At 63.4% G+C, this 57,671-nt stretch carries 49 protein-coding genes and 2 pseudogenes (1 of these 51 running past the window's edge); 14 read left to right on the top strand and 37 right to left on the bottom strand.

Annotated elements, in window-relative coordinates:
- The 7 genes from soxZ to acuI all read right to left on the bottom strand — a co-directional run.
- A protein-coding gene (gene soxZ / locus B7X30_RS02270) for a thiosulfate oxidation carrier complex protein SoxZ (protein WP_013106571.1) crosses the window boundary here: on the bottom strand, nt 1–150 show its beginning. The gene continues 162 nt to the left of window position 1, outside the view; only the first 150 of its 312 coding nucleotides appear in the window; its start codon is at nt 148–150; its stop codon lies beyond the left edge, outside the window.
- Between the two features lie 104 nt (nt 151–254).
- Nucleotides 255–728, bottom strand: coding sequence for a thiosulfate oxidation carrier protein SoxY (gene soxY, locus B7X30_RS02265; protein ID WP_013124560.1), 474 nt, complete (start codon nt 726–728; stop codon nt 255–257).
- Between the two features lie 50 nt (nt 729–778).
- Nucleotides 779–1,903 carry a c-type cytochrome gene (locus B7X30_RS02260; protein ID WP_156054672.1) on the bottom strand — a complete coding sequence of 375 codons (1,125 nt, stop codon included), beginning with the start codon at nt 1,901–1,903 and terminating at the stop codon, nt 779–781.
- Complete coding sequence (gene soxC, locus B7X30_RS02255) at nt 1,881–3,260, bottom strand: sulfite dehydrogenase (protein ID WP_156054671.1); 1,380 nt, start codon at nt 3,258–3,260, stop codon at nt 1,881–1,883. The genes B7X30_RS02260 and soxC overlap by 23 nt, the downstream gene beginning before the upstream one ends.
- Nucleotides 3,261–3,272: 12 nt before the next feature.
- A complete protein-coding gene (locus B7X30_RS02250; protein ID WP_013106575.1) occupies nt 3,273–3,671 on the bottom strand; it encodes an ArsR/SmtB family transcription factor in 399 nt (132 codons plus the stop codon).
- 83 nt (nt 3,672–3,754) lie between these two features.
- Entirely contained in the window at nt 3,755–5,647 is a 1,893-nt protein-coding gene (locus tag B7X30_RS02245; protein WP_156054670.1) for a propionate--CoA ligase, read from the bottom strand.
- A gap of 92 nt (nt 5,648–5,739) precedes the next feature.
- Entirely contained in the window at nt 5,740–6,717 is a 978-nt protein-coding gene (acuI, locus tag B7X30_RS02240; protein WP_156054669.1) for an acrylyl-CoA reductase (NADPH), read from the bottom strand.
- An 84-nt stretch (nt 6,718–6,801) separates the two neighbouring features.
- On the opposite strand from acuI, the gene B7X30_RS02235 reads away from it, so the two are divergent.
- Nucleotides 6,802–7,467 carry a C40 family peptidase gene (locus B7X30_RS02235; RefSeq protein WP_286728815.1) on the top strand — a complete coding sequence of 222 codons (666 nt, stop codon included), beginning with the start codon at nt 6,802–6,804 and terminating at the stop codon, nt 7,465–7,467.
- A 53-nt stretch (nt 7,468–7,520) separates the two neighbouring features.
- Here B7X30_RS02235 and lpdA read toward each other — a convergent pair.
- The 3 genes and pseudogenes from lpdA to aceE all read right to left on the bottom strand — a co-directional run bounded on the left by lpdA (nt 7,521) and on the right by aceE (nt 13,336).
- Nucleotides 7,521–9,262 (bottom strand): annotated as a pseudogene (lpdA, locus tag B7X30_RS02230) (dihydrolipoyl dehydrogenase).
- A 13-nt stretch (nt 9,263–9,275) separates the two neighbouring features.
- Entirely contained in the window at nt 9,276–10,577 is a 1,302-nt protein-coding gene (locus tag B7X30_RS02225; protein WP_286728814.1) for a dihydrolipoyllysine-residue acetyltransferase, read from the bottom strand.
- Between the two features lie 38 nt (nt 10,578–10,615).
- Nucleotides 10,616–13,336, bottom strand: coding sequence for a pyruvate dehydrogenase (acetyl-transferring), homodimeric type (aceE, locus tag B7X30_RS02220; RefSeq protein WP_286728813.1), 2,721 nt, complete (start codon nt 13,334–13,336; stop codon nt 10,616–10,618).
- Nucleotides 13,337–13,669: 333 nt separating this feature from the next.
- Here aceE and B7X30_RS02215 point away from each other — a divergent pair, with 333 nt between their 5' ends.
- The 5 genes from B7X30_RS02215 to B7X30_RS02195 all read left to right on the top strand — a co-directional run bounded on the left by B7X30_RS02215 (nt 13,670) and on the right by B7X30_RS02195 (nt 20,598).
- A complete protein-coding gene (locus B7X30_RS02215) occupies nt 13,670–16,105 on the top strand; it encodes a PAS domain-containing sensor histidine kinase (RefSeq protein ID WP_041609281.1) in 2,436 nt (811 codons plus the stop codon).
- Between the two features lie 55 nt (nt 16,106–16,160).
- Nucleotides 16,161–16,775 (top strand): response regulator transcription factor, encoded by a 615-nt coding sequence (locus B7X30_RS02210; RefSeq protein WP_013106583.1) that lies wholly within the window; start codon nt 16,161–16,163, stop codon nt 16,773–16,775.
- A 68-nt stretch (nt 16,776–16,843) separates the two neighbouring features.
- Nucleotides 16,844–17,704: a bifunctional methylenetetrahydrofolate dehydrogenase/methenyltetrahydrofolate cyclohydrolase FolD gene (folD, locus tag B7X30_RS02205; protein WP_286728812.1), complete on the top strand. Its 861-nt coding sequence runs from the start codon at nt 16,844–16,846 to the stop codon at nt 17,702–17,704.
- Nucleotides 17,705–17,748: 44 nt separating this feature from the next.
- Nucleotides 17,749–19,821, top strand: coding sequence for a M3 family metallopeptidase (locus tag B7X30_RS02200; protein ID WP_286728811.1), 2,073 nt, complete (start codon nt 17,749–17,751; stop codon nt 19,819–19,821).
- 120 nt (nt 19,822–19,941) lie between these two features.
- Complete coding sequence (locus B7X30_RS02195; protein ID WP_286728810.1) at nt 19,942–20,598, top strand: glutaredoxin family protein; 657 nt, start codon at nt 19,942–19,944, stop codon at nt 20,596–20,598.
- 12 nt (nt 20,599–20,610) lie between these two features.
- Here B7X30_RS02195 and rpiA read toward each other — a convergent pair whose 3' ends face one another.
- Complete coding sequence (rpiA, locus tag B7X30_RS02190) at nt 20,611–21,273, bottom strand: ribose-5-phosphate isomerase RpiA (RefSeq protein ID WP_156054660.1); 663 nt, start codon at nt 21,271–21,273, stop codon at nt 20,611–20,613.
- Between the two features lie 75 nt (nt 21,274–21,348).
- Here rpiA and B7X30_RS02185 point away from each other — a divergent pair, with 75 nt between their 5' ends.
- On the top strand, nt 21,349–22,389 hold the full coding sequence (locus B7X30_RS02185; protein ID WP_286728809.1) for a quinone-dependent dihydroorotate dehydrogenase: 1,041 nt from the start codon (nt 21,349–21,351) through the stop codon (nt 22,387–22,389).
- Nucleotides 22,390–22,513: 124 nt separating this feature from the next.
- Here the strand turns inward: B7X30_RS02185 and B7X30_RS02180 are convergent, their stop codons facing one another.
- The 19 genes and pseudogenes from B7X30_RS02180 to B7X30_RS02090 all read right to left on the bottom strand — a co-directional run bounded on the left by B7X30_RS02180 (nt 22,514) and on the right by B7X30_RS02090 (nt 42,491).
- Complete coding sequence (locus tag B7X30_RS02180; RefSeq protein ID WP_013123851.1) at nt 22,514–22,771, bottom strand: hypothetical protein; 258 nt, start codon at nt 22,769–22,771, stop codon at nt 22,514–22,516.
- 140 nt (nt 22,772–22,911) lie between these two features.
- Nucleotides 22,912–24,321, bottom strand: coding sequence for a glutamate--tRNA ligase (gltX, locus tag B7X30_RS02175; protein WP_286728808.1), 1,410 nt, complete (start codon nt 24,319–24,321; stop codon nt 22,912–22,914).
- Nucleotides 24,322–24,362: 41 nt separating this feature from the next.
- Nucleotides 24,363–25,577 (bottom strand): O-succinylhomoserine sulfhydrylase, encoded by a 1,215-nt coding sequence (locus tag B7X30_RS02170; protein WP_286728807.1) that lies wholly within the window; start codon nt 25,575–25,577, stop codon nt 24,363–24,365.
- Entirely contained in the window at nt 25,574–27,076 is a 1,503-nt protein-coding gene (gene purF / locus B7X30_RS02165; protein ID WP_276726966.1) for an amidophosphoribosyltransferase, read from the bottom strand. The genes B7X30_RS02170 and purF overlap by 4 nt, the downstream gene beginning before the upstream one ends.
- Nucleotides 27,077–27,116: 40 nt before the next feature.
- Nucleotides 27,117–27,587: a CvpA family protein gene (locus B7X30_RS02160; RefSeq protein WP_286728806.1), complete on the bottom strand. Its 471-nt coding sequence runs from the start codon at nt 27,585–27,587 to the stop codon at nt 27,117–27,119.
- A gap of 17 nt (nt 27,588–27,604) precedes the next feature.
- Nucleotides 27,605–28,453: an SPOR domain-containing protein gene (locus tag B7X30_RS02155; RefSeq protein WP_286728805.1), complete on the bottom strand. Its 849-nt coding sequence runs from the start codon at nt 28,451–28,453 to the stop codon at nt 27,605–27,607.
- A complete protein-coding gene (gene folC / locus B7X30_RS02150) occupies nt 28,450–29,775 on the bottom strand; it encodes a bifunctional tetrahydrofolate synthase/dihydrofolate synthase (protein ID WP_286728804.1) in 1,326 nt (441 codons plus the stop codon). Before folC ends, B7X30_RS02155 begins: the two co-directional genes overlap by 4 nt.
- 50 nt (nt 29,776–29,825) lie before the next feature.
- Nucleotides 29,826–30,701 (bottom strand): acetyl-CoA carboxylase, carboxyltransferase subunit beta, encoded by an 876-nt coding sequence (gene accD / locus B7X30_RS02145; RefSeq protein WP_013106595.1) that lies wholly within the window; start codon nt 30,699–30,701, stop codon nt 29,826–29,828.
- Nucleotides 30,702–30,710: 9 nt separating this feature from the next.
- Nucleotides 30,711–31,508 (bottom strand): tryptophan synthase subunit alpha, encoded by a 798-nt coding sequence (gene trpA / locus B7X30_RS02140; RefSeq protein ID WP_286728803.1) that lies wholly within the window; start codon nt 31,506–31,508, stop codon nt 30,711–30,713.
- Nucleotides 31,509–31,585: 77 nt separating this feature from the next.
- Nucleotides 31,586–32,821 (bottom strand): tryptophan synthase subunit beta, encoded by a 1,236-nt coding sequence (trpB, locus tag B7X30_RS02135; protein ID WP_286728802.1) that lies wholly within the window; start codon nt 32,819–32,821, stop codon nt 31,586–31,588.
- Nucleotides 32,822–32,868: 47 nt separating this feature from the next.
- A complete protein-coding gene (locus tag B7X30_RS02130; protein WP_286728801.1) occupies nt 32,869–33,534 on the bottom strand; it encodes a phosphoribosylanthranilate isomerase in 666 nt (221 codons plus the stop codon).
- A 6-nt stretch (nt 33,535–33,540) separates the two neighbouring features.
- Nucleotides 33,541–34,314 (bottom strand): tRNA pseudouridine(38-40) synthase TruA, encoded by a 774-nt coding sequence (gene truA / locus B7X30_RS02125; protein WP_286728800.1) that lies wholly within the window; start codon nt 34,312–34,314, stop codon nt 33,541–33,543.
- A 55-nt stretch (nt 34,315–34,369) separates the two neighbouring features.
- Nucleotides 34,370–37,069, bottom strand: a complete 2,700-nt coding sequence (locus B7X30_RS02120) for a motility hub landmark protein FimV (RefSeq protein WP_286728799.1) — start codon at nt 37,067–37,069, stop codon at nt 34,370–34,372.
- A gap of 166 nt (nt 37,070–37,235) precedes the next feature.
- Nucleotides 37,236–38,372 carry an aspartate-semialdehyde dehydrogenase gene (asd, locus tag B7X30_RS02115; RefSeq protein WP_286728798.1) on the bottom strand — a complete coding sequence of 379 codons (1,137 nt, stop codon included), beginning with the start codon at nt 38,370–38,372 and terminating at the stop codon, nt 37,236–37,238.
- Nucleotides 38,373–38,410: 38 nt separating this feature from the next.
- Entirely contained in the window at nt 38,411–39,490 is a 1,080-nt protein-coding gene (gene leuB / locus B7X30_RS02110) for a 3-isopropylmalate dehydrogenase (RefSeq protein ID WP_286728797.1), read from the bottom strand.
- 15 nt (nt 39,491–39,505) lie between these two features.
- A complete protein-coding gene (leuD, locus tag B7X30_RS02105; protein WP_013123866.1) occupies nt 39,506–40,153 on the bottom strand; it encodes a 3-isopropylmalate dehydratase small subunit in 648 nt (215 codons plus the stop codon).
- Between the two features lie 33 nt (nt 40,154–40,186).
- Nucleotides 40,187–40,324: an entericidin A/B family lipoprotein gene (locus tag B7X30_RS02100; RefSeq protein WP_013106604.1), complete on the bottom strand. Its 138-nt coding sequence runs from the start codon at nt 40,322–40,324 to the stop codon at nt 40,187–40,189.
- 17 nt (nt 40,325–40,341) lie between these two features.
- Nucleotides 40,342–41,655: pseudogene (leuC, locus tag B7X30_RS02095) on the bottom strand (3-isopropylmalate dehydratase large subunit); the annotation flags it as partial.
- Nucleotides 41,656–41,726: 71 nt separating this feature from the next.
- Complete coding sequence (locus B7X30_RS02090; RefSeq protein WP_286728796.1) at nt 41,727–42,491, bottom strand: class I SAM-dependent methyltransferase; 765 nt, start codon at nt 42,489–42,491, stop codon at nt 41,727–41,729.
- Between the two features lie 151 nt (nt 42,492–42,642).
- Here B7X30_RS02090 and B7X30_RS02085 point away from each other — a divergent pair, with 151 nt between their 5' ends.
- Nucleotides 42,643–43,488, top strand: coding sequence for a helix-turn-helix transcriptional regulator (locus tag B7X30_RS02085; protein WP_286728795.1), 846 nt, complete (start codon nt 42,643–42,645; stop codon nt 43,486–43,488).
- A 69-nt stretch (nt 43,489–43,557) separates the two neighbouring features.
- On the opposite strand, the gene gltA is transcribed toward B7X30_RS02085, so the two are convergent.
- From gltA to B7X30_RS02050, 7 genes are all read right to left on the bottom strand, one after another.
- Nucleotides 43,558–44,871, bottom strand: a complete 1,314-nt coding sequence (gene gltA, locus B7X30_RS02080; protein WP_286728794.1) for a citrate synthase — start codon at nt 44,869–44,871, stop codon at nt 43,558–43,560.
- A gap of 82 nt (nt 44,872–44,953) precedes the next feature.
- Nucleotides 44,954–45,226 (bottom strand): FAD assembly factor SdhE, encoded by a 273-nt coding sequence (locus B7X30_RS02075; protein WP_013106609.1) that lies wholly within the window; start codon nt 45,224–45,226, stop codon nt 44,954–44,956.
- Between the two features lie 7 nt (nt 45,227–45,233).
- Nucleotides 45,234–45,950 (bottom strand): succinate dehydrogenase iron-sulfur subunit, encoded by a 717-nt coding sequence (locus tag B7X30_RS02070; RefSeq protein WP_013106610.1) that lies wholly within the window; start codon nt 45,948–45,950, stop codon nt 45,234–45,236.
- Nucleotides 45,951–45,990: 40 nt separating this feature from the next.
- The gene (gene sdhA, locus B7X30_RS02065) at nt 45,991–47,754 is read right to left on the bottom strand and encodes a succinate dehydrogenase flavoprotein subunit (protein ID WP_276726936.1); all 1,764 of its coding nucleotides are present in this window, start codon (nt 47,752–47,754) and stop codon (nt 45,991–45,993) included.
- On the bottom strand, nt 47,755–48,120 hold the full coding sequence (gene sdhD, locus B7X30_RS02060) for a succinate dehydrogenase, hydrophobic membrane anchor protein (RefSeq protein ID WP_276708063.1): 366 nt from the start codon (nt 48,118–48,120) through the stop codon (nt 47,755–47,757).
- A 1-nt stretch (nt 48,121) separates the two neighbouring features.
- Complete coding sequence (gene sdhC, locus B7X30_RS02055) at nt 48,122–48,535, bottom strand: succinate dehydrogenase, cytochrome b556 subunit (RefSeq protein ID WP_013106613.1); 414 nt, start codon at nt 48,533–48,535, stop codon at nt 48,122–48,124.
- Nucleotides 48,536–48,702: 167 nt separating this feature from the next.
- Nucleotides 48,703–49,530 carry a GntR family transcriptional regulator gene (locus B7X30_RS02050; RefSeq protein WP_286728792.1) on the bottom strand — a complete coding sequence of 276 codons (828 nt, stop codon included), beginning with the start codon at nt 49,528–49,530 and terminating at the stop codon, nt 48,703–48,705.
- Nucleotides 49,531–49,762: 232 nt separating this feature from the next.
- Between B7X30_RS02050 and B7X30_RS02045 the strand changes: the two genes are divergently transcribed.
- From B7X30_RS02045 to acnA, 6 genes are all read left to right on the top strand, one after another.
- Nucleotides 49,763–50,749 (top strand): malate dehydrogenase, encoded by a 987-nt coding sequence (locus B7X30_RS02045; protein WP_286728790.1) that lies wholly within the window; start codon nt 49,763–49,765, stop codon nt 50,747–50,749.
- Between the two features lie 6 nt (nt 50,750–50,755).
- The gene (prpB, locus tag B7X30_RS02040; protein ID WP_286728789.1) at nt 50,756–51,646 is read left to right on the top strand and encodes a methylisocitrate lyase; all 891 of its coding nucleotides are present in this window, start codon (nt 50,756–50,758) and stop codon (nt 51,644–51,646) included.
- Nucleotides 51,647–51,705: 59 nt separating this feature from the next.
- Nucleotides 51,706–52,869, top strand: coding sequence for a bifunctional 2-methylcitrate synthase/citrate synthase (gene prpC / locus B7X30_RS02035; RefSeq protein ID WP_286728787.1), 1,164 nt, complete (start codon nt 51,706–51,708; stop codon nt 52,867–52,869).
- A 100-nt stretch (nt 52,870–52,969) separates the two neighbouring features.
- On the top strand, nt 52,970–53,488 hold the full coding sequence (locus B7X30_RS02030) for a hypothetical protein (protein ID WP_286728786.1): 519 nt from the start codon (nt 52,970–52,972) through the stop codon (nt 53,486–53,488).
- Between the two features lie 24 nt (nt 53,489–53,512).
- On the top strand, nt 53,513–54,964 hold the full coding sequence (locus B7X30_RS02025; protein WP_286728785.1) for a bifunctional 2-methylcitrate dehydratase/aconitate hydratase: 1,452 nt from the start codon (nt 53,513–53,515) through the stop codon (nt 54,962–54,964).
- A gap of 14 nt (nt 54,965–54,978) precedes the next feature.
- Nucleotides 54,979–57,671 (top strand): aconitate hydratase AcnA (gene acnA, locus B7X30_RS02020; protein WP_286728784.1); only part of this gene is annotated, 2,693 nt, incomplete at its 3' end.

The following is a 57,671-nucleotide window of genomic DNA, read 5'->3' as shown; positions in this document are numbered from 1 at the left end:
TTTGCAGGTGACGGACTGAATGAAGTGGGCGGGAATGATTTGGCCAGCTTTGTCTTTCAGCAGGCCGGTCTCTTCGGGGTGGGTCATCAGAACGCGAACGACCACAGCGTCGCCTTCGACGTTCGCCCGCATACGCATCGGAAATGCCATCGTGTTACTCCTTAAATAGGTGTGTTGCTGGAATCAGCAAAATTCAAAACGGTATCAATAGATCGGGTTGCTGGATCGCGTGGGATCGGGTTGCCGCAGGCTAATCAGCCGCCGCAACCACCCAGCGTGACCTTGATCTCTTTTTTGCTGAACAGCAGCTTGTCGCCAACCTTGGCCACGGCATAGACGTTGGAGGTCTGCGCCATTTTGACGCGGGTGGCCACGTTGGGCACCGAAGCGTCGGTCATGTTGAACATGCCGGCGAGGACCGTCGGGTTCTTTTCGATCACGATACCCAGCGCGGTGGTACCGGCTGCATTGCTTTTCACACCCACGGGCACAACAGCGCCGTTTTCGGCGATGTCCGGACCGATGATGCTGACATCGGTGCTTTCGGTAGGCGTTCCACCCCAGATCTTGGCCGCGTCGGCAAACGACTTGGCTTCGAACAGGGGCGCATTCCAACCCGGAGCGTCAGCAGCCAGGGCAATATTGGGCATGAGACCAGCGGTTGCAGCAACGCCCAGGGCGGCTGCGCCTGCACCAATCTGCATGACCTGGCGACGAGTTTGATTCATCAGTCTTCTCCTTAAAGTGAACAGGACAGTACCTGTATCTTGATAACGTATTACTGCTTCGCGCCGTCGACAATCCACTGCGCAATCATCTTGGCATCGCCTTCGCTGATGGTTTGCGGCGGCATGGGGATAGAGCCCCACACACCTGAACCGCCCTTGATGATGCGTGTGGTCAACTCGGCGACCATATCTTTTTTGCCGCCATACTTGCCAGCGACTTCCTTGTAACCTGGGCCGACCAGCTTGTTGTCACCCAAGCTATGGCAGGCCAGGCAGGACTTGTCTTTCAAAAGAGCAACCACCTTGGCGTCAGGATTGCTGTCCGCCGCGGCTTTTTCCTTGGCTTTCTTTTCCTGCTCTGCCGCAGATTCGGTCATCATGCCGCGGATCGGACCCCAGGTGCGGTACTGATCTGCCAGATTGCCGTTATTGTTCAGCGCAAACTCAGGAATGAAGCTGGTGATTTTGGGAGCTGGTGCGCAGTTTTTCATGCAATCCGTGTTGTGGGTATCCGGGATACCCCCATTCCCGATCTCTTTGCCTGGCCACATGCCGTGGTTCCAGATCATGCCATTGCGGTTAGGCAGCATGTCCTGAACTTGTTGCACGTTGTCACGGGTCAGTACGAAGTTGCCGGGCACCACGTTGGCCAGGTTCAACAGGTAGGCCACCAGCGCATAAGTGTCGTCCCAGGTCAGCGAGCCCGGCTCGTTCCAAGGCATGGCGCGGTGGATGTAGTCGAACAGCGTGGACACCGTGGACAGCTTTTCAATGGTGGTTGCGCCATCATTGGTGTTCGCCAACTTGGCGACACGACCCGTCTTGATGTCCTGCTTGGTGGCCTGGTAGGCACCGACCAGAGGCGGGAACACCGCGTTGGAATCGGCAAAGTCACCGTGGCACGAAGCGCACTTGGCCTCCCACAGCTTGGTGCCGGTTGCCACGCTGCCTTGACCGACCGGCAGGCCGGCGAAATCAGGGCGAACGTCGATGTTCCAGGCCTTGATTTCATCGGGCGTTGCCGTACGACCCAGGGTGGCATCGAGCTTCAGGTCCTTTGCGGGGACTTGGGGATGGACGGGCATGCCCGCCGCCGAGGCCACCGTGGCGCCGCCGACAAACATTCCTCCCAGAATGACCGCCAGCGCGGCTTTACGAATTCGCGAGTTGGACATTGCGAACATCTCCATTTTCTTCAACTTGCCAAGTTTGGATTGCGTTGTTGTGATAGACGGACCGAGTACCGCGCACTTTGCGCAGTTCTTCATAGGTGGGCTGCACCATGCCGGTTTCGTCAATCGCGCGACTTTGCAGGAAGGCGACCTGCCCCTTCCAAACCCAAGGCACATTGAACCGAGTGAATGCCTTGCTCTGGATCGGCCCTTCAAGACGCGCGGGCTGCCAGTTCACGCCGCCGTCGAACGAGACATCGACACGCTTGATTTTGCCGCGGCCCGACCAAGCCAGACCCGAGACGTTGTAGAGCCCTTTGTCCAACAACACCTGACCACCGGACGGCGAGGTGATCACCGACTTGACTTCCATGACCGAGGTGTATTGACGCAGACGGCCATCGGGCATCAGATCGACGTAGCCCACGGTTTCGTCCTTGGTGGCGAAAGGCTGGGTACCGAGCTTGATGCGGCGCAGGTACTTGATGTTGGAAACGCCTTCGACCCCCGGCACCACCAAACGCAGCGGGTAGCCGTTTTCCGGGCGGAGCATTTCACCGTTCTGGCCGTAGGCCACCAGCACCTCACCCGACAGCACGAGCGACATCGGGATGGTGCGGTTTTCGGTCGAGCCGTCAGCGCCTTCCGCCATGATGAAGCGAACACCCTTGAGGTCGGCGCCGCAGTCTTCGAGAATGTCGATGAGCGGCACACCGGTGAACTCGGAGCAGGACACCATGCCGTGCGTATATTGCACGGTCGGCAGTGCCACGTTGCCCCATTCCATCGCGGAGTTAGCGCCGCATTCGATGAAGTGGAAGCGCGACACCGGCTGCATGCGCATGATGTCGCCCACGGTATAGACCTTGGGCTTCTTGATGAGATTCTTCTCACCCATCACCATGAAGCGGAAGTCTTCCGGATTGATGTCGTACCAGCCCTGGTGCGAGCGGTTGAAGTGCAGACCCGCCGGCGTGACGATACCGAACATGCCTTGCAGCGGCGCAAAGGCCACGTTGGCCTGATTCACCGCAGCCAGACCCGGACTGATGCGGCGCACCAAGTCCTTTTCGTACTTGGACGGCATGCCGTAAGGCGGCTCGTTCACCGGAGCGCCCAGAGTGGTGCGCCACTCCTGCTCTTTCAGGATGAACTTGCTGCCCTTGTCACCCTCCCAGTCTTTGCGATCGGCTGCGTAGACGTTCGCTGCACCGCCAGCGGCCATGGTGGCGCTGGCCGTCAGAAACGCTTTACGCAAAAAGTCGCGGCGACCTCCCTGAACCTGGGCGATCTGCTCAGCGCTCAGGAAGTTTTCCGGTGCTTTACGCAGCCGGCCTAGCTTTTTTGTGTAGTCACTCATCCTCTTTCTCGCTTAGTAGGCACGTCGGGCCAGGCGATCCGTCTGCGAAACCGATTCAGGATCGTCGAGCTCGATGGCAATTTGAGTACACACGGTCCGGCACAACTGCACTGCCTTCTCGCTCTGCACACGGTAATAAACCAGATTACCGACGCGGCGCTTGGCGACCACACCGGCTTGATACAACACCTTGAGATGCTGGGACACGTTGGGCTGGGTCGAATCGACCGAGTCCATGATTTCTGTCACGCTTTTTTCGCCTGTACAGATGGAATTGAGGATGCGCAAGCGCAGGGGGGTGGCGAGGACGCCGAAGAGCTCGGCGGCGGAATCGAACACCCGATCCGCGTCGACCGAGAGATCATCTGCGGGCGACGTCACCAGTTCCGGGAGCGTGTCAGTTTGTGGCATATGAATTTGCTTATAAGCAAGCACTGATATTTTTCAAACCCTGACGGGGCTTGTCCACCCTTGGCGGCTAGGAGTTTCCCTAGTCAGGGACGCGCAATTGCATCAGGAATTTGCTGAAGGGCAAGCGGGTCTTCCAGTGTAGTGAGGTCGCCGGGGTCACGGCCTTCGCAAATCGCCTGGATCGCGCGACGCAACATTTTTCCTGAGCGGGTCTTGGGCAGTGCCGTCACCAGGCAGATGCGCTGGGGTCTGGCGACGGCGCCGAGTTGGGCGTCGACGTGGGCGGCGATGGAGGCCTGACTGGCCTGCGCAGTCACATTATCCTGCCCCGGACGCAGAACCACGAAGGCCCAGGCGGCTTGTCCTTTGAGTGCATCCTGCACGCCCACGACGGCCACCTCGGCCACTGCGGGATGCGCGCTGATGCTCTCTTCGATTTCGCGCGTGCCGAGCCTGTGTCCGGCCACATTGATGACATCGTCGGTGCGACCGAGGATGTAGAGATAGCCGTCGGCGTCCTGACGGCCCCAGTCGAAGGTGGAATACACCTGCCGGTTCGGGTATGTACTCCAGTAGGTATCCACAAAACGGGCGTCGTCGCCCCAGATGGTTTGCAGACAACCGGGCGGCAGCGGCCAGTCGATCGCCACCACGCCTTTTTCGCCGGGAGCGACCGGCTCGCCGTCTGTCTCGTTGCGCAGGCAGACTTTGTAACCCGGCATGGAAACGCCGGGGGAGCCCATGCGAGAAGCCACGTCGGGAAATCCCAGCGGGGTTGCCAGAATGGGCCAGCCAGTTTCGGTTTGCCAATAGTTGTCGATCACCGGCTTGTTCAGCGATTCGGCGGCCCAGCGGCCAGTGGGTTCGTCCAGCGGCTCGCCCGCGAGAAAAATGGCACGCAGACTCGACAGGTCGTGCCGCTGCAACAGCGCGGGGTCATGGCGCTTGAGCACGCGCATGGCGGTTGGGGCGGAGAACATCTGATTGACGCGATACTGCTCGACGATGCGCCAGAACACAGCGGCATCCGGGCGGATGGGGGTGCCCTCGTACAGAATGGTGGTCATGCCGGAGAGCAAGGGCGCATACACGATGTAGCTATGCCCCACAACCCAGCCGATGTCGCTCGTACAGAAAAACGTCTCCCCGGGCTGGCCGCCGAAAATCACGCGCATGGACAGTTGCAGCGCCACGGCATAGCCCCCGGTATCGCGCTGCACGCCCTTGGGTTTGCCCGTCGTGCCCGAGGTATAGAGGATGTAGCTCGGATGGGTGGAATCGACCCAGACGCAGGGCACTTCCGCCCGGGCGTGCCGGGTACGCAAATCGGCGTAGGAAACATCGCGCGGCTGCTGCCGGGCCCAATCCGCCAGCCCGCGATCGACCACGATGACCTGCTCGGGCGGATGCTGCGACAGACGCAGCGCTTCGTCGAGCAAGGGTTTGTACGACACGACCTTGCCCGCGCGCGATCCAGCGTCGGCGCTGACGATGACTTTGGGTTGCGCGTCATCGATACGCGCCGCAAGGCTCACCGACGCGAACCCGCCGAACACCACCGAATGCACCGCGCCCAGACGCACGCAGGCCAGCATGGCGAACACCGCCTCGGGAATCATCGGCATATAGATCAGCACCCGGTCGCCCTGGGTGACGCCCAGGCTCTGCAAACTGGCCGCCATGATCTGCACCTCACGGTGCAGCTCGGCGTAGCTATAGCTCACCTCCTGGCCCGTTTCGGTGGACACATACACCAGCGCGGCTTGCCCGGCGCGCTCCGGCAGATGGCGGTCGACCGCGTTGTGACAGAGGTTGGTCAAGCCCCCCGAAAACCAGGCGGAGAATGGCGGTTTGCTGCGGTCGAGCACACTGTTCCACGGCTTTTTCCAATCGATGGCCTGCGCCTGCTCGGCCCAGAAAGCTTCGGGTGAATCGACGCTGCGGCGGTAAAAATCGGCGTAAGACGCATCAATCATCGCACTGTCTCCTGTTTTGTATGAATGCGGCCCAGCCTAGGAATGGGCGCTGACGCCGAACTGACTCATCGATGAGCTGAGGGGAGCCGCGATCAAATCTTCACCACAAGCCGACCCCGCACTTTGCCGTCGAGCAATTCTTGCGCAGCGGTTTGAGCCTGATCGAGCGGGATGTCGTGAGCGATCTGATCGAGCATCGGCGCATCGATCAGATCGGCCAGCTTCTGCCAGGCTTTGCACCGAGCCGACTGCGGCTGCATCACGCTGTCGATTCCCGCCAGTGTCACGCCCCGCAGAATGAAGGGCGCCACCGTGGTTGGGAAATCCATGCCTCCCGCCAGTCCGCACGCGGCCACCACGCCGCCCCAGCGGGTTTGTGCGCAGGCGTTGGCCAGGGTGTGGCTGCCCACCGTATCCACCACCGCCGCCCAGCGCTCTTTCTGCAACGGTTTGCCGGGCGACGAAAGCGTGTTGCGGTCGATCACCTCAGCGGCCCCGAGCGCGCGCAAATAGGCTTGCTCCTGCAACTTGCCAGTTGACGCCACGACCGTCCATCCCATTTTGGCCAGCAGCGCCACGGCCACGCTGCCCACGCCACCGCTTGCCCCCGTCACCAGCACGCTGCCCTGCGCGGGAAGCGCGCCATGCCGCTCGATCGCCAGCACGCACAGCGCCGCGGTATAACCGGCAGTACCCAACGCCATAGCCTGTCGCGCGGTGAAGGCCTTGGGCAGCCGGATCAACCAGTCTCCATTGAGCCGCGCTCGCTGGCTCAGGCAGCCCCAATGCGTTTCGCCCACGCCCCAGCCGTTGAGCACCCAGCGGTCGCCAGGCTGCCAGTCGGCATGCGTGCTTTCAAGCACCGTGCCTGCGCCGTCGATGCCCGGCACCATGGGCCAGCGCCGCACGACCGGGCCGCGGTTGGTCAGCGCCAGCGCGTCTTTGTAGTTCAGGGTGGAATATTCCACCGCGACGGTCACGTCTCCCGCAGGGAGTTCTTCGTCTGGCCATGCCGCCAGGGTGGCACTGAAGCCTTGATCGGTCTGATTGAGTTTCCAGGCAGTGAACATCGTGTTTTCCCGTTGAGGCGGCAATGCTTCTTGCACTGCACAATGATTGACACATTCAAGCGTTCTATCTAAATTCACGCGATTATGCGTGTCAACCCCTTGTTCGCCCAGATTGCCTTGACCTGTTGCCTGTTAGGACCGTGCGGCATCACCTCAGTCTGGGCCGGCCCGCGTGTGCTGCCCCAGATCGACCCGGCGCAGCCCTCTGAAAAAGCGGTGCAAGACGTGCAAAACGCCCAGCGCGACGACGCCTCACTGCGCCAATGGTTGACGCAAAACGGCTTTGTGCATCAGGTCTCCACCCGGGCTTCCGACTTGGTGGTCAATGCACTGAGCTTTCTGGGCGTGAAATATCGCTACGGCGGCGACTCTGCGCGCAGCGGCTTCGATTGCTCGGGTTTTGTGCGCTACGTCTATCAGGAAACGCTGGGCACGGTGCTGCCGCACAACGCCGCGGAGCAGGCGCACGAAGGAGAAAAGATTCCAGAAAGCCAGCTCAAACCGGGCGATCTGGTGTTTTTCAACACGCTGCGCCGAGCCTTCTCGCATGTGGGCATTTACATCGGCGATGGTCAGTTCATTCACTCTCCCCGACCAGGCCAGACTGTGCGCGTCGAAAATCTCGATTCGCCTTACTGGGCCAAACGCTTCGACGGCGCGCGCCGCATCATGACGAGCCCGCAGACCGAAGTCGCGCAAGACGACCCCGGCAGCAGCCCGAGCGATGCTGCGGCACAGGCGGGGCAATAAGCGAGCTCGGCACCCGCTTCTGAGCAGCTAGAAAACGGGCCGAGGCCCGTTTTTTATCGCCGTGGCGGCGGCAGATCGGTACAGCTGCCCTCTGCTACCTCAGCCGCCAGACCCACGGATTCGCCCAGTGTGGGATGCGGATGGATGGTGCGGCCGATGTCCACCGCGTCCGCCCCCATCTCGATCGCCAGAGCGATTTCGCTGATAAGGTCGCCCGCGTGCGTGCCGACAATACCGCCGCCGACGATGCGGTGAGTCGCCTTATCGAACAACAGCTTGGTGAAACCCTCGTCACGCCCGTTGGCGATGGCCCGGCCCGATGCCGTCCACGGAAACAGCCCCTTGGTCACGGCGATGCCTTGCGCTTTGGCTGCGTCTTCGGTCAGGCCGACCCAGGCGATCTCCGGATCGGTATAGGCCACGCTGGGAATCACCCGCGCGTCGAAGGCCGACTTCGCCAGCGCGTCGTCGCCCTTGAGTTCGCCCGCGCACACCTCGGCGGCGACATGGCCCTCGTGCACCGCCTTGTGCGCCAGCATGGGCTGACCGATGATGTCGCCAATGGCATGGATGTGCGGCACGTTGGTGCGCAACTGCGCATCCACCGGAATGAATCCGCGCTCGTTCACCGCTACACCTGCCTTGTCGGCCGCGATTTTGCGGCCATTGGGCGCGCGGCCCACGGCTTGCAGCACCAGGTCGTAGCGCTGCGGCTCGGTAGGAGCGCCTTCGCCCTCAAACGTCACCCAGATGCCGTCAGGCTTGGCTTCGGCGGCCACCGTCTTGGTCTTGAGCATCATGCGGTCGAAGCGCTTGGCGTTGAGTTTCTGCCAGACCTTCACCAGATCGCGGTCGGCACCGGGCATGAGGCCGTCGAGCATTTCCACCACATCCAGACGCGCGCCCAGCGTGGAATACACCGTGCCCATCTCCAGCCCGATGATGCCGCCGCCGACGATGAGCATATTCTTCGGCGCCTGCTCCAGAGTGAGCGCGCCGGTGGAATCGACGATGCGCGGGTCATCGGGCAAAAAGGGTAGTCGCACCGCCTGACTGCCGGCCGCGATGATGGCGCGCTGAAAGCCCACCGTCTGCGTGGCGCCGGTCTTGTTCTGGCCCTCGCCCTCGGTGAGTTCGACCTGCACATGGTGCGCGTCGATGAACGCCCCATAGCCGCGCACGACGGTGACCTTGCGCATTTTCGCCATGGCCGCCAGACCGCCGGTGAGCTTGCCCACCACCTTGGCCTTGTGCGCCGCCAGCTTGGCGCGATCGACCTTGGGCGCGCCGAATTCCACCCCGAGGTCGGCGAAATGCGCCGCTTCGTCCATGACTGCGGCCACATGCAGCAGCGCCTTGCTGGGTATGCAGCCGACGTTGAGGCACACGCCCCCCAAAGCGGCGTAACGCTCGACCAGCACCACCTTCAGGCCCAGGTCGGCGGCGCGAAATGCTGCGGAATATCCCCCGGGGCCAGCGCCGAGCACCAGCACGTCGCACTCCACATCGACCTTGCCAGAGAACGCTGCGGCAGCCTGCGGCGCGGGTGAGGTTTGTGGCGCCGTGTTTGTCGGCGCGGCGGCAGGCGCGGGCGGCGCGGGCGTAGTCTCGGCGCTTGCCTGCGCACACGCAGCGTCCAGCTCCAGCAAAACCGTGCCTTCGCTCACCTTGTACTCTCCACCGTGACCAGCGATTGATCGACCGCGATCTGGTCTCCGGCCTTCACCAGAACCTCGATCACTTCCACATCCTTGAAGTCCCCGATATCGGGAACCTTGACTTCGATGATGGCCATATCGTGCTCCCGGTCAGATCAGCACACGCCGCAGATCGGCGAGCAACTCGCCGAGCACGGTGGTGAAGCGCGCGGCCATCGCCCCGTCGATGACGCGGTGGTCGTACGACAGCGACAGCGGCAGCATCAGCCGTGGCTGGAATGCGGCGCCGTCCCAGACCGGTTTGATCTGCGATTTGGACAGCCCCAATATGGCCACTTCCGGCGCATTGATGATGGGCGTGAAGGCCGTTCCGCCCACACCGCCCAGGCTGGAAATGGTGAAGGTCGCGCCCTGCATGTCTGAAGGCTTGAGCTTGCCTTCGCGCGCCGTCGCGGCCAGCTCGCCCATTTCCTTGGCGATTTGCGCCAGGCCCTTCTTGTCCACATCCTTGAGCACCGGCACGACCAGGCCTTGCGGCGTATCGGCCGCGAAACCCAGGTGGATGTAGTCCTTCAGAGTGAGGTTCTCGCCGCTTTCATCGAGCGAACTGTTGAATGCGGGCATTTGCTTGAGCACCGTCACGCAGGCTTTCATCACAAAGGCGAGCATGGTGAGCTTCACGCCTTGCTTGGCCATGCGTTCGTTGCTGCTCTTGCGGAATTCTTCCAGCTCGGTGATGTCGGCCTCGTCGAACTGGGTGACATGCGGAATCATCGCCCAGTTGCGCGCCAGATTGGGGCCCGAGAGCTTTTTGATGCGCGACAGCGGCTGGCTGCTGACCGGGCCGAACTTGGCAAAATCCACCTTGGGCCAGGGCAGGAGCGTGAGCCCGCCCAGGCTGGCTGCGCCCTTGCCCGCACCGACTCCCGCCACAGCCGCAGCCTGAGTCACGGTCTGGCCTGACATCACCGCCTTGACGAAGGCTTGCACATCCTCCGCGGTGATGCGGCCCTTGCTGCCGCTGCCCTTGACTTCCGCCAGCGGCACGCCGAGTTCACGCGCCAGCTTGCGCACACTCGGCGAAGCGTGCGGCAGCAGCGCAGCGGATGCCGCAGGCTCGTGCACCGGCAACGCGGCGGTAGGCGGGGTGTGGTGACGCGGCTCGGAGGCGAAACCCACGCCAACCGCCGCAGGAGGCAGCGCGACCGGGGGCGATGCCTCGGGCTGCGCAGGCTCGGCTGCTGCTGGAACGGCCGGAGCGGACGGAGTTTCTGCGGCGGGCGGTGCGTCGGCGGCGCCTGCGGCGTCGAGCTCGAGCAAGACCGAGCCACTCTCCACCGTGACCAGCGATTGATCGACCGCGATCTGGTCTCCGGCCTTCACCAGAACCTCGATCACTTCCACATCCTTGAAGTCCCCGATATCGGGGACCTTGACCTCGACGACGGCCATGTTGGGTGTCTCCTGTTGTGTGTGCGTTCGGCGGTCGTTCAGGCGTAGAGCGAGAACACCTTCTCCGTGTCGATGCCGTACTTGGCAATGGCCTCGGTGAGCTTGGACGCAGGCAGCGCGCCCTCATCGACCAGACCGCGCAGCGCAGCCAGCACGATGTAGTGGCGATCGACCTCGAAGTGGCGGCGCAGTTCGGTGCGGGTATCCGAGCGGCCGAAGCCGTCGGTGCCCAGCACCCGGTAGTTGCGTCCCTTGGGCAGGAAGGGACGAATTTGTTCGGCGAACAGGCGCACATAGTCAGTGCTGGCCACCACCGGGCCTGCGTGCTTGTCGAGCTGCTGCGTGACGAAGGGCACGCGCGGCTTGTCGGTCGGGTGCAGCAGATTCCAGCGTTCGGCGGCCTTGCCATCACGCGCCAGTTCGTTGAAGCTCGGGCAGCTCCACACGTCGGCGGCGACGCCCCAGTCGCTTTCCAGCAGTTCCTGCGCCGCCAGACTTTCGCGCAGGATGGAACCGGAGCCGAGCAACTGCACGCGCTGCTTGACCTCGGCCTTGCCCGGCTTGCACAGATACATGCCCTTGAGAATCTGCTCTTCGGTGCCCGGCTGCAGCCCGGGTTGGGCGTAGTTTTCGTTGAGCAGGGTCAGGTAATAGAACACGTTCTCCTGATTCTCGACCATGCGCTTGAGACCCGCATGCAGGATGACGGCCACCTCGTGGGCGAAGGTCGGGTCGTAGCTGATGCAGTTGGGCACGTTGGCGGCCATGACCTGGCTGTGGCCGTCTTCGTGCTGCAGCCCTTCGCCGTTGAGCGTGGTGCGCCCGGAGGTGCCGCCCAGCAGGAAGCCGCGCGCCAACATGTCGCCCGCGGCCCAGATCAGGTCGCCGATGCGCTGGAAGCCGAACATCGAATAGAAGATGTAGAACGGAATGGTGATGCGGTTGCTGTGCGAGTAGCTGGTGGCCGAGGCGATCCACGAGCACATGCCGCCCGCTTCGTTGATGCCTTCCTGCAGGATCTGGCCCTGTTTGTCTTCGCGGTAATACATCACCTCGCCACGATCGACCGGGGTGTATTTCTGTCCTTCCGGCGCGTAGATGCCGATCTGCCGGTACAGCCCTTCCATGCCGAAGGTACGGGTTTCGTCCACCAGAATGGGCACGACGCGCGGGCCCAGCGTCTTGTCGCGCAGCAGTTGGTTGAGGCAGCGCACATAAGCCTGGGTGGTGGAGATTTCGCGGCCCTCGGCCGTGGCTTCGAGCATGGGCTGGAAAATCTCTTTCAGATCGGGCATGGGCAGATGTTCGTCGGCCTTTTCGCGGCGCTGCGGCAGCGGGCCGCCCAGGGCCTTGCGACGCTCCATCAGGTACTTCATTTCCGGCGTGTCGTCGGCCGGCTTGAAGAACGGCAGCTTGGGCAGTTCGCTGTCGGGCACCGGGATGTTGAAACGGTCGCGGAATTCGCGAATGTCTTCATCGGTGAGCTTTTTGACCTGGTGCGCCACATTGCGCGCCTCGGCCGCGCGGCCCATGCCATAGCCCTTGATGGTCTTGACCAGCAGCACCGTGGGGCCGCCCTGATGGTTGGCCGCAGCGTGGAAGGCGGCATAGACTTTTTGCGGATCGTGGCCGCCGCGGTTCAGGCGCCAGATGTCTTCGTCGCTCATGTGCTCGACCATCTTGAGCAGGCGCGGGTCGCGGCCGAAGAAATGCTTGCGCACGAAGGCGCCGTCATTGGCCTTCATCGCCTGATAGTCGCCGTCGAGCACATCCATCATCACCTGACGCAGGATGCCGTCTTTGTCGCGCGCCAGCAGCGGGTCCCAGTAAGAGCCCCAAATGAGTTTGATGACGTTCCAGCCCGAGCCGCGGAACTCGGCCTCGAGCTCCTGGATGATCTTGCCGTTGCCGCGCACCGGGCCGTCGAGGCGCTGCAGATTGCAGTTGATGACGAACACCAGGTTGTCGAGCTTTTCGCGCGCCGCCAGCCCCACGGCGCCGAGCGCCTCGGGCTCGTCCATTTCGCCGTCGCCGCAGAAAGCCCAGACCTTGCGCTTGGAGGTATCGGCAATGCCACGGGCGTGCAGATACTTGAGATAGCGCGCCTGGTAGATCGCCATGATCGGCCCCAGCCCCATGCTCACTGTTGAGAATTGCCAGAAGTTCGGCATCAACTTGGGGTGGGGGTAGCTCGACAGCCCTTTGCCGCCGACTTCCTGGCGGAAATGCAGGAGCTGCTCTTCCGTCAACCGCCCTTCCATATAGGCGCGGGCGTAGATGCCCGGCGCGCTATGGCCCTGAAAGTAAATCAGATCACCGCCGTGTTCGGCTGTGGGCGCGTGCCAGAAATGGTTGAAGCCAGTGCCATACATGGTGGCCAGCGAGGCGAACGAAGCCATGTGCCCGCCCAGATCGCCTCCATCGGCCGGATGCAGACGGTTCGCGTGCACCACCATCGCCATGGCGTTCCAGCGCATGTAGGCGCGCAGCCGCTCCTCGATCTCAACATTGCCCGGACTGCGCACCTCGTCGTCGGTGGCAATGGTGTTGACGTAGGCGGTGTTGGCCGAGAAGGGCACGTCCACGCCGTTCTGCCGCGCTTCGGCGATCAGCGATTCGAGGACGAAATGCGCCCGCTGCGGGCCTTCGGCGGCGATCAGCGCGTCCAGCGCATCCAACCACTCTCGGGTTTCCTGGGGATCGGCATCTCCCGCGGCGGCGGAAAGTGAGCTGGGTTGCATCTCGGGTAAGGCGGCCATCATGTTCTCCTCATGAATTTGTGGCGCAGTATCGCAAACAATTTTTCAAATCACAAGATTTGATTTCGCATCGTGAAATTAAAGGCGCGGTTTTGGCCGATTTCTTTCACCCATTTGCCTCGTTTGAAGATCGAACTGCGTCAACGCAAAATCTGCTGGTCAACTCAACTACCGGGCGGTTCTCGACAAAACGCAGGGCCGACATTTGAGGGCTCTGTTTTCCAGACACTCTAGACTGCTCCTGTGAATCCTTCAAAGCACGTTCCCACTTTCCGCCGTCGCAGTTGGCCGCAGCGCTTCGGGCTGTTGCGCGCGCGCGCGCAGCTGCGACGCATGCAGTCCGACCGTGTGCTGCTGGTGCTGCCTCTTGTCGTCTTCATTCTGTTTCTGGCGGCCATGGCCGCGCTGGTGAGCTATTCGCAGCAGGCCGACCTGCAACGCGACAAAGACAATTTGCAGCGCGATAGCGAATGGGCGCAGCAACGCATCAGCCTCGACCTCACCCTCGCGCAGGACCAAGTGCAGGCCATCGCCAACAACCTCTCTCTGCATGAAGACCGACCCGGGCCGTTCGACGTGCAGGCACTGCGCTTGCTGCGACGCTATCCGCAGTTGCTTTTGGTGTACTACGCACATCCCGATGGCGCCGTGGTGTTCAAAAAAGGCAACCCCAACCTCGCCACCGAGCAGATCGCCACCTTGGTGGGCAAGACACTCAAGCGCGCCAACAGCCTGCAACTCATGCAGCAGGCGCTGGTCAGTCAGCGCACCGCGTACTCAACACCCTTCAAGGGCGCCGACAACGGCTGGCTGCTCGAAACCGCCACGCCGGTGGTGCGCAACGACCAGCTCGCCGGCGTGGTGGGCGTGGTTTACTCCGTCGACGGCATCTTGCGCAACTCGGTGCCGGAAGACCTCAATGCCAGCTATGCCGTTTCGCTCCTCGGCCCCGACAACCAGCTACTCGACAGCGCTTCAAGCCAGCCCATACGCGACAAGGCGCTGCAGTACCGCGCACCCCTGCCCCCGTTCGAGCCCGGGCTGGTGCTGCAGGTCAGCAGCTATCGCAGCAGCCCGAGCTGGACGACCAAGGGCCTGTACTGGAGCGTGTTCCTGCTGTCGGCGCTCACCCTGTGGACGTTATTGACGAGCTGGAACCAGCTGCGCCAACGCCTGAGCGCACAAGAGGCGCTCACCCGCGAAACCGCCTTTCGCCGCGCCATCGAAAACTCGCTCTCCACCGGCATGCAGGCGGTGGACATGCAGGGCCGCATTCAATATGTCAACCTGTCGTTCTGCCGCATGACCGGCTTTGAAGACAGCGACCTGATCGGCAGCCAGCCGCCCTACCCCTACTGGCCCGCGCAACAAGGCGCTGAAATGGCCCTGGCCATTCAGCAAAGCCTCGATGGCCTGGCGCCACCCTCGGGATTCGCGCTGAAAATCCGCCGCAAGAACGGCAGCGAGTTCGACGCGCGGGTCTATGTCTCGCCGCTGATCGACGTGCGCGAGAAGCAGACGGGCTGGATCATGTCGGTCACCGACATCACCGAGCCCACCCGCATCCGGCAGGAACTCGCCGCCTCGCACGAGCGTTTCGTCGCCGTGCTCGAAGGGCTGGACGCCGCGGTGTCGGTGATCTCGCTGGGCACCGAAGAGCCGCTGTTCGCCAACAAGCTCTACCGGCAGTGGTTCGGCGCGTCTGTGCATGGCCACCTCATGCTCAATGGCGGGCAGATGACCTCGGTGGCCGACGACGATCATGTCGACACCGTCGACTCGTTTGCCGGCCTGCCCGCCGACGAAATCCTCGACGGCCACTCCAACGCGCATGAAACCCACGTCGAAGCGCTCGACCGCTGGTTCGACGTGCGCCAGCGCTATATGCAATGGGTGGACGGCCGGGTGGCCCAGTTGCTGATCGCCACCGACATCACGCCCCGCAAGCGCGCCGAGGAAACCGCGCGCAAGCAGGAAGAGAAGGCCCAGATCACCAGCCGACTGATCACCATGGGCGAGATGGCCTCGTCGCTGGCGCACGAGCTCAACCAGCCGCTCACCGCCATCAGCAACTATTCCTCGGGCATGATCGCCCGCGTCAAGACGCACGGCATGACCCAGCAGGAATTGATCGATGCGCTGGAAAAAACAGGACGGCAGGCGCAGCGGGCCGCCGGGGTCATCAAACGGGTGCGCGACTTTGTGAAAAAGAGCGAGCCCGCGCGGGTGTCGTGCCGCGTGCAGGACATTGTGCGCAACACCCTGGAACTGGCCGAAATCGAGCTCACCCGGCGCAATGTACGGCTGCTCAACTTCGTCGCTCCCGGCATTCCCACGCTGTACGCCGATCCGATTCTGATCGAGCAGGTGCTGCTCAACCTGCTGCGCAATGCGGCCGAATCGGTGGACAAGGCCGGGCGGCAAGGCAATCTGCGCAGCATCGAGCTCAAGATCATGTCGGATGCCGAGCGGGTGACTTTCACCGTCAAAGATCACGGCACCGGCATCGATGAAGCCGTGATGGAGCGACTGTTCGAAGCCTTCTACACCACCAAGGCCGAAGGCCTGGGCATCGGCCTGAACATCTGCCGCTCGATCATCGAGTATCACCAGGGCCGTCTCTGGGCCGAGAATTATTACAATCAGTCGGTGATTGCCGGATGCCTCTTCAGCTTCACCCTGCCGCTCGGAGCCCCCAAAGAGCGGCCTCGGCCACCGGCTCCCTCCGGCGATTCCGCGCATCCCGACTTCCTTCCGTCCCGCTTGTGATCCCCGGCCACTGAAGCCCCACTTCTCATCACTTCCCCATCCTTCTCGATTGCTCATGAAAACAGCCAACAAAGGTACCGTGTATGTGGTGGATGACGACGAGGCCGTGCGCGATTCGCTGCAGTGGCTGCTCGAAGGCAACGACTACCGCGTGCGCTGCTTCGAATCCGCCGAAAGTTTCCTCACCCGTTTCGACCCGCGCGAAGTCGCCTGCCTCATTGTGGACGTGCGCATGCCCGGCATGAACGGCCTGGAGCTGCAAGATGAATTGCTGCATCGCGGCTGCAGCATGCCGCTGGTGTTCATCACCGGCCACGGCGATGTGCCGATGGCGGTGGACACCATGAAAAAGGGCGCAATCGACTTCATCGAAAAACCGTTCAACGAAGTCGTGCTGCGCGACCTCGTCGATCGCATGCTGCAGAAAGCGCGTCTAACCGCCGATCAGCAACAGGCCGAAGCCAGCCGCGGCGCCCTGCTGGGCCGACTCACTGCGCGCGAGTCGCAGGTGCTCGAACGCATCGTGGCCGGACGGCTGAACAAGCAGATCGCCGACGATCTCAACATCAGCATCAAGACCGTTGAAGCGCACCGTGCCAACATTATGGAAAAGCTCAACGTCAGCACCGTGGCCGATCTGCTCAAGATTGCGCTGGGCGCACCGAAATAAATCCATCCCCTCCCCATGCACCACGCCCGCACCACGCGGGCGTGGTGCATTTTTCCAAGCCCATTCCCATGACAGCCCAACGCATCGACGGTCTCGCCCTCTCCGCCCAAATCCGCCAGCAGGTCGCGCAGCGCGCGCAGACCTGCACCGCTGCGGGACATCGCCCCGGCCTCGCCGTCATTCTGGTGGGCGACAGCCCGGCCAGCCAGGTCTATGTGCGCAACAAAATCAAGGCCTGCGAGCAGACCGGTATCCACTCGGTGCTGGAGCAATACGCCGCCGACCTGCAAGAAGCCGCGCTGCTGCAGCGCATCGCCGCGCTCAACGCCGATCCGGCGATCCACGGCATCCTGGTGCAATTGCCCCTGCCCCGCCACATCGACGCCAACAAGGTGATCGAAGCCATTGCACCGACCAAGGATGTGGACGGCTTTCATGTCGCCAGCGCAGGGGCGTTGATGGTAGGACAGCCCGGCTTCAAGCCCTGCACGCCTTATGGCTGCATGAAAATGCTCGAATCCATCGGCCTGTGCGATCTGCGCGGCAAGTCGGCGGTGGTGGTGGGCCGCTCGAACATTGTCGGCAAGCCGATGGCCTTGATGCTCCTGGCGGCCAATGCGACGGTAACCATCGCGCACAGCGGCACGGCCGATCTGGCTGCGGTGTGCCGCCGGGCCGATATTCTGGTGGCCGCCGTCGGGCGCGAGAACCTGATCACCGCCGACATGGTCAAGCCCGGCGCCGTGGTGATCGACGTGGGCATGAATCGCAACGCAGCGGGCAAGCTCTGCGGCGATGTGGATTTCGACGGTGTCAGCGAAGTCGCCGGCTGGATCACCCCGGTGCCCGGCGGCGTCGGGCCCATGACCATTGCGATGCTGCTGGTCAATACCCTGGAGTCGTGCGAGCGAGCCCACGCCCGCCCATAATTTCAGCCTCGTCCCCGACCCGACTTGATGCACCGACCGACGCCATGACTCTTGCTCTGCCCGCCAACAACCCGCTGTGTGATTTTCGCGATCTTCCCGACTATGCCGCGGTAAAACCCGAGCACATCGAGCCCGCGCTCGACGCGCTGATTCAGGCGGCGGAACAAACGCTGGATCAGGTCACCGCAACCACCACTGCCCCCACCTGGGCCGCCGTGGTTGAGCCGCTGGAGCGCGCCACCGAGCATCTGGGCCGTGCCTGGGGTGTCGTCGGCCACCTCAACGCCGTGGCCGACACCCCCGCCCTGCGCGCCGCCTACAACGCCATGCTGCCCAAGGTCACCGAGTTCTGGACCCGGCTGGGCCAGAACGAAGGGCTGCTGCGGCAATATCAGGCCCTGCACGACAGCGCCGAGTTTTCCCGCCTCAGCCCGACGCGCCAGCGCATCATCGAGCACGCCTTGCGTGACTTCCGCTTGAGCGGTGCGCTGCTCGAAGGCCCCGCCCGCAGCCGCTACGCCGAAATTCAGGAGCGCCTGGCCGCGCTCAGCCAAACCTTCTCCGAACATGTGCTCGATGCCACAGCGGCCTATGCCGAATACGTTGGCGAAGAGCAAACCGCCGGCATTCCGGCCGACGCCCTGCAGGCCGCGCGCGAAGCCGCCGAGCGCGACGGCAAACCCGGCTATAAATTTACCCTGCACTATCCGTCGTATATGCCCGTGCTGCAGCACGGCGAACATCGTCCGCTGCGCGAACGCCTCTACCGCGCCTACGTCACCCGTGCCAGCGAGCTGGGCGATGCAAAGTTCGACAACTCCGCCGTCATGGCCGAAATTCTCGCCCTGCGCGACGAAGAAGCCCGTCTGCTCGGCTACGCCAACTACGCCGAAGTCTCGCTGGTGCCCAAAATGGCCGACACCCCGGAGCAGGTGCTGCACTTTCTGCGCGACCTCGCCGCCCGCGCCCGTCCCTTCGCCCAGCGCGACCTCGACACCCTGCGCACCTTTGCGCAAACAGAGCTTGGCCTGGCCCCGCTCGAAGCCTGGGACATCGCCTGGGCCTCCGAGAAACTGCGGCAGTCGCATTACGCCCTGTCGGAGCAGGAAGTGCGGCAATATTTCACCCTGCCCACCGTCATCGCCGGGCTGTTCCGCGTGGTCGAAACCCTGTTCGGCGTGAAGCTGCGGCGGGTGGAGGGCGACATTCATGCCTGGCACGCCGATGCCGAGCTATATCGCATCGAAAACACCGAGGGTCGCAGCGTCGGCTTGTTCTATCTCGATCTGTACGCCCGCGACGGCAAACGCTCGGGCGCGTGGATGGATCATGTGCGTTCGCGCTGGCTACGCTCGGACGGCACGCTGCAAACTCCGGTCGCCACCCTCACCTGCAACTTTCCCTCGCCCGTGGGCGGAAAGCCCGCCCTGCTCAGCCACGACGACGTGCAGACCCTGTTCCACGAGTTCGGCCACGGGCTGCACCACATGCTCACCCAGGTGGACGACATCGCCGTGTCGGGCATCTCTGGCGTCGAATGGGACGCGGTGGAGCTGCCCAGCCAGCTGATGGAAAACTTCTGCTGGGAATGGGAAGTGCTGCGCTTTCTCACCCATCATGTGGAAACCGGCCAAGCCATGCCGCGCGCCTTGTTCGACAAAATGCTGGCCGCGAAAAACTTCCAGTCCGGTATGCAGACCCTGCGTCAGGTCGAGTTCTCTCTGCTCGATATGCGCCTGCACCACGACTTGCGCACTTTCTCCCCCGAAGCGATTGAAGCGCTGGTGGCGGAGAACCGCAACGAGATCGCCGTGCTGAAGCCACCGGCGTTCAACCGCTTCGTCAACAGTTTCTCCCACATCTTCGCCGGGGGCTACGCAGCGGGCTACTACAGCTACAAATGGGCTGAAGTGCTGTCGGCCGACGCCTTTGAGCGCTTCGAACAAGAAGGTCCGCTCAATCCGCAAGTGGGCAAGAGCTATCAGCAAGCCATCCTCGCCGTGGGCGGAAGCCGCGATGCCATCGACTCGTTCAAGGCCTTCCGTGGCCGCGAGCCGCGCATCGATGCCCTGCTCCGCCACAGCGGTATGACGGCTGAAGCGGCTGAAGTCGGCTGAGCGCACGCGATGGCCCCGAACCCGTCCCGCCGCCTGTGGCGAAAACACCGCGCTCGCAGCCCAGCCTGGGCGCAGCCGTGGCACACTTGCAGCTTGTCTTGGCCCTTGCTGCACAGAACGATGAAACGACTGACGAAACGAACTTCGCGCCACGCCCTCGTGTTTTCCGCCGCATTGGCGCTCGGCCTGACCGCGGGCACGCCCGCCTGGGCGATTTACAAGATCGTCGGCCCGGACGGCTCGGTTACCTTCAGCGATGTACCGCCCAGCAGCACGCAGGGCAAGGCTGTGCAGTCGTTGTCGGCCAACGGCAATGCGACGCCCAGCAGCTTTGCCGGCTTTCCCGTCGCGTTGCGTGAAGCGGCGCGCAAATACCCCGTCACGCTCTACACCGCGCCGCAATGCGAGGCCTGCGATGCCGCACGCGACTACCTGCAACAGCGCGGCATTCCCTTCGCCGAAAAAACCATCACGACCAATGCCGACATCAAGGCCTACAAGGCTTTGTCGAACGGCAGCGACCAGCTCCCGCTGGTGATCATCGGCAGCACCAAACTGAGCACCGGTTTCAGTTCCAGCAATTGGGACGTCGCGCTCGATGCTGCAGGCTATCCGAAGAAGAGCGAACTGCCGCGCGACTATGTGCGTCCGCAGCCCGTGGCGCTGGTGCCGCCCCCAGCCCAGAAAGCTTCGGCCCCCGGACAAAAGCGCGTGCCGACCGAACCTTCCGTGCTGCCACCGCCAAACCCGAACGCCCCCAAGGGCTTTCAGTTTTAGTCAGAGAATTAGTCAGACAAAATCGCGCCGCTGCACACCCTCGGCGGTGCCGATCAGGGCGACGTTGGCGGCGCGCAGTGCGAACAGGCCCACGGTCACCACACCCGGAATCTGGTTCACACGGGTTTCAAATTCGCGCGGCTGCGCAATCTCCAGGCCGTGAACGTCCAGAATCAGATTGCCGTTATCGGTCACGTAGCCTGAACGCTCGCGCGGATCGCCCCCCAGGGCGCGCAACCGGCGTGCCACCAGTTCCCGCGCCATCGGCACGACTTCGACCGGCAAAGGAAATTTACCCAGCACCGGCACCAGCTTGCTTTGATCGACGATGCAGATGAAGCGCTCTGCGGCCTCGGCGATGATTTTTTCGCGCGTCAGCGCGCCGCCGCCGCCTTTGATCATCGCGCCCGAGGCGTCGATTTCGTCGGCGCCATCGACATAGACCGAAAGCTGCGCCACCTCGTTGAGGTCATACACCGTGATGCCATGCGCGCGCAGGCGCTCGGTGGAACGCTCGGAGCTCGACACCGCGCCTTTGATCTGGTGCTTGATGCCAGCCAGGGCGTCGATGAAAAAATTCACCGTCGAGCCCGTGCCGACTCCGATGATTTCGCCCTGCGGCACCTGAGTGAGCGCGGCCGCGGCGACCTGCTGTTTGAGTTCGTCTTGCGTCATGTCGGGTCTTCACGAAAAATGTCAGTCTTCATTATCGCTGCGCCGCCCTGTGCTCAGCGACCTCGTCTGCTCTCCATGCCGCTCTCCTATCCGCTGATTCGCCCTATTTTGTTCCGCCTCAATCCAGAATGGGCGCATCACCTCACGCTGAGCGGCATCCGCATGGCGCATTCTGCCGGGCTGTCGATTCTGTACGCCCATGCGCCGGTTCACGACCCGGTGGAACTTCTCGGCTTGCGTTTCGCTAATCGTGTCGGTCTGGCCGCTGGGCTCGACAAAAATGGCGAGGCGATCGACGCCCTCGCGGCGATGGGTTTTGGTTTTGTCGAGGTCGGCACGGTCACTCCCCGCGCCCAGCCCGGCAACCCCAAGCCGCGCATGTTCCGGCTGCCACAGGCGCAGGCGTTGATCAATCGCATGGGGTTCAACAATGCCGGGCTGGAGGCTTTTTTGCGTCATGTGCGCCGCAGCCATCGCCCCGTGCCTATCGGCCTGAACATCGGCAAGAACGCCAGCACCCCGGTCGAGCAGGCGCTCGACGACTACCGGCTGGGCCTAGAAGGGGTATACACCCAGGCCGACTATGTCAGCATCAATATTTCGTCACCCAACACCCGCAACCTTCGCCAGTTGCAAACCGACGCCGCCCTGCAGGGCCTGCTGCAAGGCCTCGCCGCCACGCGCGAGCGCCTGCGGCAACAGCATGGCCGCCATGTGCCCATGCTGCTGAAAATCGCCCCCGACCTTGAAGACGCCGACATCGACGTCATCGCCGATCAGTTGCTGACGCATGGCCTCGATGGCGTCATCGCCACCAACACCACGCTGGCGCGCGACGCCGTGGCCGGGCTGGCCCATGCGCATGAAGCGGGTGGACTGAGCGGGGCGCCGGTACGCGCCGCCTCGACCCGGGTGATTACGCGGCTGCGCCAGCGTCTGGGCCACAACGTGCCGATCATCGGTGTCGGCGGCATTATGAGCGGGGCCGACGCGGTCGAAAAACTGCGCGCGGGCGCCGATCTGGTTCAGATCTACACCGGCCTGATCTATCGCGGCCCGGAACTGGTGGGCGAGTGCGCCAGGGCGCTCGCGCTTGAAGCCAGCCGAGGGGAGTAAGCCTGAACCCCTGGCCCCGAGAAGACGGCCAAAATAAAAGCGCCTGCAAAGTCGATTGCAGGCGCTTTTATTGGAAAGGTTTGGCGCGAAAAAGCACCAAAAAAGAAAAGCGATGAAAAAGCGCTTATTTTTGCTTCAGGCGGGTTTTGTTGGCGGTGATGTGCTCATAGATTTCGCGCGACCGCTGGGAGAGCGGTCTGCCAAACCCTTCACGCCAGGGTGAAGACACTTTCACTTGAGGCCGCTTGCGGAATGTGGAGGCCACTTCCTCGGCGTTTTGCATCATCAAATCCCAGGGATCTGCCGATTTTGTGGTGGTGGAGGAGTTTGACTCTTCGAGTTCAACACCGTTGGTTTTGCCTGTGGTCGTCGCTTTTGCCACGTTTACCCCTCTGATGGAACTGTGGGACAACACTGTCTGCCGCATACCACATGCAACAGAAAAATTGCCCCGTTAAACACCCAACAATTATAACCGGAAGTAAGCTTCAGCGCCTACTTTGACCCGGCAACCGGATTGAATCAGCCGAGATATTTTTCGAGGCGCTGCAAAACGGTGTCCCGTCCGAGCAAGGCCAGCACCGCGTCGACAGCGGGGGTCTGATCTCGGCCGGTGACCATCAAGCGCACGGGCATGGCCAGTTGCGGCATTTTCAGGCCGTGCTGTTTGAGCACGCTCTTGAGGGCTGCACTGATCGCTTCGCGCGACCAGTCGTGAAGGGCGGTGAGCTGGGCCAGAAAATCCGCCGCGGCCGCCTTTCCCTGCGCACCGAGATGCTGCTCAAGCGCAGCGGCGTCGGGCGCGGTGGGGCGATAGAACAACAGGGTTTGTTGGGCCAGTTCGGGTAGCGTCTGGGCGCGGTCGTGCAGCAGGGCGCAAACCGCCGCGAGATCAGGCGTCTGGTGGGCGATGCCGTCCTTGTCCAGCAAGGGACGCACGAGAGCAGCCAGTTCCTCTGCAGGGGTGTGCTTGATGTAATGCGCGTTCACCCAGCGCAGTTTGGCCTCGTCGAACTGCGCCGGCGAGCTGCCCAGGTGGTCGAGATCGAACCACTCCAGAAACTGGGCGCGCGAAAAAATCTCCGCATCGCCATGCGACCAACCCAGCCGCGCCAGATAGTTCACCACCGCATCGGGCAGATAGCCTTCGTCGCGGTACTGCAGCACGCTCTTGGCGCCATTGCGTTTGGAGAGTTTCTCGCCCTGCTCGTTGAGCACGGTGGGCAGGTGGGCATAGCGCGGGGGCTTGGCGCCCAGGGCCTGGAAGATGTGCAACTGACGCGGCGTGTTGTTGACGTGATCGTCGCCGCGGATCACATCGGTAATCTGCATGTCGATGTCGTCCACCACCACGCAGAAGTTGTAGGTCGGTGTGCCGTCGGGGCGGGCAACGACGAGATCGTCGAGTTCTTCGTTGCGAATCTCGACCCGGCCTTTGACAAAATCATGCCAAGCCACGACGCCAGTGGTCGGCGTCTTGAAGCGCCACACCGGCTGCACGCCTTCGGGAATCGGCGGCAGCACCTTGCCGGGCTCCGGCCGCCAGGTGCCGTCGTAGCGGGGCTTTTGCTTGGCGGCGAGTTGCTGCTCGCGCAGGGCATCGAGCTCGGCGGTGGACATATAGCAGGGATACACCATGCCAGACTGGCGCAGTTGATCGAGCACCTCGCGGTAACGCGGCATGCGCTGCATCTGATAGAACGGGCCTTCGTCATAATCGAGCCCGAGCCAGTCCATCGCCTGCAGGATGACTTGCACGGCTTCTTCGGACGAACGTTCGGTATCCGTGTCTTCAATGCGCAGAATGAAGTCGCCGCCGTGGTGCCGCGCGTATGCCCACGGGTAAAGTGCCGATCGGATATTGCCCAGATGGATGAATCCGGTCGGGCTGGGAGCGAAGCGGGTACGAACGCGGTGCGGCTGGGTGGTCATCGTCGAATTCGGAAAGTGAAAAAAAGGACAAGAAGACGTGCTCAGCTCAGGGTCTGCAGACCCCGGCTGAGATCGCGCTGAAGATCACCCACATCTTCCAATCCCACGGCCAGGCGGATCAGCCCCTGGCCGATGCCTGCGGCCTGCCGCTGCGCTTCGCTCAGGCGGCCATGCGTGGTCGTCGCCGGGTGGGTGATGGTGGTCTTGGTGTCGCCCAGATTGGCGGTGATAGAGCAGATGCGGGTGTGGTCGATGAGGTGAAATGCCCGCGCTTTGGCCTGTTGCGCATCGTCGGCCTTGAGCTCGAACGACAGCACGGCACCCCCGGTCTTTTGCTGACGCATGGCCAACGCATGCTGCGGATGGGTATCGAGGCCGGGATAGAACACCCGGCCGATAGCAGGCTGCGCCTGCAGCCATTGCGCCATTGCCAAGGCGGCTGCGCTGTGCGCCATCATGCGCACACCCAGGGTTTCCATGCCCTTGAGCACCACCCAGGCATTGAAGGGCGAGAGCGACAGGCCGATGGTGCGCTGCACGGGCAGCAGCTTGTCGTGGATCGGCGCCGCTTTGCCGCACACCGCGCCTGCGATCACCCGTCCCTGTCCGTCGAGGTATTTGGTGCCGGAATGAATCACCCAGTCGGCGCCGAAATCGAGGGGACGCTGCAAGGCCGGTGAACAAAAGCAGTTGTCCACCACCAGTTGGGCGCCGGCGTCGTGCGCCAGATCGGCCAGCGCGGCGATGTCGCAGACCTCGGTCAGCGGATTGGACGGCGTTTCGGCAAACAGCAGCCGGGTATTGGGCCGCAGGGCCGCCGCCCATTGCGACACGTCAGTTTGCGAAACGAACGTGGTCTCTACGCCGAAGCGGGCCAGTTCGCGGCCGAACAGATTGATCGTGGAGCCGAACACCCCTTGTGAGCAGATCACATGATCGCCCGCCTTGAGCAGCGCCATCGCCAGCAGCAGAATGGCGGCCATGCCACTGCCCGTGGCCATGCAGCCTTCCGCGCCTTCGAGCGCGGCAAGCCGCTGCTCGTAGCTGGAGACAGTGGGATTGGAAAAACGCGAATAGACAAAACCGTCCTGCTCCCCGGCGAAACGGGCAGCGGCGGTCGCCGCATCGGGATGCACGAAGCTGCTGGTCAGGAACAGCGCCTCGCTGTTCTCGCCGTATTGCGAACGCGGCAAGGCCTCGCGCACGGCCAGCGTATCGAGCGCGAGATCAGGGGCGCTTCGGTCTTGCGCGGTCATGACAGCTGCCCCTGCTCCTCGGCCCCTTGCAGGCTGAGCCGGCCGGTGTTGGGTGCCACGCCTTCGCCCCGGTTCTTGCCTTCATCGGGCGGCAAGGTGCCGGCGATGTAGCAGCCGTCGAAACACGAAGCCTCAAACTCGACGATCTCGGGGTTGATCTCGCGGATCACCCGTTTCATGGCGTCGAGATCCTGGTAGATCAGCACATCGGCGCCGATGATCTGGCGGATTTCCTCGACACTGCGGTTGTGCGCCACCAGCTCCGAGGCCGTAGGCATGTCGATGCCGTAGATATTGGGATAGCGCACCGGCGGCGCGGCAGACGCCAGATACACCTTGCGCGCCCCGGCCTCACGCGCCATCTGCACGATTTCGCGCGAAGTGGTGCCGCGCACAATGGAGTCATCCACCAGCAGCACGTTGCGACCGGCGAATTCCTGGCCGATGGCGTTGAGTTTTTGCCGCACCGACTTTTTGCGCACCGCCTGTCCGGGCATGATGAAGGTTCGCCCCACATAGCGGTTTTTGACGAAACCCTCGCGGTACGGCCGACCCAGCCTGTGCGCGAGTTGCATGGCCGACGGCCGACTGGATTCGGGTATGGGAATGACCACATCGATCTCGCTGGGCGGCAGCACCGAGATCACCCGCTGCGCCAGCGTTTCGCCCATGCGCAAACGGGCGCGGTAGACCGAAACGCCGTCGAGCGCAGAGTCTGGCCGGGCCAGATAGACGTACTCGAAGATGCAGGGATTGCGCTGCGGCTCGGCCGCGCACTGCTGGCTGTGCAATCGGCCTTGCAGATCGACAAAAATCGCCTCGCCCGGCGCGATGTCGCGCTCGAACTTGTAGCCCGTGCCTTCCAGCGCGACCGACTCGCTCGCCACCATCACCTCGCCGCCCTCGCCCGCCGTACCGAAGCACAAGGGGCGAATGCCGAAGGGATCGCGAAAAGCCAGCAGGCCGTGCCCGGCAATCAGCGCCACCACGGCGTACGAACCGCGCAAGCGAAGGTGCACCGCGCGCACCGCGGCGAAAATATCGTCGACTGAGAGCGGCAACCCGTGGGTGCGGCGCTCGATCTCGTGCGCCAGCACGTTGATCAACACCTCGGTGTCCGACTCGGTGTTGATGTGGCGGTGATCGTTATTGAACAGCTCGCGCTTGAGCGCCACCGCGTTGATCAGATTGCCGTTGTGCGCCAGCACCAGACCAAACGGCGCGTTGACGTAGAACGGCTGCGCCTCTTCCTCGCTTTCGGCGTTGCCCGCGGTTGGATAGCGTACCTGGCCGATACCGTAATCGCCCGGCAGCGCGCGCATATTGCGAGTGCGAAACACATCGCGCACCATGCCACGCGCCTTGTGCATATAGAGCTTGGAGCCCGAGCCGGTGACGATGCCCGCAGCGTCCTGACCCCGATGCTGCAACAACAGCAGCGCGTCGTACAGAAGCTGGTTCACGGGTTGCTGCGAAATGACGCCGACGATGCCGCACATGGGAGTGGTCTTTCAGGAAACGAGGGGAGAGCCAAACACTTCAGCCTTGCGGCAAATGGGTGACGAAAGCTGCGGGCAGCCAAGGGCGAATGACCAGCAACAAAGACTGCGCCGGCGGAATGAGCACCGCCGTTTTCCACATCGCGCTCTGCGCCAGCGCCGTCTGCGCGCCAAGGGCGACGAGCAACAACGACAACGCCACGCCCTTCACTAGACCGATCAGCGCGCCCATGCTGCGGTCAAAAATACCCAGTCCGCTTGCACGCAACAGCAAACGCAGCACCGAGGCGAGTATGCCCGCGCTCAGCACCACCACGATGAAACACATCGCATAGGCCGCCAACAGGCGCATATCAATATTGTCGATGGCCTGCAAATACCTTGCACCCAGGCTGGGCGCGAAGTGCGCCGCAAACCAGACGCCCCCGATCCAACCCAGCAAGGTGACGATTTCATACACGGCGCCGCGCAACAAGCTGATCAGCACGCTCAAACCCATGACGACGAGCATGAACCAGTCCAGCGGACTCACAGCGTCAGCACCGCACCGCTGAGACCCAGCGCCTGCAGTTTGCGCAAGGCCCGCTCGGCTTCATCGCGCGTGGCAAAGGGGCCGATGCGCACCCGAACCCGCTTGCCCTGCGCGGTATCGACCACCTGGGTATAGGTCTTGAATCCGGCTTTTTCAATTTTGGCCCGCACGGACTGGGCGGCATGCGCGTCGGCAAACGCGCCTGCCTGCACCACAAATCGCGCCTTCGAGGGGGCTGCGTCTTCCTGCACCGCGTGCTTTTTATTCGCCAGCGCCGCCTCGGCCTGCGCAGTGGAAATCTGGTCGGGCGATTTGCCTTCGAGTGCCGCAAGGGCCTGGCGCGCACTGGCCAGTTGCCGTGCCTGCTCGGGTGTCGGGGCGGGTGGCTTGGGTGCTGGCGGGGGGGCAACCGGCTCCGCCTGCTGTACCGGACTGGGTTTGGGCGCTGCAGGTATTGGCTGGGGCGCCGGTTTCGAGGCCACCACCGGCTCGGGTGGAACTGGCGCGGGGGCCGCGGCCGTGGCGCTTGCCGCATGCGCCACGGCCGCGCGTTCGCCCGAGGGCACGGCCACGCTGGACGCCGCGGGCAGCATGGGCGCGGAAGCGGGCACCGCCAGGCCCGGCGCCTTACTCTGCGAGGGAATATCGAGCGCGATGTTCGACGGCACCGGTTTGGGCTTGGAATCGAACACCAGCGGAAACACGATCACCCCGAGCAGCACCAGCGCCACTGCGCCGATCAGACGCCGACGCGCGCGCGCTCGCAGACTGTCCTGGCTTTGCGAATCGGAGTCATCGCCTCTGGAGGAGCGACGGGCGGAATTACGGGGAGCGCCAAAGGTCATTGCGGGGAGGAAACGAGATGCTTGCCGTGAAGTCGGGGCAGCCCCTCCTGCATCACACCGCCCACGGTGTAGAAGGAGCCGAACACCACGATTCTATCGGCCAGCTCCACGGCAGCCGCCGCGGCGCGCAACGCCTGCAAGGGGTCGGGATGCTGGGCGAGGCGGGCGTCTGGTTTCAAGGCGAGCAGGTGAGCCGCCAGCTCTTTTGCCGACGCGGCTCGTGGCGTCGGCAAGTCGCAAAGATGCCAGACGTCGACCAGCGGCAACATGCGGCGCAACATGCCGGGGATGTCTTTGTCGGCCATGGCGCCAAACACCGCGTGGGTGACGGGAAAGTAGCCCATGCTGTCGAGGTTTTCCGCCAGCACGGCGATGGCGTGCGGGTTGTGGCCCACATCGAGCACCAGCGTGGGCTGCCCCGCCAGCACCTGAAAGCGACCGGGCAGCTCCGCTCGCGCAAAGCCTTCGCGCACCGCCTGCGCCGCTACCGGCAGGGCGGCCTGCAAGGCCTCCAGCGCGGCGAGCACGCCGCTGGCGTTGAGCAGCTGATTGGCGCCGCGCAGCGCCGGAAACGCCAGGCTGTGCCGACGCTGCGCGCGCCCCTGCCAGCCCCATTGCTGCGGCAGGTGGGTGTAGTGAAAGTCGCGTCCGGCCAGCCAGAGATCGGCGCCGATGTCCTCGGCGTGATCCCGCACCGACTGCGGCGCCTGCGGGTCGCTGACGATGGCGGGCTTCGCGGCCCGCATGATGCCCGCCTTCTCGCGGCCGATGGACTCCCGGTCCGGGCCGAGAAACTCCATGTGATCGAGGTCGATGCTGGTGATGATGGCGCAGTCGGTGTCGATGATGTTCACCGCATCGAGCCGCCCGCCTAGCCCGACTTCGAGAATGACGGCGTCGAGCCGCTGGCTGGCAAGCAGCGACAGAATGGCCAGGGTGGTGAACTCGAAATAGCTCAAACTCACCGCCGCGCCGCCCTCGCCTGCGGTCAGCCGGGCCTGCTCGACAGCGGCGAAATGCGGCAACAAGTCCTGCGCATTCACCGTCTGCCCTGCGAAGCGGCAGCGTTCCTCGAAATGCACCAGATGCGGCGAGGTATAGACGCCCACGCGGTAGCCCGCCGCCATGAGAATGGCTTCGAGCATGGCGCAGGTCGAGCCCTTGCCATTGGTGCCCGCCACGGTGATGACCGGGCAGCTGAATTGCAACTTCATCGCCGCGCGCACCGCCTGCACGCGCTCAAGCCCCAGGTCGATCACGCGGGCATGCAGCAACTCGGCGTGGGCTAGCCAGCCGTCCAGAGTGTGGGGTGTGGGAGACATACGCAAAGCCCGTCGCCCGCGGCTGCGAACGACGGGAAAGTCTGAGGAAATCAGGAAGCGATCGCGTCGGCAGGCTGACGCAGCAGCATGGCCAGCATTTGCGCGAGTTCGCCGCGCAGCTCACGGCGGTCAACGATACGGTCAACCGCGCCCTTTTGCAGCAGAAACTCAGCGCGCTGGAAACCCTCGGGCAGCTTTTCGCGCACGGTGTTTTCGATTACCCGCGGGCCGGCAAAACCGATCAGCGCCTTGGGTTCGGCCAGCACCACATCGCCGATGAAGGCAAAACTGGCCGACACCCCGCCCATGGTCGGGTCGGTGAGAACACTGATGAACGGCAGCCCGGCTGCGGACAGGCGGGTGAGCGCGGCATTGGTCTTGGCCATCTGCATCAGGCTGAGCAAGCCTTCCTGCATGCGCGCGCCGCCCGTGGCGGTAAAGCAAATGAAAGGCACCTTCTGCTCGATGGCCGCCTGCACCCCGCGCACGAAACGCTCGCCGACCACAGAGCCCATAGAGCCGCCCATGAACTCGAACTCGAAACAGGCCACCACCACCGGCAGGGTCTGGATGGCGCCACCCATGACGATCAGCGCGTCGGTCTCCTGGGTGTTTTCCAGCGCCTCCTTGAGGCGATCGGGATATTTGCGGCTGTCCTTGAATTTCAGCGGATCGATGGGCAACACTTCCTGACCGATCTCGTACCGGCCTTCGGGGTCGAGCAACGCGTCGAGCCGCGCCCGTGCACCGATGCGCAGGTGGTGGCCGCACTTCGGACAGACGTTCTGGTTGAGCTCCAGATCCGATTTGTAGAGCACGGTTTCGCAAGACGGGCACTTGATCCACAGGCCTTCGGGCACCTGGCGCCGATCCTGCGGGCTGGTCTGTTGAATTTTGGGAGGGAGGAGCTTTTCCAGCCAACTCATAGGGTCTCCTTAAGCGTCGAGCGCCTGGCGAATGTCTTGGATGAAGCCGCGCGCAACCTCTGCCGCCTGTTCTGCGGGCTGCGCCTCCATCAATTCGATCAGTCGCGAACCAATGACCACGGCATCGGCCAGCTGGCCGATCGCGCGCGCAGTCTGCGCATCGCGAATGCCGAATCCTACTCCCACGGGCACCTGCACATGGGCGCGGATGCGGGGCAGCATGGCCGCCACGGCTGAGGTGTCGAGATGGCCCGCGCCCGTCACGCCCTTGAGCGAGACGTAATACACATAGCCGCTGGCGATACGGCCCACATCGGCCATACGCGCGTCCGTGCTGGTAGGGGCGAGCAGAAAGATCGGGGCGATATCTGCAGCCTTGAGCGCCGCGGCAAAAGCCTCGCTCTCCGCCGGCGGGTAATCGACGATGAGCACGCCATCCACGCCCGCCGTCTTGGCCGCAGCCACAAAGGCCTCCACGCCGTAGCGCTCCACCGGGTTGGCGTAACCCATCAGCACCACGGGGGTGACGGCATCGGTCTGGCGGAAATCGCGCACGAAATCGAGCACCTGGGGCAGCCCGATGCCTTTTGCAATGGCCCGCTCGGTGGCGCGCTGAATCACCGGGCCGTCGGCCATGGGATCGGAAAACGGTACGCCGAGTTCGATCACATCGGCCCCGCCCTGCACCAGGGCGTGCATCACCGCGACGGTGACTGAAGGCGCGGGATCGCCTGCAGCGATGTAGGGAATGAGCGCCTTGCGATTCTGGGCGCGAAGCTGGGCGAAGCGTTGGTCGATGCGGTTCATGTCGGTTCCGCGCGGCCGCCCCGAAGGAACCGACACCCCCTCGGGGGGAGATGAGCGCAGCGAGTCAGGGGGCTGTTTCATTTTGTGGCTCCGGACTGGCGGGCGAACAGGGTGTCGAAGCTCACGCCTTCGCGCTCGGCCACGGTGTTGATGTCTTTGTCGCCGCGCCCCGAGAGATTGACCAGAATGATCTGGTCGGGACGCATTTGCGGCGCCAGCTTGATGGCATGCGCCAGAGCGTGGCTGGATTCCAGCGCCGGGATGATGCCCTCGATACGGCACAGTTCGTGGAAGGCCGCCAGAGCCTCGTCGTCGGTAATGCCGACGTACTCGGCTCGCCCGAGATCTTTGAGCCAGGCATGCTCGGGGCCGACACCGGGATAGTCGAGCCCGGCGGACACGGAATGCGTTTCGATGATCTGACCGTTGGCGTCCTGCAGCAGATAGGTGCGGTTGCCGTGCAGCACACCCGGTGTGCCAGCGGACAGCGAGGCCGCGTGCTTACCCGTGTCCAGCCCCAGACCGGCGGCTTCGACCCCGATGAGCCGCACCGATTCATAGGGAATGTAGGGATAGAAAATGCCCATGGCGTTGCTGCCCCCGCCCACGGCGGCGATCACCGCATCGGGCTGGCGGCCGGTCATCTCGGGCATCTGCTCCAGGCATTCGTCGCCGATGACCCGCTGGAAATCGCGCACCATCTGCGGGTAGGGATGCGGCCCCGCGACGGTGCCGATGATGTAGAAGGTGTCTTCGACATGCGTGACCCAGTCGCGCAACGCTTCATTGAGCGCATCCTTGAGTGTCTTGCTGCCCGATTCGACCGGCACCACGCGCGCGCCCAGCAGATTCATGCGATAGACATTGGGCGATTGGCGCTTGACGTCTTCGCTGCCCATATACACCACACATTCCATGCCATAACGCGCGGCGATGGTGGCCGTGGCCACGCCGTGCTGTCCCGCGCCGGTTTCGGCGATGACGCGCGGTTTGCCCATGCGACGCGCCAGCATGGCCTGGCCGATGGTGTTGTTGATTTTGTGCGCGCCGGTGTGATTGAGGTCTTCGCGCTTGAGGTAAATGCGCGCGCCGCCGAGTTTGTCGCTCAGGCGAGCGGCGTGATAAACCGGGCTGGGACGGCCGACGAAGTGCTTGAGTTCGTAGCGGTATTCAGCCAGGAACTGCGGGTCGTTTTTGTAATGGTCGTAAGCCGCCTGGAGTTCTTCCAGCGCGTGGCTCAGGGTTTCGGCAATGAAGCTACCGCCGTAGGGGCCGAAATGGCCGCTGGCGTCGGGGTAGGCATAGTCAAACATGGTGGGGTCTCGTCTGGCGCCGGGCGGAAGCTGTGCCCGGGCGCGATCTACAGGTCTGCAGCGCGAACCGCGGCGATGAACTCGGCGATGCGCTGCGCGCTCTTGATGCCCTTGGACGCTTCGACGCCGGAACTGACGTCAACCGCCCACGGACGCACCTGCCGGATGGCATGCGTCACATTTGCAGCATGCAACCCACCAGACAAAACGAGGGGAAGCGCGACGTTTGCGGGAATGCGTGACCAATCGAAAACCTCGCCGCCCCCGCCGTATCCGGGCTGATCCGTGTCCAGAACGAGAGCTTGAGAAGTGGAAAAACGAGAAGCGAAGTCTAACAAATCCAGCCCTTCGCGCATGCGCGCCGCGCGAATGTAGGGGTGGCGATAGCGGGCACAGTCTTGCGGGGTTTCATCGCCGTGGAACTGCAACAGCGCGGGACGAATCTGGTCGATCACCTCTTCGACAAGGTCTGGCGCGGCATTCACAAACAGGGCGACGACCGAGACAAAAGGCGGCAGGCTGAGCGCGATGTCGCGCGCCTGCGCGACGCTCACGTTGCGCGGGCTGGGCGGGTAAAACACCAGGCCGATGGCATCTGCGCCGCTGCTAGCGGCCGCCTGCGCGTCTTCCACCCGGGTAATCCCGCAGATTTTGATGCGGGTTCGGTGGCGCGGGGGGCGCGAGAGCGACAGGGGGGGCGGCGTTTCGGACATCGGAGATCAGATCGTCAGGCCGATCTGGGTAGGTGGCGAGGGAAGGTTGAATTCTGCCGGGTAATCCGGGCCGAGGAAATAAAGCCCGTCGGGCATGAAGGTCGGCGCCGCCAGGCGGCGGTCGCGGCTGGCCAGAACTTCGGCGAGCCAACTCACCGGCTTGGAGCCATTGCCCACGGCCAGCAGGCTACCCACGATATTGCGCACCATGTGGTGCAAGAAGGCGTTGGCACGCAGGTCGAACACCAGGGTGTGACCATAACGCGCAATCTCAATCGCATGCAGCGTCTTGACCGGGCTCAGCGCCTGGCATTCGCTGGAGCGAAATGCGCTGAAATCATGCTCGCCGAGCAGGCACTGCGCAGCGGCGCGCAAAAGATCGAGATCGAGTGGGCGATGCGTCCAGCCCACCCGCGCGTGATCGAGCGCCGGGCGCACGGGACGGTTGCGCAGCACATAGCGATACCGGCGTTGGTAGGCACTGCGGCGGGCGTCAAAAGTCTGTGGCAAATCGGTTCGCGCCCATTGCACCGCCATGTCGCGTGGCAGAAAGGCATTGACCCCGCGCACCCAGGAGGACGGCTCACGCTGCAAAGGCGTATCGAGGTGCACCACCTGGCCGAGGGCATGCACCCCGGCGTCGGTGCGTCCGGCGCAGATGGTGCGAGTCGGAACGCCCAGAAACTGCGCGAACGCCCGCTCCAGAAAGTCCTGCACACCGCAGCCGCCCGGCTGGCTCTGCCAGCCGCAGTACGAGGTACCGCCGTAACTCAGGCCCAACGCGACTCGGAGCAGAGGACGCCCGACTTTCGGGCCGGAGGAGGCAGAGGACGAATCAGCGGCCAATCTTGTCCAGCATGTCCTGCGCGCGCTTCTTGAGTAGCGGGTCGCCTTCGGCAATCACCTCACCCAGCAGGTTGCGCGCCGACTCGTTATCGCCGATAGCCATGCTTTCTGCCGCGAGTTCCAGACGGAGATCGAGAGAGGGCCTGGACTCGCTGAACTGCGACTCCAGCTTGGGCGGTTCGGTGTGCGATTCCTCGAGCGATTTGACTTCGCTGTCCTGCAGGGAAATGCTGCTCAGATCGAACTCAAGCGCGTTGTCATGTGCGGCAGCTTTCGTGGTCTCAGCGGCAGTCTCAGCGGCACCGAGCGTCGAGGCGGGCGCGCCAAAATCGGACAGCATATTGAAGTCCAGGCCGCCCGGCAACAGGAAATCAGCATCCGCGGCTTTGCCGGGCTCTTTTTCGGGCGTCGGCGGCGCGCTGGAGAATGCCGAGGGCACCTCGATTTCGGGCAGAGAAGGAACGGCGGGTGACGCAGTTGCCGCTGCAGGAGCCGGTTCGCCCATCGGCAAGCTCAGATCCAGGTCCAGATGCTCTGGCATCGGCGTCTTGGCCGCGGCCGTTTCCACGCCCGAAAGCATTTCGGTGCTGGGCAAGGTTTGCGGAGTCAGCGCAGCCAAAGCGGTGGGGGTGGCCGCCGGGAACTCTGTCTGCGGCATGGTCGACGGCGCACCCAACGTGCTAGGGAGCACGGTGTTGTGATACAGCGGGTTGACCGGGTCGAGACTGCGACCGAGATCTTGAGCGCGTTTCCAGTCTTCGCCCACGCCCTGCGTCAACGCAAAGAGTTCTGCGGCGCCCACTTCGAAGGAGCGGGAATCCTTGCGTTTGGCGTAGATTTCCAGCAGTTTGAGCCGCGCTGCCAGACGGTCGGGGTTGGTCTTGACGGCCTCCTTGAGGATTTCTTCGGCTTGCAGATCGCGGCCGTAAGCCAGATATACATCGGCCTCGGCCACCGGATCGACGTCATTGGTGTCGAGCTGGCTGGAGGAGAAGGTGGAGCTCATATTGCCATTGCGCGTATCGACGCGCTCGCCACCCGTGCCGCCAAAAAAGCTGTCGGCCACACTCATGCGACTATCGAAGACCGACACGTCGCGCTGCGACTTTGCCGCCTTCTTGCGCTGCGCCAGCCAAGCGAGCAACAGCAGCAGAATCACCAAAGCGCCGCCCACGGGCAACAGCAAGGGGTTGGAAAGCAGACTGCTGAAGAAACTCTCCTGCTCGGCTGGGGCAGGCTTGACGACCTTCGGGGGCACAGGCTTCGCCACTGGCGCGGGCGCAGGGGCGGATGCGGGAGCCGAAGCGGCCACAGGCGCCGACGCCGACTTGGCAGCCGATGCGACATGCGCCGCCGAAGCGGTTGCGACGGCCGCCGCCGCGCTGGGTGCCTCGGCCGGTTTCGCAGACGCCGAGGCAGCAACCACCGGCGCGGGTGTGGGGCTCTTCACCGGCACGGTCAGCGCCGCGGCAGCCTTGCTTGCCACGGGGGCCACGGTTGCCGCGGGTGCGGCGGCTTGCGGTTTGGCCGCTGCGACGGTCTGCGCCTGCTTGGACAGCGCGCTGAGTTCGTCGACATTTTTCTGCAACTGCTTGATCTTCTGTTCGTCGAGCGCTTCCTGCTTCTTGTCGGCGATCTGCTGGGCCTTCTGCGTGCCAGCCACCTCGGCCTTGCTCAATTTGAGCTTGCTTTCAGCCTGCGCGCCTGTGGCAGCAGGCTCCTGAACCTGGGCTTGGACTTTGCCCGTCACCTCGCGTTGCGACTGCGGCTTGGCCTGCCCGCCCATTTCCGCCAGACGACGGCGGTAGGCGTTGAAACTCTCGCTCTGAGCCAGAACGAAACGGCGCGCTTCGGGCTGCGAAACGGCCTGCGCCTGTTCAGCGGTGGGCATTTGCAGCACGCTGCCCGTCTTCACCAGATTGATGTTTCCGTCGATGAAGGCCGACTGGTTGGCGCGGTAAATGGCCGTGAGCATCTGGTCGAGCGAGACGGACTGCACACCCGATGCGTTGGCGATTTTGCTCAGGGTGTCGCCCCGCTTGACCACATACTGGCCGGGAGCCGCAGCGGACTTGGCGGACGATTTTTTCGCATTCACCGAAGGCTGCGGCGTTTGCAGCGCGGGCGCAACCGGCATCGCCGGGGTCGGGGTATTGGCCGCATTAGCGGCATTCGACACCGAGGGTGCAGCCGGCATGGCGGGCGCGGGCGACGGTGCGGCGGTCTGAACCGGCACCTGAGTCGGTGTGGGAGTGCTCTGGAAATTGGGCGGATCGAGCAGCAGGGTGTAGTCGCGACTCAACTGGCCATTGGCCCACTGCGCACGGATCAGCAGATCGAGAAAGGGTTCGTTGATCGGGCTGTTGGACGTGACGCGCAGATAGGCGCGGCCTTCCGGGCTGCGCTCAAGCTTGATCCGCACGCCCGACAGCGCACTGCTGTAATGCAGCTTGGCCGCCTGAAACGCATCGGGCGCCGCAACACCCACCTGCAGTGAAGACGCCTCGTCAGCGCTGATCTGGGTAATGTCGATTTCCGCCCTCAGGGGCTGGCCCAAGGCGGACTGCACCTTGATGCCCCCGAGGCCGAATGCATAGGCCTGACCAGCAGTTGCGCCCAAGGCGATTGCCAGGGCCAGACGTCGAGTGTTCTGTCGCAGCATGTCGGCTGCCCCCCAATTTTTGATCATGTCGAATGCGCGAATTTCTCTGCGGCTGCAGAACTAAATTGCGTCAAATTTCACCATATCATCAACAAATTAGGCTGACAAGTTGATGCGCCAAGACAGGCCGGTGCAAGCCCGGCGACTGTGGCATTCCGGCGATTTCGGCTGACTTGCCGTGGAAACCCGGCAGTCAACGACGCTCAAGCAGAATGCGCAGCATGCGACGCAGCGGTTCGGCCGCGCCCCACAACAATTGGTCGCCCACGGTGAACGCGCCCAGATAGTCTGGCCCCATGGCCAGCTTGCGTAGCCGCCCCACCGGGATCTGCATCGTGCCGGTCACCGCAACGGGCGTGAGTTGCTGCATGGTCGCTTCGCGCTCGTTGGGGACGACCCGAACCCAGTCGTTATCGGTCGCGATCATGTCTTCAATCTCGTCGAGCGGAACGTCTTTCTTGAGCTTGAAGGTCAGCGCCTGACTGTGGCAGCGCATGGCGCCGACGCGCACGCAAAAACCATCGACCGGCACTGCAGGCGAGCCGAACCCCGCGCCCTGCCCGAGGATCTTGTTGGTCTCCGCCCCGCCCTTCCACTCTTCGCGCGACACGCCATTGCCCAGGTCTTTGTCGATCCAGGGAATCAGGCTGCCGGCCAAAGGCACGCCGAAGTGCTGGGTCTGCGCGGCGTCGAGCGCCTTTTGCCGGGCCAGCACATCGCGGTCGATGGCCAGAATGGCCGAAGCCGGGTCGTCCAGCAGCGCCCGCACCGATGCGTTGAGCGTGCCGAACTGCGTGAGCAATTCGCGCATGTGCTGCGCGCCGCCGCCCGAGGCTGCCTGATAGGTCATACTGGTCATCCACTCCACCAGTCCGGCCTTGTAAAGCGCGCCCACGCCCATGAGCATGCAGCTCACGGTGCAGTTGCCGCCAATCCAGTTGTTGCCGCCCTTGCTCATCGCCGCATCGATGACGGGGCGGTTGACCGGGTCGAGAATGATGATGCAGTCGTCGCGCATGCGCAGGGTGGAGGCGGCGTCGATCCAATGCCCCTTCCAGCCGGAGGCGCGCAGCTTGTCGAACACCGCCGTGGTGTAGTCGCCGCCTTGCGCGGTGAGGATGATGTCGCAGCGGCGCAGTTGCTCCAGGTCATGCGCGTCCTGCAGGGTGGTTTCATTTTTCGCTTCCGCCGGGGCTTTGCCGCCCGCGTTGCTGGTGCTGAAAAACAGCGGTTCGATCAGGTCGAAATCGCCCTCTTCGCGCATGCGTTGCATCAGCACGGAACCCACCATGCCGCGCCATCCCACCAAACCCACCAAAGTCGTTGCCATCATCCGTTCCGTTATGTGTTGTCTTTCCAATGCTGCGCTCAACCCAGCGCGGTGACCACCGCGTCGCCCATTTGCGCGGTGCTGACTTTTTGCGTACCCGGTGCGTGAATGTCCGGTGTGCGCAAGCCCTGCGCGAGCGCCTTCTGCACGGCGGCCTCGATGCGGTCGGCCTGCTCCGGCAGTCCGAGCGAATGCCGCAGCATCATGGCCGCACTGAGAATGGTCGCCAGCGGATTGGCGATGCCCTGACCGGCGATGTCGGGTGCGCTGCCGTGGCTCGGCTCATACAAGCCCTGTCCCTTTTCGTTCAGCGACGCCGACGGCAGCATGCCGATGGAGCCGGTGAGCATCGACGCCTCGTCGCTGAGAATGTCGCCGAACATATTGCCGGTGACGATGACGTCGAATTTTTTCGGCGCCTTGACGAGCTGCATCGCAGCGTTGTCCACATACATATGGTCGAGCTGCACGTCCGAGTACTGCTGGCCGACTTCGGTGACGATATCTTTCCAGAACTGGAAGGTCTCCAGCACATTGGCCTTGTCCACGCTGGTCAGGCGCTTGTTGCGGCCCTGCGCCGCCTTGAACGCCACATGCGCAATGCGCTCGATTTCCGGGCGGCTGTAGCGCATGGTGTCGAAGGCTTCGGGCTGGCCGGCGAAGGCGCCGTCGGGCGCGGTGCGGCGCCCGCGCGGCTGGCCGAAGTAAATGTCGCCGGTCAGTTCGCGCACGATGAGAATGTCCAGGCCCGACACCACTTCGGGCTTCAGGCTGGAGGCATCGGCCAGCTCGGCGTACAGAATGGCTGGCCGCAGATTGGCGAACAGGCCGAGGTTTTTGCGCAAACCCAAAATGGCCTGTTCGGGGCGAAGATGCCGTTCCAGCGTGTCGTACTTCCAGTCGCCCACCGCGCCGAACAGCACCGCGTCGGCCGACTTGGCCAGGCTCAGGGTGGCCTCGGGCAACGGATGGCCGCTGGCGGCATAGGCCGCGCCGCCCACATCGGCAAATTCGAAGGTGAAGTCGAACCCGTCTTGCGCAATGCGCTGGAGCACCTTGACGGCTTCGGCAATGATTTCGGGCCCGATTCCGTCTCCGGGCAATACGGCAATTTTCATAAGTGGGAGCTTGCGTTACAGGATGCGGTTGTCGAGCCAGGGCATGCGCGCCAGGCGCTCGGCCTCATAGGCGCGGATCTCTTGCGCATGGCCGAGGGTGAGGCCGATGTCGTCGAGCCCGTTGATCAGGCAGTGCTTGCGGAAGTCACCCACCTCGAAAGCCAGCTCGCTGCCATCGGGCTTGACCACTACTTGCCGCGGCAGATCGATGGTGAGCGTGTAGCCGACGAAACCATAGAGTTCGTCGAACAGCCGGGCCACCTGCGCTTTCGACAACACAATCGGCAGCACGCCGTTCTTGAAGCAGTTGTTGTAGAAAATGTCGGCGTAGCTGCTGGCGATCAGGGCGCGAAAGCCGTATTGCTGCAATGCCCAGGGCGCATGTTCGCGGGACGAACCGCAACCGAAGTTGTCGCGCGTGAGCAGAATGCTCGCCCCCGCATAGCGCGGCTGGTTGAGCGCGAAGTCGGGGTTGGGTTTGCGCGTGGCAGGGTCTTGCCCCGGTTCGCCGTGATCGAGATAACGCCACTCGTCAAACAGATTCGGGCCGAAGCCGCTGCGACGGATCGACTTCAGGAACTGCTTGGGAATGATGGCGTCGGTATCGACGTTGTCGCGATCCATTGGCGCGACCAGTCCCTTGTGGACGACGAATTTTTCCATGGTGTCTTTCCGCGTTGCCGCGGCGTTCGGGTGTTATTTCGACTTATCAGCCGCGTTGGTGATGGCCTGACCACCTGCCTTGAGGTCCTGGCCCACGCCAGCCACGGTATTGCAAGCGGTCAGGGAAAGCAGCGTGGCGGCAAGCAAAAGAATGGACAGCAGAGGTTTCATTTCAATCTCCTGAAAAACCCCTGCCGACCTTCGAAATTGCGATTGGAGGTGGAGGCGCAGCGCTCGCCCGGCTCCAGGCGGTCGGCGTTCATCGCCAGACACATGGAGCAGCCGGGTTCGCGCCATTCGAAACCGGCGGCCTTGAAAATCTTGTCCAGCCCTTCGGCTTCGGCCTGCGCCTTCACCAACCCCGAGCCCGGCACCACTAGCGCCTGCCGCACATTCGCGGCGATATGCCGGCCGGCCAGCACCTGCGCCGCATCGCGCAGGTCTTCGATGCGCGAATTGGTGCAGGAGCCGATGAACACCTTGTCGATGCGGATATCGGCAATCGCCTTGTTCGGCTCCAGGCCCATATAGGTCAGCGCGCGTTCCATCGCCGAGCGCTTGTTGGCATCTTTTTCTTTGTCGGGATCGGGCACGCGGGCGTCGATCGGCAGCACCATTTCGGGCGAAGTGCCCCAGGTGACTTGCGGCACGAGTTCGCGGGCGTCGAGCGTGACCACGCGGTCGAACTTCGCGTCGGCGTCGGAACGCAGGCCGCGCCAATACTGCACTGCCATGTCCCAGGCCACGCCGGTGGGCGCGAAGGGACGGCCGCGCACATAGTTGATCGTCGTGTCGTCCACGGCCACCAGCCCGGCGCGGGCGCCGGCTTCGATGGCCATATTGCACAAGGTCATGCGGCCTTCCATGCTGAGCGCGGCGATGGTGCTGCCGCCGAACTCGATGGTGTAGCCGGTGCCCCCGGCAGTGCCGATCTTGCCGATGACGGCCAGCGCGATGTCTTTGGCGCGGCAGCCCACGGGCAGCGGCCCATCCACGCGCACCAGCATGTTCTTCATCTTGGGTGCGAGCAGGGTTTGCGTGGCCAGCACATGCTCGACTTCACTGGTGCCGATGCCGAAGGCCAGCGCGCCGAACGCGCCATGGGTGCTGGTGTGCGAATCGCCGCAAACCACGGTCATGCCGGGCAGGGTGGCGCCCTGCTCCGGGCCGATGACATGCACGATGCCCTGGCGGCGGTCGTTCATGCGGAACTCGGTGATGCCATTGGCGGCGCAGTTGGCGTCGAGCGTATCAACCTGCAGCTTTGATATCGGATCGGCGATGCCTTCGGCGCGGTCGGTCGTGGGCACGTTGTGATCGGCCACTGCCAGATTCGCGCTCACCCGCCAGACCTTGCGACCCGCGAGTTGCAGCCCTTCAAAGGCCTGCGGGCTGGTGACTTCATGCACCAGATGGCGGTCGATGTAAAGCAGCGCGGTGCCATCTTCTTCGGTGCGCACCACATGCTCATCCCACAATTTGTCGTACAGCGTTCGGCCCATCGGCATCTCCTGCGTCTTGTTCGCGGTGCGCGCAAGACTTGTCATGAAAGGTTGATTTTAGTTGGCGCGCTTCACGCCGTGCTCGGCTGAGTTTGCAGCCATGCCACGGACAGATCGAACGATCCATCGGGCTGAACGCACATCGCCTCGCGCGCCTCCTGAGGCGCCTGCGCCCACACGTCGCGAATGGCCTGCACGCGCAGCTCCGGGGTGCGCATGCGCGCCACCCACGAGGCGAATTCCATAGTCAGACTCCAGCCCTCCATACTCGGCGCGGCAAAGCCCGCCCGCTGCAGCAGGGCGCTCCATTCGGAAACGCGGTAATCGCGCACATGCGAGGCGTCGCGCAAGATCTCCACCGTCTGCAGCAGGGTGTCGCACAGCGGCGACTCCAGGGCCACAACGTCGATGATGACCAGCGTTCCCTGCGGCTTGATGACCCGACGCATTTCGCGCAATGCGGCAGGCACATCAGGCCAGTGGTGCGCGGAAAAGCGGGTGACCACCAAATCGAAGCTGGCATCGGCGAAGGGCAGTTTGTCGGCCGGGCCCTGGCTAGTCTGCAGATCGTGCAGGCCGCGAGTTGCCGCCTCTTGCGCCACGATGGCGAGCATCGCGGGCGACAGGTCCAAGGCGGTAACCTGCGCGCCCGCGGCCGCCAGGGCGAAGCTGGCGTGTCCGGCCCCGCAACCGAGGTCGAGCGCCCGGCAGGGGCGCTCTTTCTGCACCATCGCAGCTAGACGCTGCAGATCGTGCCCCTGCGCATGAACGGCGCTGGTGAGGTAGGCGGCGGCGCTAACGCCGAACTGATGCGCGGCCAAAGCGGGCTGTTTCAAGAGGGCGCTCCAAGACGATGCAAAGACGACGGAGCAAAAGATAGCCCAGCATTTTTCCTGGTACAAGATGACAAAACATCCTGGTATAAAAACCTACCAGCCTGGGAACCTACCGTCGTCCTCACCTTCGCCTTCATCTTCTTGAAAGACCATGTCGCTGCCGTCATCCTCCATGCCCTCCGATCCGCACCAGGGCAGTCGCCTTCTGGGCGAGTTCATCCGTCTGCACCGCAACCGTCTGTCGCCTGCCGCAGCGGGCTTGCCTGCGACGGGACGGCGACGAGCGCCCGGACTGCGCCGCGAAGAGCTTGCCTCGCTCTGCGGCGTCAGCGCCACCTGGATCACCTGGCTGGAACAGGGACGACCGGTCGCGCCCTCGCCCAAGACGCTGGAGCGTGTGGCGCACGCACTGCAACTGACCCCTGCGGAGCGCGCCTATCTGTTCGAGCTGGCGCAGCGGCGCGACCCGAGCGAACCCGCGACACCGACAGAAGCGGTCGATGCCGTTCTGCGCAGCGTGCATGCCATAGTCCATCCCGCCTATGTGCTCAACCAGCGATGGGACGTGGTGGCGGGCAACGCTCAGGCGCAGGATCTGTTTCTCGGCTGGCAGACCTCCCCCGCCACACCACACACCGAACCAGCCACTGAGGAGCCGCCCAACCTGTTGCGCTTTCTGTTTTTCAACCCGCAGGCGCGCGGGCTGATCGAAAATTGGCCGCTACGTTCGCAGCGGCTTGTGGCGGAATTCCGGGCGGACTGCGGCGGGCGCCTGCACACCTCGCCCTTGCGCGCCTTGATCGATGAACTGAGCGCGCTCAGCCCCGAGTTTGACGCGTTCTGGAAACTCAATGATGTGCAGGAGCGCGAAGGCGGCGAAAGGGGCTTTGTCCATCCCCGGCACGGCCGCCTGGTGTATGAACAACTCACCCTGCGGGCGGCGCTGCACCCGGAGTACAAACTGGTGATGCTGCTCCCGGTCGCGACACCGGAATAAACAAATCTTCGAGCGAAAAAAGACCGCGCGCAGCGCGGTCTTTACAGGCAATGGATGAATGCAGACCGATCAGCCGCGCTCCCCGATGGGTTTGACATCGCGGCGCACCGACCCGGTGAACAGTTGGCGCGGACGGCCGATCTTGTACTCGGGATCGGTGAGCATTTCGTTGAGCTGCGCGATCCAGCCCACGGTGCGCGCCAGCGCGAAGTTGGCGGTAAACAGCGACACCGGCACGCCGATGGCCTTTTGCACGATGCCCGAATAGAAATCGACGTTGGGATAGAGCTTGCGCTGGATGAAGTAGTCGTCTTCCAGCGCGATTTTTTCCAGCGTCATCGCCAACTTGAACAGCGGGTCGTTGTGCAGGCCCAGGGCGTCGAGCACTTCGTGGCAGGTCTCGCGCATGAGCTTGGCGCGCGGGTCGTAGTTCTTGTAAACGCGGTGGCCGAAGCCCATCAGCCGCACCGAGGAGTTCTTGTCTTTGACTTCGCTAATGAACTCGCCGATCTTCGCCACGCCGCCCTTGGCCTGGATGTCGTCGAGCATGTTCAGACAGGCTTCGTTGGCGCCGCCATGCGCCGGGCCCCACAGGCAGGCCACGCCGGCCGCGATGGCCGCGAAGGGGTTGGTGCCGCTGGAGGCGCACAGCCGCACCGTCGAGGTGGACGCGTTCTGTTCGTGGTCAGCATGGAGGATGAAAATGCGGTCGAGCGCGCGCTCGATCACCGGGTTGGGCACGTAATCCTCGCAGGGCGTGGCCCACATCATGCGCATGAAGTTGGCCGCATAACTCAGGTCGTTGCGCGGGTACATATAGGGCTGGCCTTGGTTGTACTTGTAGGCCATGGCCACCAGCGTGGGCATTTTGGCGATGAGGCGGATGGCCGAAATGTCGCGCTGCTCGGGATCGTTGACGTTGATCGAATCGGGATAGAACGCCGACATGGCGCCCACCAGCCCGGTGAGCACCGCCATCGGATGGGCGTCACGGCGGAATCCGCGCAGAAAGAACTGCATCTGCTCGTGCACCATGGTGTGCTGGGTCACGCGATCGGAGAAGGCCTTTTTCTGTTCGGCGTTGGGCAGCTCCCCGTAGAGGATGAGGTAGCAAGTCTCCATGTAATCGCACTGCACCGCGATCTGGTCGATGGGATAGCCGCGGTAGAGCAGCTCGCCCTTGTCGCCGTCGATATAGGTGATGGCCGAGCTGCACGAGGCGGTGGACAGAAAGCCCGGGTCGTAAGTGAATTTGCCGGTCTGGCCGTAGAGCTTGCGGATGTCGATCACGTCCGGGCCGATGGTGCCTTTGTAAATCGGCAGGTCGACGCTCGGTGCTCCGTCGCTGAACGAGAGCGTGGCTTTATCGCTTGAAGGGGTCATTTTGAAATCTCCGGGGACTGTGTAATGAGGCTCCCGGAGGCAGACCCCGGGGACGGAATGACGCAAGCCCGTACTTGCGGGCTCACAAGCGCTGCAAAGTGTCAAGCAAGCCCCGGATCTGCGGTGTATCCAGTTCTTCCGGGAGCGGGGTTTTACGCATGAAAAGATCTAAAAGCGTGTTGTCGTCCAGTGCGAGCAGGGCGCCCAGCGCCGCCACCTCTTCGCTGCTGAGCGGCGTTTCGCGTTGGGCAAAGTAGCGCTGCAGAATCAGATCGTTCTCCAGCATGCCGCGCCGCGCGCGCCAGCGCAGCCGGGACAGGTCGGCGGCGTCGGCAGGGGCGTTCGCGTGCAGCATGGCAGGCTCAGACGGCGCGGCGCACCATCATTTCCTTGATCTTGCTGATGGCCAGCGTGGGATTGAGCTCTTTCGGGCACACGTCCACGCAGTTCATGATGGTGTGGCAGCGGAACAGGCGGTAAGGGTCTTCGAGATTGTCGAGGCGCTCGCCGGTGGCTTCGTCGCGGCTGTCGGCGATGAATCGATAGGCCTGCAAAAGCCCTGCGGGGCCGACGAATTTGTCGGGATTCCACCAGAAACTCGGGCAACTGGTGCTGCAACTCGCGCACAGAATGCACTCGTAAAGACCGTTGAGCTCTTCGCGTTCGGCCGGGCTTTGCAGACGCTCTTTTTCCGGCGGCGGCGTGTTGTTGACCAGATAGGGCTTGATCGAGTGGTACTGGTTGAAGAACTGGGTCATGTCCACGATCAGGTCGCGGATGACAGGCAGGCCCGGCAAGGGCTTGAGCACCACCGGCTCCTTGAGGGTGAGCAGATTGGTGATGCAGGCCAGGCCGTTTTTGCCGTTGATGTTCATCGCATCCGACCCGCACACCCCTTCGCGGCAGGAACGGCGGATGGACAGCGAATCGTCGAGTTCCCACTTGATGCGCTGGATGGCGTCGAGCAGCATCTTGTCGGTGTGCTGCAACGTCACCTCATAGTCCTGCATGTAGGGCTTGGCGTCTTTATCCGGGTCGTAGCGGTAGATCGAAAACTTCATCTTGCGCGTGTCGTTCATATGCGCTCCTCATGCCTGCCGTGCGCAGGCTGTTGATCCATCAGAAAGTGCGTGCCTTGGGCTTGAAGGACTCGACGGTCAGCGGCTTGAGCTTCACCGGCTTGTAGCTCAGGCGGCTGCCCTCGCGCCACCACAGGGTGTGCTTGAGCCAGTCCTGGTCATCGCGTTCGGTGTGATCGTTGTGATAGTGCGCGCCTCGGCTTTCCTGGCGGGCTTCGGCCGAGACCATGGTGGCCTTGGCGACTTCGATCAGGTTGTCGACTTCCAGCGCCTCGATGCGCGCGGTGTTGAATACCTTGGATTTGTCTTTGAGGTGGATGCGGTCAACCTGCCCCGCGATATCGGCAATCGCCTGCACGCCCTCGGCCATGAGCTTTGCGTTGCGGAACACGCCGCAATGCGTCTGCATCGCCGCGCGGATGGCGTCGGCCACCACATGGCTGCCGTCCCCGCTCTTGGAGGCGTCGAGCTGGGCCAGGCGCGCCAATGAGCGGTCTGCGGCGTCTTTGGGCAGGGGTTTGTGGCTGCGCTGATGAATGCCGCTGTTCACGATATGGTTGCCCGCCGAGCGGCCGAATACCAGCAGGTCGAGCAGCGAGTTGGTGCCCAGGCGGTTGGCGCCGTGCACGCTCACGCAAGAGCATTCGCCGATGGCGTAGAGCCCGCCCACCACGGCCGCAGGATCGTCGCCCTGCGGCATGACCACCTGGCTGTGGATGTTCGCCGGAATGCCGCCCATCTGATAGTGAATGGTCGGCACCACCGGAATGGGCTCCTTGATCGGATCGACGTTGGCGAAGCGGATGGCGATTTCGCGGATGGAGGGCAGCCGCTTCATGATGGTTTCGGCGCCCAGGTGATCGAGCTTGAGCAGCACATGATCCTTGCGCGGCCCGGCGCCACGACCTTCCTTAATCTCCTGGTCCATCGAGCGCGAGACAAAGTCGCGCGGCGCCAGGTCTTTGTAGGTCGGGGCGTAACGCTCCATGAAGCGCTCGCCGTTGGCGTTGAGCAGAATGCCGCCCTCGCCGCGCACGCCCTCGGTGATCAGCACGCCCGCACCCGCCACGCCGGTGGGGTGGAACTGCCAGAACTCCATGTCCTGCAGCGGCAGCCCGGCACGCGCGGCCATGCCCAGGCCATCACCCGTGTTGATGAAAGCGTTGGTCGAAGCGGCAAAGATGCGCCCTGCCCCGCCAGTGGCCAGCACCGTGGCCTTGCCCTCGAAAACCGTCACGTCGCCGGTTTCCATCTCCAGCGCGACCACGCCGAGCACGTCGCCTTCGGCATCGCGAATCAGATCGAGCGCCATCCACTCCACGAAGAAATGGGTGCGGGCCTCTACGTTTTGCTGATAGAGCGTATGCAGCATGGCATGGCCGGTGCGGTCCGCCGCGGCGCAGGCGCGTTGCACCGCCTTTTCGCCGAAGTTGGCGGTATGGCCGCCGAACGGTCGCTGGTAAATGGTGCCGTCGGGGTTGCGGTCGAAGGGCATGCCGAAATGTTCGAGTTCGTACACCGCGCTGTTGGCCTCGCGGCACATGAACTCGATGGCGTCCTGGTCACCCAGATAGTCCGACCCTTTGACGGTATCGAACATATGCCAGTACCAGTCGTCTTCACTCATATTGCCCAGCGCAGCGGAGACCCCACCTTGCGCCGCCACCGTGTGCGAGCGGGTGGGAAACACCTTGGAGAGCACCGCCACGTCCAGCCCGGCACGCGTGAGCTGCAGCGCGCAGCGCAACCCGGAGCCGCCCGCACCCACCACCACCACATCGAATTTTCGGTTACTGACCTGCATTTACGCTCTCCACAACACTTGCAGGGCCCAGCCCGCGCAAGCCAATAGCCACAAAATGGTGCCGATCTGCAGCAGCAGTCGCACGCCGACCGGTTTGACGTAATCCATCCAGATGTCGCGCATGCCCACCCAGACGTGGTAGATCAGCGCCAGCACCGTCACGAAGGTCAGCAGCTTCATCCACTGCTGGGCGAACAAATCGTGCCAGCGCTCGTAGCTCAGCGGGCCGGGCGCGAGAAAATACACCAGCAACACCAGGGTGAACACTGCGATGACGGCGGCGGTGACGCGCTGCGCCATCCAGTCGCGCAGGCCGTAGTGCGCGCCGACGACCAGGCGCTTGTTTCCAATCTTGTCGGCAGCCATGTCAGTACACCCCCAGCAGCTTGAGGCCGAACAGCGCGGTGAGACCGAGCGACACCGCAAAAGTGATGAGGGCCAGTTGCAGGCCCTGCGCCTTGCTCACGGCATGAAACGCATCCATCCACAAATGCCGCACCCCGGCCACGAGGTGATGCATTAGCGCCCAGAACAATCCGAGCAGAATGAGCTTGACGAACCAGTGCGAAAGAAATTGCGTGATGGCCGCATGACTGTCGGCGCTGCGCAGACTGTCGTCGAAAGCCCAGAGCACCAGTGGCAGCGCCAGGAACATCACCGCGCCGCTGATACGGTGCAAGATGGACACCAGGCCCGCCAGCGGCAGGCGGTAGCCCACGATCTGGCTGATGTGGATGTTGCGGTAAACCGGCCGGGCCGGTGGCGAAGCAGGTTTTGTCATGACACTGTCCTCGTTGTGATCGGTTGTTATCGCAGGTTTCCGGATCGGCACATCAACCCGGCAAGAGGTAGATGCATGAACGAAAGCTGCTTTTTGTTTTGAAGTCTATTGCATCGCAGCAAAACAGCCGGACGGCTGGGCTGGCAACTGCGATGCTTTCGGGGTCACTAATTCAACTCATTGCGATAGTGATGATGCCTCGTGTTGTACAGCCCGCGGCGGTATTCCGCAGGCAGTTCACCATAACTGAATGACAGCCGTTCGACGAGTAGCAGGGCTTCGGCCTCGCGCACCCGCAGAAGCTGCGCCTCCTGCGCGCTGGCATTCACCGCACGCAGCTTTTCTTCCGCCCGCACCATGCGGGTGGAAAACTCGGACTCGAACAAAGCGTAAAGCGGGCCGCGGTAACTTTCCAGCCGCTCCGCGGTCAGTCCGCGAAACGCCGGGCCGGGCAGGTAAATATCTTCGTACACCACAGGCTCGCCCGCCAGCAGCAGCAAGCGGCGAATCTGCGTCACGCTCTCGCCGACCTTGATGCCCAGGGTGCGCGCCACCTCTTGAGAGGCGCGAGAGCGCTTGCATTCCAAAAATTGCCGCTCCATGGGCTGCGGCACAGGGCGCGCGCCATCGGCTGCTGCATCGGGCACGATGCGCAGGAAGCGGAATTTCACCCGCTCTTCATGGTGCGTGGAAACAAACGTGCCGCGACCTTGACGTCGCAGCAGCAGACCTTCGGCCGCGAGTTCATCCACCGCCTTGCGCACGGTGCCCTGGCTGACGCCGAAGCGCCGCGCCAGATCGGCTTCGCTGGGGATGAGTTCTCCCGGCTTCCAGTCCCCCTGTTGCAGGCTGCGCGTAATCAGACCCTTGATCTGCCGATACAACGGGCTGAAACTCGGGTTGGACGCCAATTTGGATGCCGATTCGGACACATGGGCGGCCTGCAACTCGGGCGCTGGAGCGGGGGCGGGGCGGGAAGCCATCATGTCGTGCATTGCAGCATAGGCCGCCCCGCCTTGTCCAGCTTTTGATAAAAAACATCTTATATAAGATAGAAGAGTGATTGACGCCCGAACGACCTCGGCCTACACTTCTTTCGCATACTGCGGCGCACAAAGAGCCGCAAAGAATCACTACCCTGAGCTGTCCCGCTGTGTTGTTCTGCTGAGTTGTTCTATTCACGCAGGGCGCCTGCTCCATCAACCCCTACCGACCAGGAGTTTCCCCATGTCCAAAGCCCCCGTACGCGTGACTGTCAGCGGAGCCGCTGGCCAAATCGGCTATGCCCTGCTGTTTCGCATCGCCTCTGGCCAAATGCTGGGCACCGACCAGCCGGTGATTCTGCAACTCCTGGAAATTCCCGACGAAAAGGCCCAGAAGGCGCTGGGCGGGGTGATGATGGAACTTGAAGATTGCGCCTTTCCGCTGCTGGCTGGCATGAGCGCGCACGGCGACCCCATGACCGCCTTCAAGGATGTGGACTATGCCCTGCTGGTGGGCGCCCGCCCGCGCGGCCCCGGCATGGAGCGGCGCGACCTGCTGTCGGCCAATGCGCAGATCTTCACGGCGCAGGGCAAGGCGCTCAACGCCGTGGCCAAGCGCACGGTCAAGACGCTGGTGGTGGGCAATCCGGCCAACACCAATGCCTATATCGCGATGAAATCCGCGCCTGATCTGCCGGCAAAAAATTTCACCGCCATGCTGCGCCTGGATCACAACCGAGCACTGAGCCAACTCGCCGCCAAAACCGGCAAGGCAGTGGCTGATCTGGAAAAAGTCTGCGTCTGGGGCAATCACTCCCCGACCATGTACGCCGATTACCGCTTCGCCACCGTCGGCGGCCAGTCGGTGAAAGACATGATCCATGACGACGCCTGGAACCGCGACGTGTTCCTGCCCACCGTCGGCAAGCGCGGCGCGGCCATCATCGAAGCACGCGGCCTGAGTTCCGCCGCGTCCGCCGCCAACGCCGCCATCGACCACATGCACGACTGGGCGCTGGGTACCAACGGCAAGTGGGTCAGCATGGGCATTCCGTCGGACGGGTCTTACGGCATTCCCGAGCAGACGATGTTCGGCTTCCCGGTCACCTGCGCGGGCGGCGAATACCAACTGGTGCGCGATCTGCCCATCGACGCGTTCTCGCAGGAGCGCATCAACAAAACCCTGGCCGAACTCGAAGAAGAGAAGGCCGGCGTGCAGCATCTGCTCTGAACGGCCATGACGACCCACACTGCAGGCGAGCGCTTCCGCCTCGCACTACAACAGGAAAGCCCGCTGCAGATCGTGGGCGCGATCAACGCCAACCACGCCTTGCTGGCCCAGCGGGCGGGCTTCAAGGCCATCTACCTCTCGGGCGGCGGCGTGGCGGCCGGCTCGCTGGGCATGCCCGATCTGGGCATCAACACGCTGGACGACGTGCTCACCGACGTGCGCCGCATCACCGATGTCTGCGACCTGCCCTTGCTGGTTGACGTGGACACCGGCTTCGGTCCCAGCGCCTTCAACATTGCGCGTACCGTCAAAAGCCTCATCAAATTCGGTGCCGCTGCGCTGCATATCGAAGACCAGGTGGGCGCCAAGCGTTGCGGCCACCGGCCCGGCAAAGAAATCGTCAGCAGCGGCGAAATGGTCGATCGCATCAAGGCTGCGGTGGACGCCCGTACCGATCCCGACTTCTACCTCATCGCCCGCACCGACGCCATCGCCGTCGAGGGACTCGACGCGGCCATAGCCCGTGCCCGCGCCTGCGCAGAAGCCGGGGCCGACGCCATCTTCGCCGAAGCCGCTCTCGATCTCGACACCTACCGCAAGTTCGGCGCTGCCGTCGGCGTGCCGCTGTTGGCGAATATCACCGAATTCGGCGCCACGCCGCTGTTCACCGTGGAAGAGTTGCGCAGCGCCGGTGTGGCCATGGCGCTATACCCGCTCTCAGCGTTTCGCGCCATGAACAAGGCCGCGCAGACCGTGTATGAAACCCTGCGACGCGAAGGCACGCAAAAGGCCGTGGTGCCACTGATGCAGACCCGCGCCGAGTTGTACGAGAGCATCGGCTATCACGCCTACGAGCAGCGGCTCGACGCCATTTTTTCCGGCAAGCCCCAATCCTGAAGCTTTCGTGATCCGATTCGCAAACTGCAAACTGAATTGAATACCGAGGAGACAAACCCATGAGCGATGACGCAGCCCCCGCTGGCATGACCTTCAAGCCGAAAAAATCGGTGGCGCTTTCCGGGGTGACCGCAGGCAACACGGCCCTGTGCACCGTCGGACGCACCGGCAACGATCTGCACTACCGCGGCTACGACATTCTCGATCTGGCCGAGGCTTGCGAATTCGAAGAGATCTCCCACCTGCTGGTACACGGCAAACTGCCCAACACCGCCGAACTCGCGGCCTACAAGACCAAGCTGCGCCATCTGCGCGGCCTGCCCGCCGCGGTGAAAGCCGCGCTGGAGCAACTGCCGCCTTCGGCCCACCCGATGGACGTGCTGCGCACTGGCGTCTCCGTGCTGGGCTGCCTCATGCCCGAGAAAGACGATCACAACGTCGCCGGCGCCCGCGACATTGCCGACAAGCTCATGGCCTGCCAGGGTTCGATGCTGCTGTATTGGTGGCATTACGCTGCCAACGGCCGTCGCATCGAAGTCGAGACCGATGACGATTCCATCGGCGGCCACTTCCTGCATCTGCTGCACGGCCACAAGCCCAGCGCCTTGTGGGAACGGGCGATGCACACCTCGCTCATCCTCTACGCCGAGCATGAGTTCAACGCCTCCACCTTCACCGCCCGCGTCATCGCCGGAACCGGCAGCGACCTGTTCAGCGCCATCGCCGGGGCCATCGGCGCCCTGCGCGGCCCCAAGCATGGCGGTGCCAACGAAGCGGCGCTCGACATTCAGCGGCGCTACGCCAGCCCCGATGAAGCCGAGGCCGACATCCGCAGCAGGGTCGCCAACAAGGAAGTGGTCATCGGCTTCGGCCATCCGGTCTACACCATCGCCGACCCGCGCAACAAGGTCATCAAGGAAGTCGCCCGCCGGCTTTCAGCCGATCAGAAAAACATGCACCTGTTCAACGTGGCCGAGCGTCTGGAGGCGGTGATGTGGGACGTGAAAAAAATGTTCCCCAATCTCGACTGGTTCAGCGCCGTGAGCTACAGCCTCATGGGCGTGCCCACCGCCATGTTCACCCCGCTGTTCGTGATTTCGCGCACCAGCGGCTGGAGTGCGCATGTGGTGGAACAGCGACAGGACAACAAGATCATTCGACCCAGCGCGAATTACACTGGCCCGGAAAATTTGCAGTTCGTGCCGCTCGCACAGCGTCCTTGACTCGTCCCGCGCACTTCTCGCCATGCCCACGCGCCCGGCTTGTCGCTCGCCTCGTCCTGGAGCGGTTTTTTCCCGTGTTCCAGTTCGTGGAGTGTTCAAGATGAAACGTCAGTTCTTTTTCCTGTCCGGAGTGGTCGGTCTGTCCTGCGCGCTTGCGCTGCCTGCTCATGCGCAAACGCAGGCCAGCAAGGAAAAAACGGCAGATGCCGCAACCGCAGCGACTCACGGCGCCACCAAGGCCGAGCCGACGGTGGTGGCAAGCGCCGACACCGCCACCCCGGCCCTGCTGACCAGCAATGCCCCCGGCGCCCGCGTACCCGGCACGGAAAACGGCTTTCCCGATGTAAACCCGGTGTTCGCACTCAAGGCCGGTCGCATGGTGTGTGGCAGCCGCCGCCTGCCGATGGACGTCAAGATCGAAGGCGCCAACGACCAGGCCGTGCTGCTGACCTGGAATCGGAAAAGCTACATCCTCAAGCGCAAGCCCACCTCCACTGGCGCTTACCACTTCGACGATGCCAAGGCTGGCTTCGTCCTCATTCAGATCCCGACCAAGAGCATGCTGTTCGACAAAAAGAACATGACGCGACTGGCCGACGACTGCGTTCCCTCGCCCTGACGGGCTCTCCCTTACCCACGATCCATGTCCTCAGCGATTTCCAACGTCCGCCCCGCCCCCGACCAAGTTCTGGCTGACATAGCCGACTACGTCCTCAAAACCGATCTGCAAAGCGCACTGGCTTATTCCACGGCGCGAAACTGTCTGATCGACACCCTGGGCTGCGGACTGGAAGCGCTGGAATACCCGGCCTGCACCAAGCTGCTCGGCCCCATCGTGCCCGGTACCGTGGTGCCGCATGGCGCCAAGGTGCCCGGCACCCAGTTCCAGCTCGACCCGGTGCAGGCCGCGTTCAATATCGGCGCGATGATCCGCTGGCTGGACTTCAACGACACCTGGCTGGCGGCCGAATGGGGCCACCCGTCCGACAATCTGGGCGGCATCCTGGCTGTGGCCGACTGGCTCAGCCGCAACGCCGTAGCCGCGGGCAAGCCGCCGCTGACCATGCGCGACGTGCTCACCGCCATGATCCAGGCGCATGAAATCCAGGGCGTGATCGCGCTGGAAAACAGCTTCAACAAGGTCGGCCTCGATCATGTGGTGCTGGTCAAAGTGGCCACCACCGCCGTGGTTGCGCGCATGCTGGGTCTGTCGCGTGACGAAATCATCAACGCCGTGTCGCTGGCCTGGGTGGACGGGCAGAGCCTGCGCACCTACCGCCACGCGCCCAACACCGGCAGCCGCAAGAGCTGGGCCGCCGGCGACGCCACCAGCCGCGGCGTGCGTCTGGCGCTCATCGCCAAGACCGGCGAAATGGGCTACCCCAGCGTGCTCACCGCCAAGACCTGGGGCTTTTACGACGTGAGCTTCGGCGGCCAGCCGTTCAAGTTCCAGCGCCCCTATGGCAGCTATGTGATGGAAAACGTGCTGTTCAAGATCAGCTTCCCGGCCGAGTTCCACAGCCAGACCGCGGTGGAGGCGGCCATGACGCTGCACCAGCAACTTCGCGCTGCGGGCAAGAGCACCGAGGACATCGCCAGCATCGTCATCCGCACGCATGAGGCCTGTATCCGCATCATCGACAAGAAGGGCCCGCTGAACAACCCGGCCGACCGCGACCATTGCATTCAATACATGGTGGCGGTGCCGCTGCTGTTCGGCCGCCTCACTGCGGGCGATTACGAAGACACGGTCGCCGCCGACCCGCGCATCGATGCCCTGCGCGAAAAAATCGTCTGCGTCGAAGACCCGCAATACACCCGCGACTACCACGACCCGGAAAAGCGCTCCATCGCCAATGCCCTGACCGTGACCCTCAAAGACGGCTCGGTGCTGCCCGAGGTGGCCGTGGAATATCCCATCGGCCACAAGCGCCGACGCGCCGACGGCATCCCTCTGCTCGAAGCCAAGTTCCGCACCAACCTGGCACGGCGCTTTCCGGGCAAACAACAAAAAACCATTCTCGACGTGTCGCTGGATCAGAACTTGCTCGAATCCATGCCTGTGCACGACTACGTTGATCTGTACGTCATCTGACCTCGGAGACCTCCATGCCCACCAAACTCGCCAGCGCCGCGCCCGCCCACGCCTACGCCAAAACGCGCAAGACCTTCAAGACCGCTTCGGGCAAGTCCGCATCGTTCTATTCCCTGCCGCAACTCGCCAAAGAACTGGGCACGGATCTGTCGCGCCTGCCGGTGTCCATCCGCATCGTGCTGGAGTCGGTGCTGCGCAACTGCGACGGCAAAAAAGTCAGCGCCGAGCATGTCAAGCAGATCGCCGGGTGGAAGCCCAATGCAGCTCGCACCGATGAAATTCCTTTCGTCGTCGCCCGCGTGGTGCTGCAAGACTTCACCGGCGTGCCGCTGCTGGTCGATCTGGCCGCGATGCGCAACGCCGCCGCGCAACAACACAAAAACCCCAAGTCCATCGAACCGCTGGTGCCAGTCGATCTGGTGGTCGATCACTCGGTCATGGTGGACAACTACGGCACCAAAAAGGCGCTCGACCTGAACATGCAGATCGAGTTCCAGCGCAACCGCGAGCGCTACCAGTTCATGAAGTGGGGCATGCAGGCCTTCGACACCTTTGGCGTCGTGCCTCCGGGCTTCGGCATCGTGCACCAGGTCAACCTCGAATACCTCGCCCGCGGTGTGCATCAAACCAAGGACGGCGTCGCCTATCCCGACACCCTGGTGGGCACCGACAGCCACACCACCATGATCAACGGTATCGGCGTGGTGGCCTGGGGCGTGGGCGGCATCGAGGCCGAAGCCGCCATGCTCGGTCAGCCGGTTTACTTCCTCACCCCCGACGTGGTGGGCGTGGAACTCAAGGGCCAGCTGCGCGGCGGCGTCACCGCCACGGATCTGGTGCTCACCCTCACCGAAATGCTGCGCAAGGCCAAGGTGGTCGGCAAGTTCGTCGAGTTCTTCGGCGAAGGCACGGCCAGCCTGTCGGTCACCGACCGCGCCACCATCGGCAATATGGCGCCGGAATACGGTGCGACCATGGGCTTTTTCCCGGTGGACGATAAGACCCTCGACTACTTCAAGGGCACCGGCCGAACCAAAAGCGAAATCGAGCTGTTCGAGGCCTATTTCAAGGCGCAGAAGCTGTTCGGCGTGCCCAAGGCCGGGCAGATCGATTACTCGCAGACCCTCACCCTCGATCTCGGTACGGTCGAGCCCTCGCTGGCCGGCCCCAAACGGCCGCAAGACCGCATTGCGCTGAGCGAAGTCAGCCACCAGTTCGACAAACTGTTTTCGGCACCGGTGGCCGACAACGGCTTCAACCAGCCTGCAGACCGCCTGAGCCGCACCTTCAAAACCAGTGAAGGCATCGACATCGCCGATGGCGACGTGCTCATCGCCGCCATTACCTCCTGCACCAACACCTCCAACCCCAGCGTGCTGCTGGCCGCCGGGCTACTCGCCAAAAAGGCCGTCGAAGCCGGGTTGAAGGTGAAAAAACACGTCAAAACCTCACTGGCCCCTGGCTCGCGCGTGGTGACGGAATATCTGGAAAAAGCCGGCCTGCTGCCCTACCTCGAAAAGCTGGGCTTCTACCTTGCGGGCTACGGCTGCACCACCTGCATCGGCAATGCCGGGCCGCTGGCGCCCGACATCGAGTCCACCATCACCGCCAATAATCTGGTGTGTACCGCCGTGCTGTCGGGCAACCGCAACTTCGAAGCGCGCATCCATCCCAATATCAAGGGCAACTTCCTCGCCAGCCCGCCGCTGGTGGTGGCCTATGCCATTGCCGGCACGGTGCGCCGCGACCTGATGACCGAACCCGTGGGCTATGGCAAGGGCGGCAAGCCGGTCTATCTGGGCGACATCTGGCCGAGCAGCGAAGAAATCGACAAGCTGATGAAGTTCGCCATGAACCCCAAGGTGTTCCGCGAGAACTACGCGCAGGTCGCCACGCAGCCGGGCAAGCTGTGGAAGAAGATCGAAGGCGTCAAGGGGCAGGTGTACGACTGGCCCAAGAGCACCTACATCGCCGAGCCGCCGTTCTTCGCCGGGTTCGGCATGCAGCCTGCGGCCACATCGCTGCAGGTGCAGGGCGCACGCGCGCTGGCGCTGTTCGGCGACTCGGTGACGACCGATCACATTTCGCCCGCAGGCCCGATCAAGGAAACCTCGCCCGCCGGGCAATGGCTGCAGGCCAACGGGGTGCTCAAGGCCGACTTCAACTCCTACGGCTCGCGCCGCGGCAACCACGAGGTGATGATGCGCGGCACCTTCGCCAATGTGCGCATCAAGAACCTGATGATTCCGGCCGGGGCCGACGGCTCGCGTGAAGAAGGCGGCGTGACCCTGTTCCAGCCGTCTGGCAAGAAGATGTTCATCTTTGATGCCGCGATGCAGTACATCGCCGAAGGCACGCCCACGGTCATCTTCGCTGGCGAGGAATACGGCACGGGTTCCAGCCGCGACTGGGCGGCCAAGGGCACGCAGCTTCTGGGCGTGAAGGCTGTGGTGGCGCGCAGTTTCGAGCGCATCCACCGCTCCAATCTGGTGGGCATGGGCGTGTTGCCGCTGCAGTTCCTCGGCAATGATTCGTGGGAGTCATTGGGCATCAAGGGCGACGAGACCTTCGCCATCGATCTGGGCGATACCCTGCGGCCGCAACAGGACGCGCTGCTGACCATCACCCGGGCGGACGGCAGCAAGCAGCAGGTCAAGCTCAAGCTGCGCATCGACACGCCGATCGAGGTCGATTACTACCGCAACGG

The sequence above is a fragment of the Thiomonas sp. 13-64-67 genome (genome assembly GCF_002282795.1).
GTDB classification, from domain to species: domain Bacteria; phylum Pseudomonadota; class Gammaproteobacteria; order Burkholderiales; family Burkholderiaceae_C; genus Thiomonas; species Thiomonas arsenitoxydans.
The sequence above is the reverse complement of the archived record's forward strand: the minus strand, read 5'-3'. Positions and strand labels throughout refer to the sequence as shown.

Coding starts and splice junctions, on each gene's coding strand:
- soxY (WP_013124560.1), bottom strand. CDS start 728: ATGAATCAAACTCGTCGCCAGGTCATGCAGATTGGTGCAGGCGCAGCC.
- B7X30_RS02260 (WP_156054672.1), bottom strand. CDS start 1,903: ATGTCCAACTCGCGAATTCGTAAAGCCGCGCTGGCGGTCATTCTGGGA.
- soxC (WP_156054671.1), bottom strand. CDS start 3,260: ATGAGTGACTACACAAAAAAGCTAGGCCGGCTGCGTAAAGCACCGGAA.
- B7X30_RS02250 (WP_013106575.1), bottom strand. CDS start 3,671: ATGCCACAAACTGACACGCTCCCGGAACTGGTGACGTCGCCCGCAGAT.
- B7X30_RS02245 (WP_156054670.1), bottom strand. CDS start 5,647: ATGATTGATGCGTCTTACGCCGATTTTTACCGCCGCAGCGTCGATTCA.
- acuI (WP_156054669.1), bottom strand. CDS start 6,717: ATGTTCACTGCCTGGAAACTCAATCAGACCGATCAAGGCTTCAGTGCC.
- B7X30_RS02235 (WP_286728815.1), top strand. CDS start 6,802: ATGCGTGTCAACCCCTTGTTCGCCCAGATTGCCTTGACCTGTTGCCTG.
- B7X30_RS02225 (WP_286728814.1), bottom strand. CDS start 10,577: ATGGCCGTCGTCGAGGTCAAGGTCCCCGATATCGGGGACTTCAAGGAT.
- aceE (WP_286728813.1), bottom strand. CDS start 13,336: ATGGCCGCCTTACCCGAGATGCAACCCAGCTCACTTTCCGCCGCCGCG.
- B7X30_RS02215 (WP_041609281.1), top strand. CDS start 13,670: ATGCAGTCCGACCGTGTGCTGCTGGTGCTGCCTCTTGTCGTCTTCATT.
- B7X30_RS02210 (WP_013106583.1), top strand. CDS start 16,161: ATGAAAACAGCCAACAAAGGTACCGTGTATGTGGTGGATGACGACGAG.
- folD (WP_286728812.1), top strand. CDS start 16,844: ATGACAGCCCAACGCATCGACGGTCTCGCCCTCTCCGCCCAAATCCGC.
- B7X30_RS02200 (WP_286728811.1), top strand. CDS start 17,749: ATGACTCTTGCTCTGCCCGCCAACAACCCGCTGTGTGATTTTCGCGAT.
- B7X30_RS02195 (WP_286728810.1), top strand. CDS start 19,942: ATGAAACGACTGACGAAACGAACTTCGCGCCACGCCCTCGTGTTTTCC.
- rpiA (WP_156054660.1), bottom strand. CDS start 21,273: ATGACGCAAGACGAACTCAAACAGCAGGTCGCCGCGGCCGCGCTCACT.
- B7X30_RS02185 (WP_286728809.1), top strand. CDS start 21,349: ATGCCGCTCTCCTATCCGCTGATTCGCCCTATTTTGTTCCGCCTCAAT.
- gltX (WP_286728808.1), bottom strand. CDS start 24,321: ATGACCACCCAGCCGCACCGCGTTCGTACCCGCTTCGCTCCCAGCCCG.
- B7X30_RS02170 (WP_286728807.1), bottom strand. CDS start 25,577: ATGACCGCGCAAGACCGAAGCGCCCCTGATCTCGCGCTCGATACGCTG.
- purF (WP_276726966.1), bottom strand. CDS start 27,076: ATGTGCGGCATCGTCGGCGTCATTTCGCAGCAACCCGTGAACCAGCTT.
- B7X30_RS02160 (WP_286728806.1), bottom strand. CDS start 27,587: ATGCTCGTCGTCATGGGTTTGAGCGTGCTGATCAGCTTGTTGCGCGGC.
- B7X30_RS02155 (WP_286728805.1), bottom strand. CDS start 28,453: ATGACCTTTGGCGCTCCCCGTAATTCCGCCCGTCGCTCCTCCAGAGGC.
- folC (WP_286728804.1), bottom strand. CDS start 29,775: ATGTCTCCCACACCCCACACTCTGGACGGCTGGCTAGCCCACGCCGAG.
- accD (WP_013106595.1), bottom strand. CDS start 30,701: ATGAGTTGGCTGGAAAAGCTCCTCCCTCCCAAAATTCAACAGACCAGC.
- trpA (WP_286728803.1), bottom strand. CDS start 31,508: ATGAACCGCATCGACCAACGCTTCGCCCAGCTTCGCGCCCAGAATCGC.
- trpB (WP_286728802.1), bottom strand. CDS start 32,821: ATGTTTGACTATGCCTACCCCGACGCCAGCGGCCATTTCGGCCCCTAC.
- B7X30_RS02130 (WP_286728801.1), bottom strand. CDS start 33,534: ATGTCCGAAACGCCGCCCCCCCTGTCGCTCTCGCGCCCCCCGCGCCAC.
- B7X30_RS02120 (WP_286728799.1), bottom strand. CDS start 37,069: ATGATCAAAAATTGGGGGGCAGCCGACATGCTGCGACAGAACACTCGA.
- asd (WP_286728798.1), bottom strand. CDS start 38,372: ATGGCAACGACTTTGGTGGGTTTGGTGGGATGGCGCGGCATGGTGGGT.
- leuB (WP_286728797.1), bottom strand. CDS start 39,490: ATGAAAATTGCCGTATTGCCCGGAGACGGAATCGGGCCCGAAATCATT.
- leuD (WP_013123866.1), bottom strand. CDS start 40,153: ATGGAAAAATTCGTCGTCCACAAGGGACTGGTCGCGCCAATGGATCGC.
- B7X30_RS02100 (WP_013106604.1), bottom strand. CDS start 40,324: ATGAAACCTCTGCTGTCCATTCTTTTGCTTGCCGCCACGCTGCTTTCC.
- B7X30_RS02085 (WP_286728795.1), top strand. CDS start 42,643: ATGTCGCTGCCGTCATCCTCCATGCCCTCCGATCCGCACCAGGGCAGT.
- gltA (WP_286728794.1), bottom strand. CDS start 44,871: ATGACCCCTTCAAGCGATAAAGCCACGCTCTCGTTCAGCGACGGAGCA.
- B7X30_RS02075 (WP_013106609.1), bottom strand. CDS start 45,226: ATGCTGCACGCGAACGCCCCTGCCGACGCCGCCGACCTGTCCCGGCTG.
- B7X30_RS02070 (WP_013106610.1), bottom strand. CDS start 45,950: ATGAACGACACGCGCAAGATGAAGTTTTCGATCTACCGCTACGACCCG.
- sdhA (WP_276726936.1), bottom strand. CDS start 47,754: ATGCAGGTCAGTAACCGAAAATTCGATGTGGTGGTGGTGGGTGCGGGC.
- sdhD (WP_276708063.1), bottom strand. CDS start 48,120: ATGGCTGCCGACAAGATTGGAAACAAGCGCCTGGTCGTCGGCGCGCAC.
- sdhC (WP_013106613.1), bottom strand. CDS start 48,535: ATGACAAAACCTGCTTCGCCACCGGCCCGGCCGGTTTACCGCAACATC.
- B7X30_RS02050 (WP_286728792.1), bottom strand. CDS start 49,530: ATGCACGACATGATGGCTTCCCGCCCCGCCCCCGCTCCAGCGCCCGAG.
- B7X30_RS02045 (WP_286728790.1), top strand. CDS start 49,763: ATGTCCAAAGCCCCCGTACGCGTGACTGTCAGCGGAGCCGCTGGCCAA.
- prpB (WP_286728789.1), top strand. CDS start 50,756: ATGACGACCCACACTGCAGGCGAGCGCTTCCGCCTCGCACTACAACAG.
- prpC (WP_286728787.1), top strand. CDS start 51,706: ATGAGCGATGACGCAGCCCCCGCTGGCATGACCTTCAAGCCGAAAAAA.
- B7X30_RS02030 (WP_286728786.1), top strand. CDS start 52,970: ATGAAACGTCAGTTCTTTTTCCTGTCCGGAGTGGTCGGTCTGTCCTGC.
- B7X30_RS02025 (WP_286728785.1), top strand. CDS start 53,513: ATGTCCTCAGCGATTTCCAACGTCCGCCCCGCCCCCGACCAAGTTCTG.